The sequence below is a fragment of the Nostoc sp. JL33 genome (assembly GCF_017114985.1).
Classification (GTDB): domain Bacteria; phylum Cyanobacteriota; class Cyanobacteriia; order Cyanobacteriales; family Nostocaceae; genus Nostoc.
The window spans coordinates 1-57,671 of the sequence record NZ_JABXKP010000039.1 but is presented as its reverse complement, the minus strand read 5'-3'; the positions used below and the strand labels follow the sequence as shown (position 1 = coordinate 57,671).

Below are 57,671 nucleotides of genomic sequence, written 5' to 3'. Positions count from 1 at the left end.
AAATTACATCTGAAACCCTGACTCCAAAAGTAAATAGTCAACAGTCAATGGTCACTAATCAGTGAACAGTAATCAGGGAGTGGGGAGTGGGGAGTGGGGAGTGGGGAAGGTAGGGCCCCCTCTGGGGATAAGGGGTAATGGGGAATGGGGGGAGCAGGGGGAGCAGGGGAAGAAGAACTATTGATTATTGACCAATGCCCCATGCCCAATCCCCAATGCCCATTTTCAAGATATTTGCGGTTTACGCAGATGCCAAGTAGTGGATTGCTCATAAGCGTAAGCTACCTGAAACAGTTGGTCTTCTCGCAGCACATTGCCAATTAGTTGTAATCCTATCGGTAGCCCCTGATCATCAAAACCACATGGCAAACTTAAACTAGGTAAACCAGCAAGATTCACAGGAATAGTCATCAAGTCAGTTAAATACATACTCAAGGGGTCAGTAGTTTTTTCCCCTGCTTTAAATGCTGTAGTGGGAGATGTCGGACAAACTAAAACATCAACCACGCCAAAAGCCTTTTGAAAGTCTTGTTTAATCAGGGTGCGAACTTTTTGCGCTTTCAGGTAGTAAGCGTCATAATAGCCAGCCGAAAGTGCGTAAGTGCCAATCATAATCCGGCGTTTGACTTCTGTTCCAAAACCAGTGGCACGGGTACGAGTGTACATTGATAGCAGATTATCCGCATCAGGAGCGCGATAACCATATTTAACGCCATCGTAACGAGCCAGGTTTGCTGACGCTTCTGATGGGGCGATAATGTAGTAGGTGGGTAAGCCATAGCGAAATCGGGGACAAGAAACTATATGAATTTCTGCTCCCAAACTTTGTAGTATATCTACTGCTTTGGTAACAGCTTGTTCCACTTCAGAGTCCAACCCTTCACCAAAAGTTTCTTTAATGATCCCAATTCTTAGCTGACCTCTGGGTTTGAAATCAGGTTTTAAGCTGGCGGCGTAGTTGGGAATGGGAACTTTCAGGCTGGTAGAGTCTTTGGGATCGTGACCTGCGATCGCACCTAATAATATTGCAGCATCTTCTACTGTCTTTCCAAATGGCCCAATTTGATCCAAAGACGAAGCGTAAGCCACCAAACCATAACGGGAAACCAAGCCATAAGTTGGTTTCATTCCCACCACACCGCAAAAAGATGCAGGTTGGCGAATCGAACCGCCAGTATCAGAACCGAGAGCAACCACACATTCTTGCGCCGATACCGCCGCCGCAGAACCCCCCGAAGAACCACCTGGAACTCGTGACAAATCCCAAGGATTAGCCGTGACTTGGTAGGCAGAGTTTTCTGTAGAACTACCCATCGCAAACTCATCTAAGTTGGTTTTGCCTACCATTACCGCCCCAACATCTGCCAGTTTTTGCGTCGCCGTTGATTCATAAGGCGGCAGAAAATTTTCCAAAATCCGGGAGGCGCAGGTGGTAGGAATTCCCTTGGTACACAAATTGTCCTTGATCCCCACCGGAATCCCTGCTAGCAGCCCAATTTCTTCTCCCGCAGCAATTTTGGCATCCACAGCACCCGCCTGCTCTAATGCCCGTTCTGCCGTCACACATAAAAAGCTGTGCAATTTCGGCTCTAAGGCTTGAATGCGCTCTAAAGCTTCTTGGGTAATTTCAACGGCGGAACGTTCTTTTTTTACTAGCTGTTGGTGCAACTCGCGGATGGATGCCATGATTGCTCTCTTTGTGACTCACTCAAGTCCTTGATTTTAGTACATATTGACCGAAATTGGGTATGGGGCATTGGGCATTGGTTATTTCCCCCTGCCTCCCCACCCCCGAACATTGTAAAAATATAACTAATACCTCTAAAGAAGTAAGTAATTGTGGTGATGGAAAAATTGCCAAGCTTAAACAAAATAATATGAGGGATTTAACTTCATTCTTAAATAGAAGGACTACAATCAAAACGGACAAATGTTTCATGCTCCAACAAAAGAGGATTACAAAGCTGTGTCCGACTTAAATCGAGGAATTATGAAATTTGAGGGTGCAGATTCCCCAAAAGTAGTCACTATCTCTACCGTGTTGCTTCTGGGATCGATCGCTGCTCTCATAATCTGGGCGCTGCAAGCTGCCTATGCGCTAAACTAAAACCATTCGTAGCCTAAAAGGACACTGGTAAAAACGGTTTCCGTCGTAGCCAAGTGTCCATTTAGCAACTAGTAAATAAAAACGCCCTAATAACCATCAAAAATTTCAGAAAAACTTTAGATTTTAGATTTGAGGTTTTAGATGGAAAATTTAAATCTAAAATCCAAAATCCAGAATGTTTGAACCTTGGGGTGCCTTAGTTATTTTAATTGTCTGCCCCCTCTTGGGCGGATTACCCCTGATTGCATGGATTACTTACGCGCTTACGCGCAAGCAATTATCGCAAGTTGGTACAAGAAACATCAGTGTATCAGCTGCCTTTTATCACGGCGGTAGGTTTGTAGGAATTCTGGCAGTCTTGTCAGAAGGTTTTAAAGGAGTTGCAGCAGTTTTACTCACCCGCCTTTTCTTCCCAGATGGATCGTCTTGGGAATTGATTGCGCTGATCGCTCTGGTAATAGGTAGATACTGGATAGGCAGAGGGGCAGGTACGACAAATGTCGTTTGGGGATTTGTCGTACATGATCCACTGGTGGCAATCTTTGTATCTTTTTTTGCAGGTATTGCGTTTACAATTCTGCAATCAAGACAGGTAGTCAAATTTGGGGTTTTGCTTCTTTTTCCTCTGTTTGTCGCACTTTTGCACATTAGCGATATTCCCAGAATGGTTGCTGCTGTTGCCTTAGCTGCTTTAATGGGCTGGATTTATACAAAAATTCCTGATGATATGAACCTGCCAGCCCAAGAGGCACAAACAGAATCGCAAGCGATGCTGGAATTTTTACGCGGCGATGTCTACGACGGGCTACGCCAACGCGCAATGGTTTCTCTAGATGAAGAGTTAGATGCTGCGATTGTCGGAGAAAAAGCGGCTACATTATCTCAAATTAAGCGCTGGGGCTATCCAGTCCCGAAAGGGTGGGTACTCGCCCCAATCGATGATCCGCAACTGTTGACATTTCTCCAGCCATCAGAATTATCCCCCTTGGTGGTGCGTTCTTCTGCGATTGGAGAAGATTCAGAACAGGCTTCTGCTGCTGGGCAGTATGAAACAGTTTTAAATGTTACTAACCCAGAGGCATTGCAGTCAGCGATCGCTCAAGTTCAAGCTTCCTACAATCATCCATCTGCCGTGCAATATCGGCGCGATCGCGGCTTAAATGACTCAGCAATGGCTGTGTTGATTCAACAACAAGTCCAGAGTGTCTATTCTGGCGTCGCTTTCAGCCGCGATCCCATTACCCAGCAAGGTGATGCAATCATCATTGAAGCCCTTCCAGGCAACGCGACACAAGTCGTTTCCGGAAAAGTCACACCAGAACAATATCGCGCTTTTGTCCTGGAAACAGAAAATTCTTCCTCTGTGCAATTAGAGGGTGAAGGACGAGTACCACAAGCATTAATCAAACAAGTTGCATACTTAGCTTACCGACTCGAAAAACGTTATCATGGTACACCTCAAGATATCGAGTGGAGTTATGACGGACAAACACTCTGGGTATTGCAATCTCGACCGATCACCACTCTGTTGCCCATGTGGACACGCAAAATCGCCGCGGAAGTGATTCCCGGAGTAATCCACCCCTTAACATGGTCGATTAATCGTCCATTAACTTGTGGAGTTTGGGGAGAACTTTTTACCTTAGTTTTAGGCGATCGCGCTTCGGGGTTAGATTTCACCGAAACAGCAACTCTGCACTATTCAAGAGCCTACTTTAATGCATCCCTCTTAGGAGATATTTTTCTCCGCATGGGACTGCCGTCGTCAAGTCTGGAATTTTTAACCAGAGGAGCTAAATTAAGTAAGCCATCTTGGAAGTCAACTTGGGAAAATTTGCCAGGACTAGGGAAGTTGCTGAGGCGGGAATTAAGTTTAGAAAAAGACTTCAAGCGGGATTATCATAAACGATTCATTCCTGGGTTGTCGCAGTTGGTGCAGTCAGATATAGATAACTTGGAACCATCCAAGCTGTTGGCAAGAATTGACTTTATTTTAGAGTTGGTGCGTCATGGGACGTATTACAGCATTTTAGCTCCCTTGAGCGCTGCCCTCCGCCAGGGGATTTTTCGGGTGAAGGATGGACAAATTGATAACAGCGTTACTCCAGAGGTAGCGGCATTGCGATCGCTGAGTGCTTTAGCTACAGATGCCAAGCAGGTATTGCTTTCTTTTGAGCCACAGCAGGTATTTGAGCAATTAAAGCAAACCCCCGAAGGAGAGAAGATCCTACAAGGATTTGAGGAATTGCTTCAGGATTACGGCTATTTAAGTGAAGTGGGAACTGATATTTCCGTTCCCACTTGGCGGGAGAATCCCCAGATGATTAAGCAGATGTTTGTGCAGTTAATGCAGGGTAACGAACCACAATCAGGCGCTAAAGACGCGATTAATAGCATCTTTGCTGGTAAGCCCAAACGCTCTTTTGTGCAACGGCGTGTGGATATCAAAGGGCGAGTTACCGAAGTTTATTCACGCCTTTTAGCCCAATTGCGTTGGAGTTTTCTAGCTTTAGAGAAAATTTGGTTAAAGTCCGGCTTACTCAAGAAAACAGGAGATATCTTTTTTCTCAACTTTGATGAAGTGCGGCGGCTAGTTGGGGGTGGAGATTCCAAGTTAATTGAGCAGTTGGATAAGTTAGTGCAATTGAGGCGATCGCAATTCCTGCAAGATAGCCAGATCATTCAAGTACCCCTTTTAGTCTACGGCAATACACCCCCTCACCCCTTAGCTCCCTCTGCGGTCTACTCTGACCAAATCTTACAAGGTATTGGAGCCAGTCACGGGCAAGCTGAAGGTAGGGTGAAGGTGTTGCGAAATTTACAAGATGTGCCAGAGATTGACCGAGATACAATCCTGGTAGTGCCTTACACAGATTCCGGCTGGGCACCATTGTTATTAAGGGCTGGGGGATTAATTGCCGAAGTTGGGGGACGACTTTCTCACGGTGCGATCGTTGCTCGTGAGTATGGAATTCCGGCTGTAATGGATGTTCGGGGTGCTACATGGCTACTGCAAGATGGTCAACGAGTACGGATTGATGGGTCTAGGGGTATTGTGGAATTATCTAACGATTTAAGACCGGAATGATTACCACTTCTGGTGAAAAACTTGCCAGAAGAGTCTGTTTCTCACAATCCCGAAATCAAGAAAAAGCTGATGCTATGCTTCGGCGATTTACCTCACCTAACTAACTTTTCTCAAGCACGTTTTGCTCCCGGGCAAATCGCACCAGCACACGCGCATCAAGATATGTCTGAAGTATTCTTTGTGGAAGCTGGTTCAGGAGTAATTCAAATTGATGTTGACATACTCCCTGCTTCCGGGAAACTGCGTGGCAATAGAACCGGGAGAAGTGCATAAAGTTGTCAATAGTGGCTCAACTGAGCTTGTTTTAACGTACTTTGGTTTGCGAGTCGAAAAATCGAATCGAGCTAATCATCAGTTAGGAGCATTAACTAGCAACTTATACCAATTCTCTATGAAGATGCACAGAATAAAATCCTTGAAACTCCATGCTTGACAAGGAACTTATTCTATGCAGCCTCACATAGATTTGGTATTAGGTTAGTTTTAGGGACTTCCAAGAAATAAATTACTACTACTTGTGGGGTGGGCCGAAAAGCCTGCCCAGTAACCAAGGGCGGGCTTTTCGGCCCACCCCACAATAAATAATTGGATATTTTTTTATTAGGAAGCCCCTTATTTTGAATAAAACACGCAGTGAGGGCATAACACAATACGCTTGGGGTTAAGCGGAATTACTCCTGTGTTTATAAAAACCTTTTGCTTAACTCAGAAGCTCGTGCCTGTTCATCTAATTGCTGGTAAGTTAGACTACCTGTTTCTATTTCTCCATTAAGCAGAAATTTGTAAGCTATCTGTTCAAATTGAGCCTAGTTTACCGCCGCAGGCATCCCTATATTGCGTAATACCGTAACCAGGGTTATATAACGCAAGTGTGTTTCTGATAACGTCAAGGCAGAAGTTGCTACAGACTGCGCGAAACACCTAAACGTCAAGGCAGAAGTTGCTACAGACTGCGCGAAACACCCAAACGTCAAGGCAGAAGTTGCTACAGACTGCGCGAAACACCCAAACGTTAAGGCAGAAGTTGCTACAGACTGCGCGAAACACCCAAACGTCAAGGCAGAAGTTATTACAGACTGCGCGAAACACCCAAACGTCAAAGTAGAAGTTGCTATTTATGCCTATTATTCGGTATAGCGACGCGGCGTATAAACCCAGATACTACCATCGCGGCGTTTGATGGTTCGGGTTTTTGTAGAACCGACGAGAATAATTGTCCGCATATCGGCCGTTGCTGGTGCTAACTCATCAAGTGCGATCGCTTTCACCGTCTGTCCTGGTCTGCCGAGATTCCGTGCCAATACTACTGGTGTATCCGGTGTTCGATGTTGCAGCAAAATATTTCTCGCTTCTGCTAGTTGCCAAGTCCGCTCTTTGGAAACAGGATTGTAGAAAGCAATGACGAAATCAGCCTCAGCAGCAGCAGTAATTCGTTGTGCGATCGCAGACCAAGGTTTCAAAATATCCGAAAGGGAAATAACGCAGAAGTCATGTCCAAGGGGGGCACCAATCGCTGCTGCTGCTGCCTGCATAGCTGAGATGCCTGGTGCCACATGAATGTCGATACTCTCCCATTCGGGTTTGGCATAGCGATCGCATACTTCAAAAACTGCTGTTGCCATTGCATAGATACCGGGATCACCTGATGAAACTACAGCTACATATCGCCCAGATGCTGCCAAATCAAGAGCCATTTTTGCCCGTGATTCTTCTTCGCGGTTGTCGGACTCATGCCGTTGCTTGCCATCAGCCAGAGAACCGACTAAATCTAAATAAGTTTTATAACCCACTAGGTCAGTTGCCGACTTGAGTATCTCTTTCACTTCGGGAGACATCCACTGCGAACCACCAGGGCCCGTGCCAATAATCGCTAACCGTCCCCGTGGCTGACCGATGGTGTTGGGGTCTATTGGTTGAGAGGCAATAGCGATCGCAACGTGGGGGGATAAAGAAGATAAAACAGATGTACCTGTGGCGGCGATCGCTGCGGCTTGGGCGGGGCTATAACCTTGCGATAACAGAGTTTCTAGCTGATTTGGGGTAAAAAAGCGGGCAGGCACTCCCAAGGCGCTAGCTACGGCGTGGATTGCGGGATCGGCTGCGGCGGTGATGGGTGCAAATATTCCGGCGACTGATGCTTTTTCTAGTTTGGCAGCAGCTACTAGCTGCTGTACTAAAGCTACTGGATCATCAATGATCTCACTAATTGCGATCGCGATCGTTGCTGGGTGGTAGACAAGGCAGTTGGCTGTAGGAGTCACCAAATGTTCGGTAACTTGGATGGTCAAATCTCCCTTTGGATCTATGGGTAGTTTACTATTGCTCAACCAAGGTGCTATGCCTTCTAGTTTGACTTGTGCCCCGGCTAGCAAATCTGAGATAAATTTCTTCGCATCGTCTGGGTTTGCTAAATGGTATCCAGGGGGAGGAAACAACAGCGTTGTGCCCAAACGTAAATCGCCTGTGGTCGTAATTGCCGGTTTGACATCAAGCACTTCGGCAATGCGGCGAGCCAAATCGTTTACCCCAGCAAGTCCGCCTAAGAGGGGGACAACAGCACTACCATCCTCAGCCACAGCTAGCAATGGTGGTTCCTGTCGTTTATCTGAGAGTATGGGAGCTAGCGTCCTAATTAAAATACCGGCGGCACAAATGCCAATCAACGGCGTTCCCTGGACAAATAACTCGCGCAACGTCTCGCCAAAATTAGTAAAGCTGACATCAACTCCAGATGTGCGACCCGCTAGACCGTATAGTGTCGCCCCTGGTAGGACTGTGATTATTTTGCGTGCTACTGTGACGCTATTTTGACCTAGAACTACAATGGCGGGTGCAACGTTGATCATCATAAGTAGATATCTTGCAAAATCTGATATCCTTCAAATGAAACCACAGATTTAGACACACAGCGACTTCCTGTTTACGAGCTTGGGGAATTCAGAGTGCGATGTCTACGACCGGCAACTCTTCTCTACGAGAGGCTGCGCCAAGGAGAGGCTACGCCAACGCCTACGCGCGTGCTGTCTTTGTAGTAGCTTTCTAAAACCTATTTTGGGTTTATCCCATATTAGGTTTTAGAATTTAATTGAGTTTAGCAATATGTACTAACTCTCATCGAGATCGAATAAACCATTGCCAGAAAAAAGGCAATTTAAAGTGCCTAAATCGGTTTTCAGCGAAGAGTACAATCGGTTTTGTCAGCTACTTATCGAAGCCCGCAGAACTGCCAAGCTCACTCAAGCAGAGTTGTCAGCAAAGCTAGAGCTTCCGCAATCCTACGTATCAAAGTATGAACGTGGAGAGCGTCGTCTTGACGTGATTGAATTTTTACAAGTTGCCCAAGTCCTTGAAATAGATCCGCTTGCTTTTATCGAAGAACTGTTGAAATACCAAAAGGAGACGTAATAATCATTATTCAATATGTTGACTTTAACGCAGCAGATACAATCATTAACACCCAATACCAGAACGAATGGCAGGAGATTAGTACTACTCTCACTAGAATGCCTTTACACATCAAGGCTTCAGATCAAGCTGGAATTCAGGGTAATGCAATATTCGATCCAGTAGGTACAAACGAATACATTAAAGCTGCCTTTATTCATAATGGTTGGCAATCAAATATACCTTTCCAGTACCTTACAGATTTTTGGGTACAGAGGTTGATTTTGCCAAAGCTGGCATTATCATTGAAATTCAATTTTCTAATTATCCCTTCCTACTCAATAACACCTTACGCTCAGAATTGTTCTTCAAAGCTAAAACTGAATTTGTTCGATACCCGACTAATCTAGTAATTCTGGTGACAAAGGCTCTGATGTTTCCTGCTTCCAATAGCACTCTTTATTACGAGCAAGCGGTTAATCAGTTAACAGCTTTGATTAAATACCAAGTTTTTGATGTACCAATCAGACTGGTTGGATTATTTGAACAACAAAATACAATAGTGCCGATCATCTGGACTGAGTATTTATCTAAAAGATATTCTAGAACTGTGAATACTAGAGTTAGTCGCCAATGCCAAATCATTGCTGGACGTTCAGCCCGCAGTCGTTGTCTATTTATGATCAAAATTTTGAAGTGATGCAGAGGCGATATCTGACGACAAGGCTTTGTGCGTCTATGCACTTGGGGAATTCAGAGTGCGATATCTACGACCGGCAACTCTTCTCTACGAGAGGCTGCGCCAAGGAGAGGCTACGTCAACGCCTACGCGCTAATTACTTTAACTGGTTAAAATCTTCCTCTGTAATACCCAACTGCTTGAGAATTTTATAAACTAACTAACTACCAATTTCAGCGTTGCCATGAATGGGAATTAGACATAGGCGTGAAATTAAATATGCGTTACCCAGAACCCTTGTAGAGACGTAGCACTGCTACGTCTCTACATTCGTTTTCTTTTTCAAAACCGAGTTTACGCGCCACCCGTTCTAATTCACTGGCTTTAGCTGGCATTTGCAATTACCAGTTCAACGTCTTTGGGTAGAAAACGTCCTTGTTCTTCGTATTCTTCCTGAATCATTTTAAAAACATAAACAAGTTCAGCACGGGCCTCATCTGGCGTTTGTCCCCAAGCATGGCAACCGGAAATCGCTGGTACATAGGCGACAAACGTACCATTATTATCGAGACGGATAACAGTGGTGTAGTCTTGTAAAGACTTCATGGGGATAGCCACGAGTTTGAGTTACACCTTTAATTTACTGCGATCGCCTCTTTAAAAAATGCTCCGGCGTAGCTCGTCGTAGACATCGATCGCTTGTTGTTTCAATTAGCTTTACGCTCTTTAAGGACTTGATCTAGCAAGTTTCTAGCAGATTGTGCTTTAGCCAACGCTATTTGATGGTCATTATAAGCACGAACAAGGCGAGCAAGACTGCTCACACCTGCCTTTAGTTGCTCAAGTTCTTCACCAGCAACCAGTTCACCATCAAGCATCCGCCCGATCAACGGTTTGATATCGCCCACTTCCTGACGGACTTTTTGGAGCTTTTCTAGGGTACTCAATAAGGTTTTGAGTGAGTTCAAGATGTCGTCAATATCCTGGACATCCTCCACTGGTTCGGGCAAATCTTCAATTGTCACTATATCTTTGTCTGAAATTGTAGACAATTCCTGTGCAGGCGAATCTTCAATTGTCACTGTATTTTTGTCTGAAATTGTAGGCAATTCCTGTGCAGACGTTTCATTTTTAACCCCACTTGACCGTGCCATCAACGCTTCCTCAAGGAATTTCCCTTAGTGTATCGCTTACTCTTGGCAAAATTGCTTATGTCAAAACATAAAAGCAGAGAATTTCTGTTACTTTATTATTTTTAACAGTAAAAATTAAACCATCTCTGGCATCTCCCTACTGCCCTATATTCAGCAATTTCGCCATAGCCAACCGTTGCAGTTTCCCGGTAGCACCACGAGGTAGTTGATCTAAAATGTGAATTTGCTTGGGAACTTTGAAGTCTGCCAGCATGGTTGAACAGTGGGCTAAAAGTTCTTTTTCGTCAGCTTCTCCCTTGAGGACAACAGCAGCGTGGATATCTTCTCCTAAAGATTTGTGGGGGACGGCAAAGGCTAAGGCTTCGGCGACGGCGGGATGGCGCAGCAAAACATCATCCACTTCTAAAGGAGAAATTTTTTCCCCACCCCGGTTAATCAATTCTTTAATCCGTCCAGTCAAGCGGAGGTAAGCGTCTGCATCCAGCGTTCCCTGATCCCCTGTGCGGAACCAACCGTTTACAAAAGCTGTGGCGTTAGCTTGGGGGTTGTTTTCGTAGCCATCTATGACATTAGGTGCTTTTACCACCACTTCGCCCAAGCTTCCTTGAGATAATAGGTTGCCTTCGGAGTCCATAATCCCGACTTCTACACCGAAGCCATAACCGACAGTACCCGGTTTCCGCACTTTTGGCGGTAGGGGATTGGTGGTCATTAAGTGAGATGCTTCAGTCATGCTGTAAGATTCCACAACGGGAGCATTAAGAGTTGCCTCTAGTTGTTCAATAATAATTGGGGGCAAGGGAGCGCTACTAGAGCGAATGAAACGAAAGCGGTTAGCTTTGACAATCTCTGTGTTGCGGCTAGCGCGTGCCAAAATTGTCTGGTGCATGGTTGGCGCTGCGGAGTACCAAGTGGGTTTGTAGGTATCTACCAGTTTCCAAAACTCCAGGGCATTAAAACCATTAGGACAAATTAATCTGCCGCCCGATCCGAGAGTTGCCAGCAAACACCCTACCAATCCGTGAATGTGGAACAGGGGCATTAGGCAAAGTGTAGTGTCAGCTGCTGTGAGTGAGTAAGCACCAATGATGTTGTTGGCTGAGGCGATTAAGTTGCGATGACGAATTGGCACACGTTTGGGACGGCTGGTGGTGCCGCTAGTGTGGAGAATCATCGCCAGATCATCGGCGTTGGGGGCTGCGGGATTCGAGGATTCTGCTTGTGAGCCTGTTTTGACTAATTCAAAGTTCAATGTGCCGTCAGTGTTTACCTTGGCATTAATCAGCATCATGTCGGATGTGACGGCGGCGATCGCTGCTTCTGTCCCCTCAGACAACGTAATCAGTGCTTTTGCTTGGGTATCTTCGTAGTAAAAGGCAAATTCTTCTTGCTTGTATTTGGGATTTAAGGGTGCAGCAGTGCCACACAGGGCGGCAGCCAAAAAGGTAATCGCCATTGGTGAACCGTTAGTCATGGCAATGGCAATGCGTTCTGGCCGTTTCAATCCAAAGCTGTTGAGTTGGGATACCAGCCCAACAACATTCTCGCGCAATTGCTTATAAGTTAGCGATCGCCCCCCAGGCGTAACTAGGGCTGGATGATTGTCTTCCCCTACTAAAAGCTCAAATAAGTTCATTAAAAACCTCCAGATTAGTACAATTGGGCATTGATTATTAATCCTTCCCCCTCATCTCCCACTCCCGATTCCCCACTCCCTCATTCCCCATTATTTGCTTTCTTTTGTAAGTAAGTTTACGCCAAAAAACAAGAGCTAAAATTAAGTCAATAGTGTGTTTGTCGCTACTAGATAATCAGAACAATTTATTTGAGCAACTAAACCCCATCGATAAAATATGGATCGTCGGAATTTTCTAAAGTATGTCACTTTAGCAGGATCTAGCTTTGCCTTAACTAGTTGTGTTCAAGGCAAAAATTCCAAATTGCAGGGTGAGGTGCCTCCCTCAGCGTCGCCTGTGGCGGTAAATGAACCTCTGAAGGTGGGATTTGTTTATCTGGGCCCTGTGGGTGATTTTGGCTGGACTTATGCCCATGATTTAGGCCGCAGAGACATGGAAGCCAATCTTCAAGATAAGGTAAAAACTACCTTTGTCGAAAATGTCAACGAAGGTGCTGACGCCCAAGGGGTGATTCGCCAACTAGCATTAGATGGTAACAAGTTGATTTTTACAACTTCCTTCGGATACATGAACCCAACAATTAAAGTTGCTAAGGACTTTGGTGATGTTGTCTTTGAACACTGTACAGGATACAAACGTGCTGCCAATGTCGGCACTTATTTGGGACGTTTTGAAGAACCGCGTTACTTAACCGGCATGATTGCTGGCAAGATGACAAAATCAAATGTAGTTGGTTTTATTGGCGCATACCCAATACCAGAAGTAATTCGGGGAATCAGTGCATTCACTCAAGGAGTAAGACTAACAAATCCCCAAGCAAAAGTTAAGGTACTTTGGGTACAAAGTTGGTACGATCCAGCTAAAGAAAGAGAAGCAGCTCAAGCTTTGGTGAATTTAAATGCGGATATACTAACACAACATACCGGCTCTGGTGCCATTGTCCAACTGGCTGAGGAAAAAGGCATTTATGCTTTTGGCTACAACACTGATATGAGTAAGTTTGGTCAAAAAGCCCACTTGACATCAGCTATTAACAAATGGGGCAAATTCTATACAGATAAAGCCTTGGCTGTAATGAGTAATACTTGGAAGTCTCAAGAGGTTTGGGATGGCATTGCTGAAGGAATGGTGGATATTTCCCCGATGAATCAGGCGATTCCGGCTGATGTGCAACAACTGGTGAATGCGAAGCGCGATGAGTTTATTCAGGGTACTGCACATCCTTTTGATGGCCCGCTAAAAGACCAAAAAGGGGTGGTGCGAGTGCTAAAGGGTAAGGTGTTAGATGATCAGGGACAACTAGCGATGGATTGGTATGTTGAGGGAATTGAAGGGTCAATTCCCAAGGTTAAATTATAGTAAGCAATATTTAAAAAAAATTAATTAACAGAATTACAGCCAGCTTTCTGCCTGTTAAAGTAGGAAATAGGGTTATATCCGTCAAGCTGGTAATCAGACGATAAATTTGTGGCTCTCTATCAGTATCTATACTCGATTCAAGGACTCACACGTTTATTTTCATACTATTTTTTTTGTTTGAGTTACATTCCTACTCGATAGATTCCTTCAGAAAATTGGCGCAGGCACAATCGAAGAAAGTTCGGAGTTTGTCGGCTCATTGGAAGCGCAACAAAAAGTCATGCTACAGCCCCAAACTCAGGGACGAATCAATTTTGGTGTCAAGTGGTCAGCGAGTGCAGCAAGGTACACCGATCGCATCCTTGAGTTTAGATCAGACTCAAGCTAATGTCGCCAGTTCGATCGCAGATGCAAATTCCGCACAAGCAGCATTAGCAACTGCCCAAGCCCAGCAACAACAAGCCGAAGCCCAACGCGCCAAAGCAGCTGCAAATGTTCAGCTGCAACGGACACAATTCAATCGTACACAACAGTTAGTTAGCCAAGGAGCCATAGCCAGAGAACAGTCAGACATTGCCCGAAATAATTTACAAACTGCGATCGCAGACTTGCAAGCAGCCGAAAAACAAGTCGCAGCAGCTAGGGCAGCCGTCCGGCAAGGACAGGCAAATATCCGCCAAGCCCAAGCAAATCAAAAACCGACGCTCAAAGGCGGCGTTTTTACACAGTTTATTGCCAGTACACCACAGTTTCAAATTGACTTCGATCGCACTCGTTTAGAAGCACTTAACATCGATTTTCAACAAGCCGTCAGCACTCTTTCAGCTGCAATTGGTTCGCAGTATGTCAACGATTTTACCTTGGGACAGCGTACCTACCGCGTATATGTTCAGTCAGACGCTAACTATCGGCGATCGCCTGATGATATCCGACGGCTTTATGTGCGATCGGCAAATAACCAAATGGTGTCATTGAGTGAGGTTGCCAAAATTACACCCACTACCGATCCATCTGTGATCTCCCATTACAACGGCTTCCTTTTATCTCCCTCATCCCGCTCATCCCCCATCTCCCCCACTGTGCCTTATATTACAAGAGGTAAAGATTAAGTTGCAATTTTAGGAGCCACTGAGACAATATAGGTATCTCCTAAGAATTTAGCAAAATAATAAGCTTTGGAGCAAAGCAAATGAATGCTAAACTGATCGCTTTCTCTGGCTTTGTGACAGCATTTGTGGGTGCAGGAATTGGTTTTATTGCTGCTAATTTACTTCCTTGTCCCTACACGAGTCAAATGTATCAACATTTAGAGCAAAAATACGCCATTGTGGGTGCATTTGCTGGTTTACTGATTGGTTCTAGTCAGGAAATGATTCGAGAACTCAAGGAAGAGCGGGATGCGGAAGAAGACTTGCTGCGGGATTTGAGCAAAGCTATTCACTCAAGTATAGATAAAGAAAATTACTGATCTGTTAGTGCAAGATTTCAAAAAACTTGCCTACAGAACAACACGCTACTGGCCCGAAGAAGTAGAGACGTAGCATTGCTACGTCTCTACAAGGGTTCTAGATAACGCATATTTAATTTCACGCCTATGTCTAAGGAGGCGGGAGTCAACTTCAGCCAAAATACCAGAGAAAATCTCGTTTCCACCTATAATCATCTGGAAATGGTGGCTGCATCGTCTCTGCCGCGAGTAAGGGAGGCAGCAGCCCACTAATGGGCATTCCCAGTCTCAGACTGGGAACGAGGAATCTCTTAAAGGTTTGTCTAGTCAGGCTTCTAGTTTATTTGGTGTTCTCTGTATTAACCACCCGCGACAGCAGGGACAATACTTACTTCATCACCATCTTTAAGAGTTGTGTTTATACCATCTAAATGGCGGATATCTTCACTATCGACGTAAAAATTTACAAACCGACGTAGCTTACCTTCTTCATCGCACAACCGGGATTTAATACCAGGAAAGCTTTGTTCTAAGGAGTCCAACAATTCAGCAATGGTGCTACCGTTGGATTCTAGAGTAGCTTGATTATTAGTAAAACTTTGAAGAGTCGTAGGAACTAAAACTGTTACAGCCATAGAAGTACAAAGTGAAGAGTGAAGAGTGAGGAATAAAATTAAGAGTAAAGAGTTATGAATAAAAAAAACTCATAACTCCTAACTCCTAACTAAACGAGGACTTGTTGCCATTCCAAGCGATCCAAAGTACGCGATCGCTCTAGAGCACGTTCAAAACTATCGAGTTTGGCATCAATAGTCAAGGGTTCGCCAACATAGCCTTGGATTGCTTCTTGGGTTTTTAGACCATTGCCAGTGATGTAAATCACGGTGGTTTCATCTGGATCAATTTTGCCAGCTTCTACCAGTTTTTTCAGCACGGCAACGGTTGTACCACCAGCCGTTTCTGTGAAGATACCTTCGGTTTCTGCCAGCAGCTTGATGCCATCAATAATTTCTGCATCATTGACTGATTCAATGTTACCACCAGTCTTCTGGGCTAACTCCACAGCATAAATGCCATCTGCTGGATTGCCGATCGCCAACGATTTCGCAATTGTATTCGGTTTGACTGGCTTAATAAAGTCGCGTCCTTCTTTAAAGGCTTGGGCGATGGGTGAACAACCTTCAGCTTGAGCGCCACTGAAACGAACTTTCTTGCTTTCTACCAAACCAACTTCGACAAACTCTTGGAAACCTTTATAAATTTTTGTAAATAGCGAACCCGAAGCCAAAGGAGCAACAACATGATCAGGTAGTTCCCAGCCTAGTTGTTCAGCAACTTCAAAGCCTAGCGTCTTGGAACCTTCAGAGTAATAAGGACGCAGATTAATATTGACAAAACCCCAGCCGTATGTATTAGCAACTTCGGAACAGAGACGATTTACTTGATCGTAGTTGCCTTTGACGGCCATCAGGGTGGGACTATAAATCAGGCTACCGATAATTTTACCGGCTTCTAAATCTGCGGGGATGAACACACAGCAGTCTAAACCGGCGTGAGCTGCGATCGCAGCTGTAGAATTTGCCAAGTTACCAGTACTAGCGCAAGAAACAGTAGTGAAACCCAACTCTCGCGCCCTAGAGAGGGCAACTGACACTACCCGATCCTTGAAGCTAAGGGTGGGCATATTAACCGCATCATTTTTTATATAAAGCTTATTTAGACCCAGGCGACGGGCAAGACGGTGGGAACGAACCAAGGGAGTCATACCAGTTCCCACATCTATAACATTGTCAGTTGCAACAGGCAAAAAGGGACGGTAGCGCCAAATTGAATTGGGGCCAGCTTGAATTGTTTCACGAGTGACAGTTAGACGCAGGGCGCTGTAGTCATACTTAACTTCTAACGGCCCAAAGCATAACTCACAAACATTAGTGGCTTTGAGTTCATATTCCGCACCACATTCCTTACATTTCAAGGCTTGAAAGTAGGCAGTGCTGGCTTTGGTTTGGGTTGTGATTGCCTGAGTCATAAACTAGCTTTCCCTGTTTCTCTGTCGCTGTTGCCTGAATAGTAACACGAGCAAAAATACCAGTCAAACATACCCGACAAAAATTGTCGGGTATGTTTAGTACTAAAAAAAATGATTATTGTAAAATTTTAATATCAGTAATTCTTGTATTTAGTATTTACACGTACATATTATTAAAGTATAAAATAAGGCAATAATTTAATTTGTCAGTATTAAAACTGAGGAATAATCTGATTAAATAGCATTCTATCGATGATGAGTTTGCATTTATTTAAATCACTATCCTATTTTAAGTGATCTAGATCATTTAGTTAAGGTTCCATTTTTTTATCTAAATGACTCCACGGGTTAATATGCATATATGATACCAAGGACTCAAAAGCACTTTCCGATATAAGTTGTAGTTTTTTGAGCGTCTGATTAACCCACTAAAATTGCTATGTGTGTTGCCAATATAAAGTTAATTTTTCAGCTTTGATGCACTTATTCTTCGCTAAAAAAGTTAGTTATTTATACTGAAGAATTCTTGTGCTATAAAAGCTACATTAATTTTTACAAGCCAATTTAGCAGATAGTAATAAATTACACATATTTGCCATTGCCAGCTTTGAGTCTCAAGGGTAAGCGTAAAACAAGTAGACAAATTATTTCTGATTATTGCCTCAATCTAATTTTTAAGGAGTGAATTTAGCTCCTTAAATATATATTCCCGAAACGTTGAAGTTTTAGGCAGCTACAGTCGGTAATTCTTTAAAGAATTGCCGAACTTTATCCTGTCTCCAAATCCAAGATACAAGTCCAGCAAATAAACAAACTACTCCTATGGTAAATCGAAAGAAATCTGTCAGCAAGAAGCGTAAGCCTTACCAAGCTTTAGTAGCAACAGCATTGTTAACTGGTAGCTTTTTCCAATTTGTCGCACCTGTATTAGCTGAGGGAACTACTGCGGGTACAGCTATCAGTAACACAGCGACAGCGACCTACGAAGATCCCAACGCGCCAGGGAGTCCCATCAATTCCACATCTAACACTGTCACCGTGACTGTAGCAGAGGTCGCTGGTATTACTGTTACAGGTTCTGGGGTTACAGGTACTGCTAACGTTGGTCAGACACTAATTTACAGTTACACCGTAACCAACGTCGGTAACGAAGTCACCAAATTCCAGATTCCTAACTTAGCGACAACAACAGGCCCAGCCACAGTTTCGGGTACATTACCTGGTAGTACTACATCTGGTAATTTGCAATACAGTACTAATGGCGGTGCAACCTGGACAGATATTCCTGCTGGTGGACTAACTACAGCCGCGATCCCAGTTAATGGTACTGTGTTGGTGCGTGTACCAGTTACCGTCCAAGCTGGCGCTCAAACAGGCGATATTATCACTGCCAGACTAGGACAAACTCCTGGTGATGCTCAAAACCAACTGCGGATTGCTGATGGTGGTGACGTTTTCACTGTAGATAGCGACCCAGCACAAGCGCCAGTCAATGGTGTGAGAGAAGCCAGTGCTACCCAGCAGATTGCAGTAGGAAGTACTGCTAATAGTAGGGCCTTAGCAACTATCCTCAAAACTAGGACAGCCTATTCTAATGCTGGCACTTCTAGTGACCTAAGTGATGACCTGCTAACTTATGGTTTGAGCTTGCGAGTTGAGAGTAATGACGTAACCAATAGTGGTATTACCCCCGCAGCTTTAGCTGGTACAAATATCAATGTTGATGGTGTAACAACCCCCCTTCACATCTTAGTTTCTGATGCGATTCCAGCAAATACAGTGCTTAATAGCACTCCAATTGCCCCATCGGGTTGGAAAGTAGTTTACAGCATCACTCCTACTACTACAAATGCTGACGCGGCTGTGTGGACAACTGCCGCCCCAGGAACCTTGAGTACAGTTACACGCATCGGTTTCATTAACGATCCTAACGTTGTCACTTCAGTTAGTACTGGAACAACTGTTAGCGGTTTTAGCATCCAAGTTAAGGCCACTGGTGCAACTACTGCCTCACCAACCATTTACAACATCGCTCAAGTGGCCGGTACAACTGCTGGAGACACGACCGCGACCAACAAAATCTATGACAACTCAGGAGACCAAAACCCAGATAACTATAACTCCGTTAATCAAACCTTTCCTACTACACCAGACAGCGGCTTTGTTCCTAATAGCCCGGCGCCTGCTGCAAATCAAATTGACGCACAGAATAATAACACTGGTGCTAATAGTCCTACTGGGGATATAAACGCAACTACCCTCACAGCCCCTGCTGCTAGCTCTCTCTTGAATGGGCCAAATGGAGTGCCTGATGCCGTTGGGCCAACCGACAACAATGATGACTTCACTAATAAATCAGCACTAATTCCACCCAATACTGCTCCTGGCTCAAAAGTTGATCCGGCTGCGGTATCCTTTACTAACACAGTTGAGAATACTGGTATAGCTGTTGCCAATATTTCTCTCTTACCTACAGCACCAGCAGCAGCAACTGATTTGCCAAACGGTACAGTGGTGACGATATCCTATCAAAGTTTATCAGCCGCTTACACGTACAATAACGCAACAGGCTTTACGTTCCTAAGTGCTACGGGTTCAGCCGGGGGCAGCCCAATTAGTGCCACTAATCCACTGCGAATTGATGCAGTTCCAGCGAATGGTGGTAAAGCTAACTATGGTGTAAGCGTTGACTTACCTGCTAATACGCCACTATCAACTGATACTACTGCTCAAGGTGCAACTGTTACAACTATTATAGAACGCGGCTTCCCCACACCGGTTATCGCTTTTATTGACTCAACTACTAATCCTGGTTCACCTACTGGAAAACCCCAAAACACCAGCATTGACCGTGTATACACTGGCTTCTTGCAATTGCTGAAACAGTCACGAGTTTTACAAGGAAGTGGGCCAGCACTAGCAAATAGTGCTGATGGCACATTTAGTGTTACACCCAAAAAACCCGCCCCAGGCAACATTATTGAGTATCAGATTACCTACAAAAATATTTCTACTTCTCAAGTAGGAACCGGGAATGTAATTCTGAATGCTAACAAGATTGTGATTACTGAAGATGGTACGCAAACCCCGAACAACTGGGCGCTAGACAACGACAATAACACTCAAATTGATACTAGCAACATTGTTGGTTCAGCTAAAGATTCTGGGGCTTCAACTATCCAGTTCTTCACTGGTGCTCCAGCTACTAACTCTGGCGTCGATCAAACTGGAACCACGGTAAACAGTGATGTCACAAAGTATGTAAATACTACTACTGGACAGATTGCACCTGGTGTTCTAAGAACATTTACCTTCCAACGCAAGGTTAACTAGATAGCTTGATTGTCACCCCTCTTTGTTTGCAAAGAGGGGTCTGATAGCACATCTGTGTTTGTAGTTAGCGCTTTAGTCCTAAATCGCCAACTACAAACTGATTATTCCCCAGCGAAAACAGGGAAAGATAAATCAGCAATCAACATTCTGAAAGTTTTTTGAGGTTATTTATATGAAGCGTGTTTCTTTTGCAGGTTTAGGAGCGATCGCACTCATTGCTACAGCTCCATTTGTCGGTCAAATTCCGGGAATCGCAAATGTATGGCATTCAGGAAGTGCCGTTGCCCAAAATGTCAAAACTCAACCGCAAATACAATTGCGCTTAGAGGCTGAAAAGCGAGTGGTGGCACAGGATCAACAAGGTAAGCAAAGCCAGAAATGGCAACCTTTGAAAGGTCAAGTTGCGGTGCGACCAGGTGATGTGTTGCGATATACCTTGATTGGCGAAAATAAGAGCGATCGCCCAGTGAAGAATTTGACTCTTAATCAACCTATTCCCAAAGGAATGGTCTACGTACTTAAATCTGTCAAGGTTGCAAACAATGCCAAAGTTACTTATAGCATTGATGGCGGACGCACCTATGTCGAAAATCCCACTGTTAAAGTTACTCTCCCTGACGGCAAAGTGGAAACCAAACCAGCACCAGCCATTGCTTACACCAATATCCGTTTGCAGATTCCGTCACTTGCAGCTAAGACAACAGTCAAGGCGACTTATCAAACCCAAGTGCGCTGATTGAAGAGGGCACGGGGATTTCTCAAGGGCAGGTTTATACCGCGGCCTCTTTTAGAGAAGAGGCTGCCCACCGAGTTACAGACGCTCGTTCCGACACTCGATTACTCGCTAACGCTTCTCTACCAGACGCGCTCGTAACGCTCGATAGCGTTACGGGCGTAATTATCAATTACGAATTATTTTAAAAATTCTGGATTTCCACAAATAAATAAGTGTTTTTATTAACAACAAGCTTGACATTCCAGAGGAAATGTGATAGATGATCTGTCCTCAAAACCAAAAGCAAATTACTTCTAGCAGTAGCTGGTGGCGACGGTTAACAGCGACTGTTCTCCTGGCAAGTGTTTTGCATACTACTATACCTATACCAGCGATCGCCCAACAGACTAACAATCTGGCTGCGTCTTTGCCATTAATAAATCAAGCTACTTATACTTATACAGATTCTACTAGTAATTATGAATATCAAGGAAGTTCTAGTCCGATCAATGTTAGTCCTATTAGTCCTAACCCATTAGTTGACCCATTAGGGCGGATCTTAGGTTGCGCTGGCACAATTTTACCTGACTATACAGGTTTTTCTGTTGGCGTATACGAACCTAACCCTAGCGACTCAACGGGGACAGAATTGGGCAGCTTGGTTTCTCTGACTCGAACAGAGTTACCCGATATTCCTAATAACAAGGTTCCTGGCGGTAAATCGCCAAATACTGAGAATAGTAATCCCTACTTCGTTACGAATAACCCTGCGGGTATCTACAATTTCCTACTCGATCCGAATAAGGGTCAAACTGATCCAGGTAGAACCTACATTTTTGTAGTCAATCCACCACCAAATTCTATCTACAAACAACGACGTATCAAAATTGAAATCCTTGCTAGCACTGGCACCCAAGGTAATCGTGTGGTGCAATATGTCGCTACTTCTTTGGATGGTCAACCAATTAGTCTCACAGGCGAAACCAGGCTAGAGCAAACAGTTGTCTTAGTTCCCAACTCAGAAGTTGTGGGACTGGATTTATTAGCCTTTGAATTCACCACAAATTTGTGTCAACCCAATCAGTTGCAGATTATCAAAACAGGCGATCGCGCTACTGCTGAACCTGGAGATACGGTAATCTACCGCCTCTCGATCAAAAATCTCGCTGATGCTGGTTTGAATAATATATTTGTCACCGACAACCTACCATCAGGATTCAACTTCTTGCCGAAATCTGGGCGGGCAGAGGTGGATGGTAAAGCAGTTACTCTCACCTCAGAACGCAATGGTAACACGCTGATATTCCGCACAGACGTAACACTTCCTACTGATAAAGTTCTAAATATTGCCTACGCTGCTCAATTAACAGCCGATGCGCTGCGGGGAACAGGTCGTAACAGTGCGATCGTTAATGCTCAACGAGTTGATAACCGTTTTAGCACTAAGGATGGCCCGGCAACGCACCAATTGAAAATTCGTGCAGGAATCGTTTCTGACTGTGGCACGATTATCGGTCGGGTGTTTGTTGATAAAAACTTTGATGGTGAACAACAGTCTGGTGAGCCTGGGGTATCAAATGCGGTGATTTTTCTGGAGGACGGAAACCGCATCACTACAGATCCTAATGGTTTGTTCTCTTTAGCTAATGTCTTACCTGGATACCACACAGGTGTACTAGACCTCAGCAGTTTACCCGGTTACACCTTAGCTCCTAACGAAAAATTCAAGGAACGCAATAGCCAATCTCGCTTGGTGCATTTAGAGCCAGGTGGATTGGTACGCATGAACTTCGCTGTCACCCCCACATTCCAGGAGCCAGTGAAGAAATGAAACCCAGACTGCACTGTGCAACGACATTTTACCTGAGATTGATGGGGACTATGCCAGTAGCTCTCACCTTTGTTTTGTATCCTGCAATAGTCAAAGCAGAAATCACAAGTCAAAACCTCCTCTTCCCTGATTCCCCTTCGCAAGCAGATAAGGGTGAAAACCTCTCTCCTAAAAAAGGAGAGGCTTTGAATTCTTCCCCTTCCCTACAAGGGAAACAGGGTGGCTTCGCTTTGGTTTTTCCAGATGAGGTGAAAAGTCAGGTTGAAGAGCAAACCGATCAGAATAAAGTTGCTCAAAAAAGTATAGATTCAAATTCTCCCCATCTCTTGAGAAGTTCCGAGCAGCAGTTTTCACCTCTGGAATTTACCTCCACTTCTTCAACAGCAACTACTGATACTTCAATTCCAGATGTCCAGCCAAGTAAAACGGAAATACAAGCATTTCAACCAGCAACTTCTATTGATTTACCCAGAGGCTTAGGCAAAATAGCCGGAATCGAGGCCAAGAACGACGCACCCAAAAACACCGAGACACAGTTTCAAGCTTCTTCAAGGGAAATACAACCATTTCAACCAGCAACTTCTGTAGGTTTACCCAGAGGCTTAGGCAAAATAGCCGGAATCGAGGACAAGAACGACGCACGCAAAGACACCGAGACACAGTTTCAAGCTTCTTCAAGGGAAATACAACCATTTCAGCCAGTAACTTCTGTAGGTTTACCTAGAGGCTTACGCAAAATAGCAGGAGTAGAGGACAAGGGGACAAAGGGACAAGGGGTGAATGAAAATCTTCCCGTGTCTCCCACTCCCGCCATTCCTACAGCAATTAAAATCCTGGCTCCTACGCCTGACAGCGTTGTGGATGTCCCAGCTACCACGGTGATTGTGCAATTTCCTGTTGGTAGTCAGGCACAATTGCGGGTGAATGGCACGTTGGTAGACTCTTCCTTAGTGGGACGAACGGAAAGTGATTCCGCCACCAACCTCGTAACGCAGACATGGTATGGTGTCTCGTTAAAAGAAGGGAATAACGCCATCTCTGCACAAGTTGTCGGTGGGACAGAACCCCTTGTAACGGTGCAAGTTGCAGTCCGGGGAGCGCCGCAGAAATTAACTTTAGAAACAGTTGAGTCCCGTATTCCGGCAGATGGACGTTCCACGGCGACAATCCGGGGTCAACTGATCGATGCAAGTGGTAATCGCTCTAACCGTGATGCCGTTATCACTCTTATACCTACGGCTGGCGAGTTTGTTGGGAAAGACTTCAAACCCGATCAACCGGGATTTCAAGTGGAGGCGAAAGCGGGGCAATTTACAGCGATTTTGCGATCGCAACTCAAAGCCCAAACTGTGCGAATTCGGGCGATCGCTAATGATTTAGAAGCCTTTACCGAACTGCAATTTGAAACAGCACTGCGTCCGAGTTTGGTAACAGGAGTAATAGATTTACGTTTGGGCGCTAGAGGTACAAATTATTACGGGAGTTTCCGTGATTTCCTCCCTCCTGACAAAGACAACGGAACGCAATTAGATTTCCATTCCGCGATATTTGCCACTGGTGCGATCGGGGATTGGTTGTTTACAGGCGCATACAACAGTTCTCGTAACCTCAATGAAGATTGCAACTGCGATAATCGTCTGTTTAAAACTTACCAATCCAGCGAGCAAAACTATCCTGTCTATGGGGATAGCTCGAAAGTTGATGCCGTCGCTCCTTCGATTGACAGCGTATATCTGCGTTTTGAGCGATCGGCTCGTATCCCCGGCTCCGATCCTGATTATGCCATGTGGGGTGACTATAACACAGAAGAATTTGCTCGGCGATCGCAGCAATTTACTTCTATCACCCGTCAACTCCACGGTTTTAAAGCTAACTACAATTTAGGAAACTTACAAATTACAGGTTTCTATGGCAACCACTTAGAAGGGTTTCAACGGGATACCATTGCTCCCGATGGTACTAGTGGTTATTACTTCCTCTCTCGCAGGCTACTACAAGCAGGTAGCGAAAATATCTTTATTGAGTTAGAAGAACTTAATCGTCCTGGGACTGTACTAGAACGCAAACAGTTAAACCGAGGCCCAGACTACGAAATCGACTACGATCGCGGTACTTTATTATTCCGCGAACCGATTCTTCGCACCGATATTGATCAAACTGGACAAGTGTTGGTACGCCGGATTGTTGTTACTTACCAATATGACAGCCAAGACTCTGACGGCAGTATCTATGCTGGTCGTTTACAATATAACCTTTCCCGCAAACTCAACCAAGAAAGTTGGGTAGGAGCAACTTACGTTCAAGAAAATCACGGGGTGCGTGACTTTCAACTCTACGGCGCAGATGCCCTGATTGCTTTGGGTGAAAAGGGAAAGTTAATCGCAGAATATGCCCATTCCACTAATGATTCTGATGTTGTGGGAAAGGTCAGTGGTGATGCGTATCGGTTAGAAGCTGAGGGAGAAATTGCGAATGGGATTCAAGGTCGTGCCTATTATCGCTTTGCTGATACGGGTTTTGCCAATAATGCCACCATCAGCTTTGTCCCAGGACAGACCCGTTATGGAGCGCAGGTTACAGCGAAACTCACCTCAACTACCAATGTTAGAGCACAATATGACCACGAAGACAATTTTGGGATTGCTCCTCAACCACTAGATACTTTTGAAGAACTGTTTGCACCGCGTTCTCAGGCCATACCTGGGAGCGGAGTTAATAATTCGCTGACGACGATTTCCGCCGGGATTCAACAACGCTTGGGTAGCGCTACCTTTGATGTGGATTGGATTCATCGCCATCGGGAAGACCGCATCCCCGACAGCGCCTTGAGTAGTACTTCTGATCAACTGCGATCACGTTTTTCAGTTCCGATTGCGAAGAACCTGACTTTTCAGGCGCAAAATGAACTAAGTCTATCTTCCCAAAAAGATACAGTTTACCCAGACCGTACCATTTTAGGGTTGAATTGGGCAGTAATTCCTGGTGTCAGCGTCAGTCTCGCCCAACAGTTTTACACTAGCGGTCAATATTCGGGTAATTCGATCACCAGCTTGAGTGTCAATGGTGAACACAAACTCGGATCAGATACCACCTTGACCGGTCGTTACTCAATTTTGGGTGGTGCTAACGAAATGACTACCCAAGGAGCGATCGGTCTGAATAATCGCTGGACTATTGCTCATGGATTGCGGCTGAACCTCGCTTACGAACACGTATTTGGCAACTTCTTCGGACGCACTGGAACAGGCCAACAATATGCCCAACCCTTCGCTTTTGGTCAATCAGCATCTGCGATCGGCTTTGATGGTGGCGATAGCTACAGCGTTGGGCTGGAATACTCTGATAATCCACAGTTTCAAGCCAGCGCCCGTTATGAACATCGTTCCTCTTCTGGTGGTGGTAATACAGTAATTACCGCAGGTGCTGCGGGTAAAATTTCCCCGGCTCTCACAGCTTTGGTACGTTATCAACAAGGTGGTTCTTCCAATCAAAAGCTTTCAGGATTGGGAGATACTGCTAACCTCAAGCTGGGTTTAGCCTACCGCGATCCCAATAACGATAAATTTAATGCTTTGTTGCGTTATGAATATCGCCAAAATCCGGCAACTATTCCTGACACCATCCTCTTAGGGAGTGGTACGGGTTCCCAAGACCATACCTTTGCTTTAGAAGCTATTTACGCTCCTAACTGGCAATGGGAATTTTACGGGAAATATGCTTTGCGTAACAGTACTTCTTACATAGCTAATGATTTAGCTGGTACTAGCACAGTAAATCTGGCCCAATTACGCGCTACCTATCGTTTGGGATATAGCTGGGATTTAGTTGGTGAAGCTCGTGTAATTAGTCAGTCTAGCTACAGCGAAACAGGGTTTGTTGTAGAAACAGGCTACTACCTCACGCCTAACCTGCGCCTTTCTGCTGGATATGTCTTTGGTAAAGTTGATGACCGAGATTTTTCTGGCACACGTTCTGCGGGAGGCGCGTATTTGGGCTTTACGGTTAAGCTCAACGAATTGTTTGAAGGCTTTGGACAGCAAAAAATTGCTCCACGCCAACAACAGGAATCTGCAATGAAAACTTTGGTGAATAAACTCAAGGCGGCAACAACGGCGATGCAAAAGCATGAAATATAAAACTGTTATTTGTAGAGACGTAGCACTGCTACGTCTCTACATTGAGGTTGTAAATAACGGATAGGGAATTGTCACCATGATTAAACCGAAATTTCAGGGTAAATACCGCGTAGAGTCCACCCGTTTACCAAATCGAAATTATGCTGCTAATGGTTGGTATTTCATCACCATTTGTACTAAAGATTGCTTTGATTATTTTGGTCTGGTCGTGTCAGGTCAGGTAAAACTTTCGGAAATAGGAGAAATTGCTCAAAAATATTGGGTAGAAATTCCCAACCATTTTGAACATATCCAAATTGATACATACGTAATTATGTCCAATCATGTCCACGGAATTGTGGTTATTGATAAACCCCTATCCCAAAATGTAGAGACGTTGCAGTATGTAGAGACGTTGCAGTGCAACGTCTCTACACAACGCGACAGAATTCAACAGGAAACCTTATGTGACATTACCCAGCGTCAATTCATGTCTGAAATATCCCCAAAACCAGGTTCATTAGGGGCGATCGCAGGATCATACAAATCTGCCGTTACCCGTTGGTGTCGGGAAAATGGTTATGAAAATTTTGCTTGGCAGCCTCGATTTTATGACCAGATCATTCGCGCCGATGGTTCTTTAGACCGAATTCGAGAATACATCATTAATAATCCGATCAAATGGGACAAAGACAAAAATAACCCTACAAATTTATGGATGTGATGTTTATACCCACAATGTAGAGACGTTGCATTGCAACGTCTCTACAAATCGTCAATTTATAGCCAGGATTAATTAAATTTCAAATGAAATATTTCTTTAACTTTTAAAAGCGATCACGGCACTAAATGTAAATGCAACTGTTAGATTTTGCCAGCCTTTGGGCAAGCTAAAGACTGGAGAGTTTTTTGAGGTTAATCAGCCCTCATTGATGATTAGGGTTAAGGTGATCAGCGTTTTGTAAAGGTTATTTTATGGTAATTTACTAATGAAGAATTTATGGCAAAATTTTAATGCTTTCGGCTGGGGACTAATCGGTGCGACATTAGTACTTCAACCTACAGTAGCGCAGGCTCAATATATCCAGCGATCGTTCCTGAATCCCGGCTTTGAGTCACCTGTTTTTGGTTCTGCTGGTCAACAATGTTACGTTCAAGTCGATCAAAGCCTTATCCCTGGTTGGAGTACAACTCATGGCTCAGTAAAAGCAGGAACAGGTAGCTGTACTGGTTATACATCTCCAGGATCAGTACCGCTGATTGAGATTTGGACTTCAGGATTTATTGGTGCTAGTACAGCAACCAATGCAGGGAATCAATTTGCTGAGTTAAATGCAGAACAAGCTTCTGAGTTGTATCAAAATTTGTGCCTTATTAAAGATGAGACGATTACGTTCTCTTTTCTACATCGTGGGCGTTCAAGTGCAACTAATCCTGATGTGGCGAATTTTCTAATTGGACTAAATACTATTTTTGGCAGGTTCTCAACAACTAGCGATGGAACAGTCACGGCACAACCAGTAGCACAGAATGGTGCAACTATTCCTAATGTCAGTAACAATAACGCCGGAAATGGCTGGGTGCGATACACTGGCACAGTGCCTTACACTGCTGCTTCTGCTAATCAACCTGTAGGATTTGCGGCCGTTTCCACGGCGGGTGGGGACAATACTGTAGGTAACTTCCTTGATGAAGTTCAATTTGCTGGTTTACCTGTGCTCGAGTTTACAGCAAGTTCAGGTGGTGCAGCAGAATCGGAAACTACCCCTACAACTAACCCCCCCAAACTCAGAATCGTTGGTTTAGTACCAACTGGCGGAATCTCCGTTCCTATTTCGGTGAGTGGTACAGCGACTTTGGGTACAGACTACAAGACAACATCCGGCACATCCACTTTTAATATCTTTATCCCTTCGGGTAACTACGACGGGAGTGATGCCACTAGTGTCTTTACCATTCCCTTTACTGTTATTAATAACAATATTCCTCAAGGTATGAGGACAATCGTATTCACTCTCCAACCTTCATCTAGTTTTTTCGCCAGTTCAACAACAACTTGTGGTGGTTCCCCAACGATCGCTTCCAGCTATACCATATATGATGATGATTTCCTCAGTGGCAAGGTTTGGGATGATGCCGACAATAGCGCTAACAATACTTTTACTAATATCAATACTGGTTCGGAAACCGGCACTAATGCAGGTGGGTTGTTAAATGCCATTCTGGTAGATTCAACTAATAAAGTGTTGGTGACAACATCTGTCGCGGCAGATGGCACTTACACCTTTATCAATGTTCCCTTTAATCAAAACGATGTCAAAATTATTTTAAGTACGACTGCTGGCACAGTTGGTAATACTGCCCCTGCGCCATCTCTGCCCTCTAACTGGGTCAATACTAGCCCACTAACAACAGCTGCTTTTAATACTGGTACAAACATCTCTAGTAAGGACTTTGGAATTGAGCAGTTGCCCGACACTAATAATGTCATCGGCTCTACAAAAAAAAATCCAGGGGGAACCAATACTGTACAAGTGCCAACACTATCAGGCACTGACCCGGAAGATGGGAACTTTGGTTCTGGCAACAGTTTCAAGATTGTTAGTCTACCAAATAATGGGACACTGTATTACAACGGTGTAGCTGTGACAGCCAACCAAGTTATTACTAATTATGATCCGACCAAACTAACAGTAGATCCGAATATAGATGGCACTACAACGATCGCTTTTAGTATAGCCGCAGTAGACAAAGCAGGGAAGGAAGATCCTACACCTGCTACGGTAACTATGCCATTCACTGGCAAACCTCAGTTAATTTTAGTGAAGCGCATCACCCGGATTAACAGCCAGAACTTAACCGACATTGTAGATGGTCGCAGCGACGTTTCTTCTAATGCTGCTAACTACGTAGCATCTCCTCGTGATATTGATGATGACAGCAGTAACCCATGGCCTAGCGGTTACTTACGCGGAATGATCAACGCTGGGATAGTTAAGCCAGGAGATGATTTAGAATACACGATATACTTCCTCTCGAATGGTCAGGGTGATGTAACTAGGGTGCAAATCTGTGACTTAGTACCTACCAATACTACTTTTCTTTCTACTGCTTTTAATGGTATGACTCCTAGTGATGGCGGCTTACCAGGAGCAGATAAAGGTATTGCCCTTGGACTTGGTTCTAGCACTCCTACGGCTTATCTTACCAATGCACAGGATGGCGATCGCGGACATTTTTATACAGCTAACGAATCAGGTATACCATCATCCTGTGGTATTAATATCAATGGAGCTGTGGTGGTGAATATCACCCGGAGTTCCGATTTACCCAATCTACCCGCATCAACTGGAACTGGCACACCAGCTAATTCTTATGGCTTTGTTCGCTTCCGTGTCAAGGTGAAATAGGGGAAGGGCTTAATTAATTTGTAATGACGTTAGTGAGTCTGCGTACTCCTGCCCAGAAGCAAGCTACGCGCAGCGTCTGGTAGAGCGTCATTATCAATTACGAATTATTTTAAAACATTACACCTCTTGCAAAAGTCCCCTAACACCCCACCCCCAGCCCCTAAGAGCCTGCTCTTAGGGGAGACTTTGACGTAAGTCAAAGGCGGGGTGGGGTTCTTTTTTTGATTTATGCAAGAAGTCTATTTTCTCAGACAGACAAGGCTTGTTTGATTTCAACTGGTTCACCTGTCAAGCTAAAAGGGCGAACTTCGGTAATTTTTACCTTCACTAACTGCCCTTTCAATTCTTTGATGTCGCCACTGAAGAATGTCAGACGATTACCGCCAGTGCGTCCCATCACCTGGGTTTGATCTTTTGGATTTTGGTCTTCTACTAAAACCGATTCAATGCGTCCAAAGTAACGTTGCGATCGCTCGGCGACTTTCAAGTTTCCTAAATGATTCAGGCGTTGGAGGCGATCGCTTTTAACTTCTTCACTCAGTTGATTATCCCACAACGCGGCTGGTGTCCCTGGACGCGGCGAATATGTTGCTGTATTCAACATATCAAAGCCAATATCTTCCACCAGTTTCAGGGTATTTTCAAACTGTGCTTCTGTCTCCCCAGGAAAACCGACAATCGCATCAGCACTAATTGAAGCATCTGGCATATACCGCCGAATGGTATCAATAATCCGGCGATATTTCTCATGGGTATAACCCCGCGACATCGCCTTTAAAAGTTCATTATCCCCAGATTGAAAGGGAATGTGGAAGTGTTCGCAGACTTTGGGTAACTCAGCACAAGCCTTAATTAATCTCTCTGTAAAATAACGAGGATGACTAGTAGCAAATCTTAATCTTTCAATCCCCGGCAGATCATGCACATAATAAAGTAAATCTGTGAAGTTGTACAGATGCCGACCTTCTGGCGTTGTTCCTGGCAAATCTCTGCCGTAAGCGTCAATATTTTGACCGAGTAGAGTAACTTCTTTGTAACCTTGGCGTCCTAATTCTTCTATTTCAGCCCGGATAGCTGACGGTGTGCGAGATTGTTCGACACCTCGGACGTTGGGAACCACACAATAGGTGCAGCGTTCGTTACAGCCGTAAATTACATTTACCCAAGCTGTGACTTTACTATCACGTCGCGGCTGGGTGATATCTTCAATAATATGAACTGACTCGGTTGCGACAACTTGGTTGCCAGCAAACACCGACTCTAGCAAATCTTTCAGACGGTTGGCGTGTTGTGGCCCCATTACCAAGTCTAATTCTGGGACTCGCCGCAATAGCGCTTCCCCTTCCTGCTGGGCAACACAACCAGCTACGATCAGGGTTAAATTAGGCTGCTCATGTTTACGCTTCGCCTGTCTGCCAAGGTAGGAATATACCTTTTGCTCGGCATTATCCCGAATTGTGCAGGTATTGTAGAGAATCACATCTGCATTATTCGGGTCTTCTGACCACTCAAAGCCCATGTCTTCCAAAACACCAGCCATGCGCTCTGAGTCAGCTTTATTCATCTGACAACCGAAAGTAGTGATGTGATAGTGGCGTTTAGAAGTGGTCATGGGCAATTATACTTAATTAGCGTTTGTATATAAGGTTTATTTCTATTCTATAACGATTTATCTGGTTATTATTTAGCCTCAAAGTCAACTTTATCATAAATATCTGATTGTGAGATTTGAAATTGAATAGACGATAGTATTAGAATACTATTCTCTTCTTCATACTCTGAGAAAATCCATTTTTTGTCGTCAGTTTTAGAATATTGTTCTACATGATTTTTGTACTGATCAATCAGAACATATTCCTGAAAACTGGGTATGGTGCGATAAGCCGCAAATTTATCATCTATATCATAGCTTCTGGTAGATTTGGATAGCACCTCACAAATCACTAAGGGATTAGTAATTGTATCTGTACGTCCCTCAGAAAATTCTAATGAACCTGCAACAACCATTACATCAGGATATGTATGAATTCGCTTTTTAGGAATCCATAGACGTTGATCAGCTATGAATACTCGATAAGGTTGTCGCTTCAAAGCAAAATTCAGGGCTGCACAAAAATTACCAGCTATTTGGTTGTGATTTGGTGTTCCACCTGTGATGGGTATAATTTCACCGTCTATATATTCATGACGATATTCGGAAATGACTTCTAGTTCTAGGTATTCTGTGGGAGAATAATCGCGTTTTTCTTGCAATTGCATAGGGCAAGGCTTTTTGGGATTTTTGATTTTGCATTGACCAGATGCGATTAATTACGTCTGGTCAATAGGATTGTTTTTTAAACGCTCCAGGTAGCTAAGGGAAACGCAGAGGGTTTGTTAGGCTGGGTTCCAAGTGCCGTGGAAGCTGTGGGGGATGACGCTGGGTAATCCTAGTTTGCAAACGGGTTCGGCATCGAGGCGATCGCTATCAAATACCCAAACTTCGCTACTATGAGAATTACCATCGTAGACAACGGTTAGCACCCAACCTTGTGAAGGGTTTTGGCTATCTTGGGCGTGGATGGGTTCTGAAGGATAACGGTTTTCTCCTAAGTCTGCTTCGGTGAGGGTTTCGGTTTTGTAGTCGAAGCGAGCGATCGCACCAAACAATTCTTCACCTGTATCTGTTTCTTGGGGCATTAATGATACATAAGTATAGCGCCAAGGTTGCCCAACTTGCGATCGCTGCACTACGGGAAACTCACACCTGCGCTTGATAACTTCTTGCGTTGCTGTCACTTTAGCTGTTTGAGGATTGAGATGCACTTGCCATAATCTTCCTCTTGGAACTGTGTGTGTCTCACCAGTTGCGATTTCTCTGAGATATTCATTAGTTTGTTGAAAATCTGAATATCGCACCACGTCTAGAATCACAGAACCGTCTTCATCTTCATAGCCATTGCCAAAATGCCAATTAAACCAGGGATCGGTTTCGCCACGACTAACTAAGGATAAGTTTTCGCGATCAAAGATTAACACTTGGGTTCCTAACTGAGGTTCCCACAACAAAGATTCACTAAAGGTAGTCATGCCTAGCATAAGTGACAGCATTTTCAACCGCATCGGTGGCATGAAAAATACCAGATACCTTTGAGTTAAAACAAAATCATGCATTATTGAGTAGCGATCTAGCTTAAAAGCAGCTTTTTGGATAATTTTGCCAGTCGGATCGCTTTTGTAGAGATTCAGTTGTACAGAACTTCCTATACTAATTCCAAAGTTAAAAATCTCTCCTGTGTCTGGATCGCGCTTGTAATGAGCAGAATAAGGTAATCCATTGTCCAAAGCACCTAAATCATCTAATCCCTTCGTTTCTAAAGTTTCCAAGTCAAGGGCATAGGGATTTGTTGCTTCCCATAAAGCCAACAGTTTATCAGGTAAAGCCAACACTGAGGTATTCGCTGCATTTTTCATTTGTTGTCCCCAGCGCTTCCAGATCGGCCCTGGGGTGTGCATACCATAAACACCATAGAGGAACCTATCTGCTTTAGTTTCAGCTTGGTATTCTGCTGTTTGCACATAGCGATAAACTCCAGTAACTCCTGCATCAGTGAAATGGACGCCGAGAATTGCCCCATCTCCATCAAACCAGTGTCCCACGCAATCGCCACCGCGTTCTAGCTGTGCCGGGCCATTGCGGTAAAGTGTGCCACGCAAGCCATCTGGGATTTTGCCAGAGATAATTGGCAGTTGCGTAGGGGGAAATTCTTTTGCCGGTTCTGCGATCGCACCTGCCCAAGCTTTTGTTATTGACTTTTTATCAATAGTATGCATATGAATTTTTCGCTTGATAAATTATCGATGTACCTACTTTCATTCTGACATTTTTATCAATGCCTCTAGCTGGAGATGTATAGAGGCTTTGACATGATATTACTCGTTAACTGAGCTAGCTCATAGTCATCAATAAAAATAACCACTAGAGTGGAATCAATCAACATTCCAAGTCGTTCAAAAAACTATGATTAGCCAACAAACAATAGATATCGTCAAATCTACAGCACCTGTCTTGAAAAAGAACGGTCAACAAATCACAATTCGGATGTATGAAATTATGTTTCACAATCATCCAGAAATGAAAGAACAATTTAATATGTCTGCTCAAGCAAATGGTTCTCAGCCTGCAAGATTGGCTACAGCAGTTTATAATTATGCTGCCCAAATTGATAATCTACCTGCTTTAAAGTCGATGGTTGAAAAGATTGCCCATCGCCATGTGCAGACCCATGTTACACCAGAACAGTATCCTATTGTCGGAGAAAGTTTACTGCAAGCGATGAAAGATATTTTAGGGGAAGCAGCTACAGAAGAAGTGATGACAGCTTGGACTGAAGCTTATCTGGTTTTGTCTGAGGTTTTCATTCATCGAGAACATGACATATATGATGAAGAGGGAAAACAACTTATGCATTCCTAACGAGAGAACTTGGTGTGGTGGCGACTCGTTAGTTGATATACGCAAACCTAATAGACATAGGCGTGAAAAAGAATTGTTTTGACGTAGCAGTGCTACGTTAAGGTAAGAGACGCGATAAATCGCCGTCTCTACAAAGGACTGATTGTTGTAAAGACGGCGATTTATCGCGTCTTTGCGATTAGCGGCGTGTCATCAAAAAACCTTATCCAAACCGGATTGGGGTAACTCCGACTTTGCGCTAAATCCTCCACTCAAAGATTGCTGAATTCTTCTTTGCTTAACCGATTGGAACCAAGAACATTCGCGCCTCAATCGCTTCCCAAGTTTGGGGTGACACCTGCACAGCCGCTTGTTTGCACTCGATTATCAGATGATTAGCGTAGAGATAATCGCCGAGTGCTTTCACTTCTTCCTCAGATAAGTTGACCATTTCTGGATTGAGATTGAAAGCATTAACTAAAGTTTTTTGGAGGCGTTCAGCAAATATCAGACGCGCTTTTCGTAGCTGTTGATCATCAGTAACTTTATCTCTGAGTGCTTCTAGTCGAGCAATCAGGACAGTAAAGTTGATGTTATTGAAGATTTTTAATTTTTCAAGTTCACGAGAGTAGTTGATAGCTTTAGCGATGTCGTTGGCGTTGGCGATATCGTTGGCGTTGACGATCGCGTTGACATAGGCGATCGCATAGGCATAGGCATAGGCTCTGGCGTTGGCGTAGGCGTTGGCGTAGCTGTAAGCGTAGCTGTAAGCGTAGGCGTAAGCGTAGGCGTTGGCGATCGCGTTGGCGTTGGCGTAAGCGATGGCGTTGGCGTTGGCGATGGCGTTGGCGATGGCGTTGGCGTTGGCGATGGCGTTGGCGATCGCGATCGCAGCTGCACGTTTACTCACAGGCTTATAATTACCTTCATCTCCAACTGTTACCTGTTCTGCCCAGTTTAATAACGCTTGCAACTTCGGTGTATTAATGTACTTTTGCACTTCTGTTTCCATCAACAGCACTAACTCATCTGCACCACCTCGCATTAACCCAGCTACTAGTAAAAACACTTCTTTCCAGCGTGTATCTATAAGATGTTCAGTAACTAATTTTTCAACTTGACGATGGTGATTAATATATTCTGCTGTTAAATATTCTTGTAGTGTCACATGAGAAAACGAGTAGATATCCCTTGCTCGTTCTACTAAAATTCCCTGCTGAATAGCTATAGCATTTATAACTGTCTCAGCATCTAAATCTTTGGGTGCATTGTCGTTATTGTGCAGAAACTCTTTAATTTGACTCACAAGTTCTTGGTGAGATAAGAGTAGCCGTTGTGATTTAAAGCTGTAATATGCAATCTCACTTAGTATAATCTTCTCTAAATCGATGTCAAGCTGACGATAAGTGGGATCGGTTTGAATGCGTTTTTCAGCTGCCCATTTTTTGAGTAATATATCGATAGCATCACTGTAAACCGTAGCTCGGTTTTTAGGCAAGTCTTGAGATTCGTCATACACTAAACAGAGAAAAGTTAACAATACAGGAGATCGAGCTAAATCTTTAGTTGATTCTTGGGTGTTAATTAACCCCCAGCAATTATCAGCAGTTCCGGCTTTTCTATCTACCTCTGAAGAAAACCAATTTTGAATAAACTGCTGAATTTGAGCATCATCAAAATCTACAATCCCAATTTCGATCAAATTCCTAAACTGCGATTTATAAGCAGCAGTCCGGCAAGATAGAATAAACCTATTTTCTTTGTATTGCTCAACAAAAATTTGAATTTGCCTAATTAATAATTCGCTGTTTACGGTTGATACTTCATCCAAACCATCTAGCAAAATTAATAACTTACCTTGTTGTAAGGCTTTGGTAGTAAATTCTGCCTCAAATGGCAACTGACACAATCGCATTTCTTGTCTGATAGCTTCTTCAAGATTAATTTCTCTATCAGTCAATAGTTTTAATTCAATGAAAGCCGGAATACATTCATGTTCTAATTCACCAGATTTTCCCTTGAGTGCTTCTAATCCTATCTTCCGCAAAAATGTAGATTTACCTGCACCTGCTGCCCCAAGTACCATCAGATATTGCTGCTGATTGGCAACTTTAATGCCCTGTTGCTGATCAGCATCTTCAGGCTGAAATTCGCGTTTTCCAGCTTCGCAAAAAAGATTGTCTAAAGCTTCAATTGATTCCAATCGCCAAATATCACTTGGCTGCAAATATTGCACAGCTATGTAGATTGAATCCAAATCTACAGGTTGTTGCATTCCCAATATTTGCAACTTGTTATGGCGTCTGTGGTAGTTAATAATATATTGCTCAGATGCTTGATAAATTAATTTTGTGGTTTTCTGATCTAAAGGGCGATCAAGTGTATTGATATAAATATCAGCAAAATGTTTAATCGCTGCATCTGGTACAACTTCCGGGGGTGCAATCAGCTGATCTAAAGTGACATGGTTAACTCCAGACAGTGCTAATGAGCGCAAAATCGCATCAGCCGAACCTTCTACAACCACAACGCTGCTGAGTTCACCTCCAACAGGTTTCAAAGAAAGTTGCTGGAGTTCTTCGATAGTATCACACAGCACTTCGGTTAGTTGGCTTTTACGCTGATCAATTAATGCCTGTCGATAAGCCTCAGATGATGTAAATTGCTGAGGTTCCGGCGATGAATTGCTAGCATTTAATCTAATTTGATTTTCATCCCCTAAACTCATAATTGCTCGAATCACTTTATTTCCCTTAGCTTTCATCAGTACTTCTTTAAGCAGAGGGTCAATTTTGGCAATTTGACTTTCGTTAAGTTTCATAGGGCTGCGGTTACCTTAATTAAACCTTTACCTTGGCGTTCCTTGTCATGTCCCAAATCTTTACAACTTGTGAACAGTGCGTCAATTAAATCCAATGCTGGAATTTGCTTACTATACTTCTCTAAGATTAACGCTGCTATACCAGAAAAGATTGGGGTTCCGATTGAAGTTGCATCCCAAGATTCATAAGCACCACCTTAAACTGATGGATAAACTCCTTTCCCAGGAGCAATCAAATAGGGAACATCTTCCAACCAGTCTTCAATTTGTTGGTATACTGGATTTTAGTACCAAAAATTTACAACTTCTGCAACTTGTGCGTCACGACTTCCCGGTGTAAATTTTTTAGATTCAAGTTTTAGCGATCGCTAAAAAATGTTGATTTGGGTCGAATAATCTAAACGCTGATCAAACACTTCTCACTATAGCCCTACTTAATTATTTGTGAACAACGAGATCCCCGACTTCTTAGAGAAGTCGGGGATCTGAGTCTTGTGATTTGAAGGAAATCAAATAGGATTTGCTATATATTTAAAGGGGTCTAGGCTAAGTAGACTGGTTGAACCAAGAATCTGCGTGGCTTTGAGCTAGGAGAGTGGCAACCATTCACAGTTAATAACAATTATTATTTAAAGTTATATCTCAACAATTGCAGATACGTAAGGGTAGCTGGTAGTAGATATCGCCACTGTAGTCATCATCCAAAAAGGAGTTAGGAGTCAGAACATAGAATTTTGCTGACTCTCTGAACTTCTGATCTACAATATTCTTACTTATTGTCTTTGGGTAGCGATCGCTAATTTTGTCCCTTTAACCTGACGAACCCGATCCATCACAGCCACCACCCGACCATAATCAACTTTTTCATCAGCATTAATAATCACTAACACTTCTGGGTTAGAACCAACTAAAGTCCGCACTTGCGCTGTCAAATCATCAACTGCAATTGGTTTACGGTTCAGGCTTACCTGTTCTTTTTCATCTACCGTAATCGTAATTTTAGTGGGAACTTGCTGTTGTTTCGCTGTGCTGGCCTTCGGTAAATTTACTGGTAAACCTTCTGAACGCGTTAAAAACAGAGTTGACATGATGAAAAATGTCAAAATTGCAAAAATCACGTCAATTAGCGGCACAACGTTGATTTGTAGTGGAAGTTCTGGTTCATCTGGTAGACGCATACGTTTTTTCTCCTCGTTGATAACGACGGCGGTAGAGTAATTCTAGTTGTCCCCCATACTCCTGAATTAGTGCGATTTGCCGTTGGTACAATCCCCGAAAGGTATTGGCAAACACGAGTATGAATATAGCAACGACCAATCCTGATGCTGTTGCTACCAAAGCTTCACTAATCCCAGATGTCACATTTGTGGTTTTACTACCTCCCACATCACCAAGGTTTAGAGAAGCAAAGGAGGCTATTAATCCTAACACAGTGCCGAGAAGACCCAACAGTGGCGCTAGACTAATGATTGTCTCGAAAATGTTTTGGAAACGTTTTAATACAGGTATCTCAGCCTGCGCTTCGCTTTCTAATGCCAAACGAAATTCCTCTGGATTTGGCTCCTCTAATTCTAAAGCCGCCAGAAAAATCCGGGCGAGTGGCAAATCTGCGTTTTTTTGAAGTTTCTCCATTGCACCAACAACATTATCGAGACGGTAGAGATTCAAAACATCTCGCACCACCCGGCTTTGACGCTTATTAATCCGTACCCAAAAGCTGATCCGCTCGATGATCAGTGCCCCACCCAATACCGAAAATGCCAACAGGGGCCACATGACCACACCGCCTGCTGCAAACAAATTCTGAATTCCCATGTAGTGCCTCTATAACGTCATCCACAATACAAAATCAGACTACCAGAATCTAGAGGAAAGCTGAAAGTTTTTCTCAATAAAATATAAAATATAATGATAATTTTTTCAAATGTAATGCTGATAATTTTTATTTAATTGTTCATTTCTTTACATAAATTAATTTTATTTAATTGAAACAAAAATTAATTTTGTCCAAAAACCATGATATTGGTGGTTTTAAAAGATGTTTTTGCTAGTGCAGGGTTCCGTAAGGCTATCCGAATAAATTTTAATTGTTGACTTGATATTTGTAACCGTACATTCTAATATGACTGAATTAGTGAGAATAGGTAGCAATAGCTATGAGCTTTTCCGGCATTACTGTCGAGCAACGTTCCAAAGAAGTTGAGGCTCTCAAGTCTTTTCTGACTTACAGTCTGATCGGTTCACTGGCGCTGCATATCGGCGTACTGTCCTCAGGCATAAGTAATTATTTTACGAGAGTGCCCACACCAGAAGATGACGCAATAGAGTTGGCGATCGTAGATTCTCCGACTGCGGAACCAGAAAAACCAATTGCACAGATTCCAGAAGAAATAAAAAAACAACCAGAAGTTGTCCAAAAACAGTCTATAGAAGCTCCACCAGTAGAAAAAGTTCAGCAGCAATTTGAACAGATTACAGCAGTCGCTCAGAAGCCACAGCCGACAAATACACCGCCAAAAGCAATTGCTACCAAGCCAGAAGTTCCTGTGAAATCTGCACCGATTCCACGAGTAGCACCAGAAGTTCCTGTGAAATCTGCACCGATTCCACAATCATCTCTATCTGAAGATTCCAAAGCAAGTTCGACGGGTGGCGGTGGTGGTGGTGGCGGCTCTGGTGTTGGTTTAGGCTCAGGTAGTGGTATTCCTGTAGGTACAAGCAGCAGTACTGGGACTGGTACTGGGACTGGTACTGGGACTGGCGGTGGCATTGGCACTGGGACTGGTACTGGTACCGGTAGCGGCATTGGTAGTGGAGTTGGCAGTGGAACTGGTAGTGGTATTGGTAGTGGAACTGGCAGTGGTATTGGTAGTGGTATTGGCAATGGAGTAGGAAACCGTCCGACAGTAGCAACAGCGCCAACAGCACCAACACCTCCAAAAATTAACAGTTCAGGTGATGGTAATGGTCGTGCAGCCTGCCGCGAATGTAATGCCAAGTATCCAGAGGCAGCAAGACGGCGAGGAGTCGAAGGCAGAGTAGAAGTAGCTGTCGATACTGATGCACAAGGCAATGTTACCAATGTGCGGATTGCTCGCTCCAGTGGAAACCGCGAATTAGATGAAGAAACCGCCAGACAAGCGCGTGAGTGGAAATTAAAACCCGCAGAAGGTGGTAGACAAGGAGTATCTATAGCCACTGAATTTGCCATAAAAGGTTCACGGCGATCGCGCCAAGTTCAAGAACGGAAAACCCAAAGAGAAGCAGAACAGAGAACTCAGCAGGCAGCAACTACTGCCAACTCCACAGAGGAAGCTCCAAAACGACGTAGGCGCAGAGAGTTGACACCCTCATCTAATGAAGCTACAGCCACAAGACCAGCAATATCTGGATTTAGTCGCCGACTGGAACCTCAAACAGGGGGAAGTCCTGCTACAAGCTCATCATCTGAAGCTAGGACAACTCGCACTCAAGGAAGTGCAAGTGATTCCTTACGCCCCATCGCGCCGGAACGAGCGGCTACCGATTCATCACAAAAGCCACAAGTAACCACAAATCGGCGGCGGCGAAGAGATAACACTAGCCAGAACAAGTTGCGGGACTCTTTGCGCCGTATACGCCAACAACCTCAATCGCAACCTGCTGCTCCCAGTCAGGAGTAGTATGTTAAGTTAAGTTTGATAGGTTTGTAGCCAGCGCTAAAGCACTCAAATCAAACTCTTGGAGAGTTCACAAGCGATCGCGTCGAACTGCTCAATTTAGTTTGCGCTCAAGCTGCCATTTCTCTGGAAAATGCTCAACTGTATGAGCGATCGCACAACTATGCCCAACAGCTAGAGCAGTCATTGGATGAGTTGAATACTACTCAGTCTCGCTTCTACAATCTACCGATATTACGCTGACCAACATTGTTCTCGACAAGAAGGCGGTAATTCTTGGTAATGTGCAGGATATCAGCGAACAGCAAGCTGCACTTCGTGAACGCAAACGGGCAGAGCAAGAACTGCAAAACGCCCAATTACAAATGGTGCAAAGTGAAAAAATGTCTGCACTGGGTAACTTAGTTGCTGGTGTAGCTCACGAAATGAATAATCCCCTTGGGTTTATTGCTGCCAGTCTTAAACAAGCTAAACTAACGTTTAGTGATATTATCGAACACTTAAAACTCTATCAATCAAGCCTCCCAAATGCGAGTGATGAAATCAAAGACCACGCCGAAGAAATCGACTTGGATTATAGTTTAGAAGACTTGCCGAAGATAATTGATTCGAATTTATGATAATAGTACGGAGGATTTTGCTAGATGTCCCAGTGTTGCTTTAGATGGAGTGGTGGGATCTGGAAATTCAGCAATTAACCAATCGCCAATTACGGGAGAATTTATCCCTGAAGATAAAGAAATAAGCGATCGCATTTTTGTGGGAACATTAAATCAAACTGGCTTTTTAGAGGTAAAAGTCACATACACTGCTGATCAGACAACAGTGGCAAAAATTATTCATCTAGTTGAAGTTGTTCAAGGAAGCCGCGCACCTTCTCAGCAATGGGTAGATAAGTTTGTCGAAGTTTACACTCCCATTATAAAAAATCGCTGCTCAAAATTGGTAATGGTGATATAGTTACTCCAATCGGTTCTGATGGGGAGCAGCCATCGGACGCAAGGGGGAAAGTCCGGTGTAAATCCGGCGCTGTCCCGCAACTGTAAACCGATTTTAGATTTTAGATTTTAAATTTTGGATTAGGAAGCCATCTGAAAATCCAAAATCTGAAATCCGAAATCCAAAATTGAGTGAGTCAGGATGCCCGCCGGTTAGAATCAATTCGTTTACATAAATCTGCGAGGTACAGATTATGAAAAGAAAAAAACAGGCGTTAGTTAGTCTAACGCTGATGGCAGCTATCAGTTTTTATCTAGTTGTTGGTTTACCCAAACCCGCCTACGCGATGCACATTATGGAAGGTTTTTTACCAGTCCAGTGGGCAATTTTTTGGTGGATTGTGGCATTACCATTTTTTCTACTAGGATTGCGTAGTCTGACTCGGATTACCCAAGCTAACCCGGAACTGAAACTACTGCTGGGCTTGGCTGGTGCTTTTACTTTCGTGCTGTCAGCGTTGAAAATCCCTTCCGTCACCGGTAGTTGTTCTCATCCTACGGGGACAGGGTTAGGTGCGGTGCTGTTTGGCCCCCTTGCTATGTCGGTTTTGGGTAGTTTAGTATTGTTGTTTCAAGCTTTGTTACTAGCGCATGGCGGCTTGACGACGCTGGGTGCAAATGCTTTTTCGATGGCGATCGCTGGGCCATTTGCGGCTTACTGGATATATAATCTGACAATAAAGTTGGGTGGTAAACAAAAAATTGCCATATTTCTAGCAGCTGCGATCGCCGATTTACTCACTTACGTTATCACTTCTATCCAACTCGCCCTAGCTTTTCCTGCACCTGTTGGTGGGTTTATTGCTTCCTTTACCAAATTCGCTGGAATTTTTGCCATTACTCAAGTTCCCTTAGCAATTAGTGAAGGATTGCTAACTGTGTTGGTATGGAATTGGCTGCAATCTTATAATCCTCAAGAATTGGAATTGTTGAAATTAATCAAACGAGGAAGTGGCAATGAGTCAATCTAAAAAAGGGTTGAGTAACTGGGTGTTGGTGGTAGCTGTATTAGCTTTAGCAGTTGCGCCGTTAATATTTGTACGTGGTGGACAATTTGCTGGTTCCGATGATAATGCCAAAAAAGCTATTAGTGAAATACAACCTGGATATAAACCCTGGTTTAAATCATTTTTGGAGCCAGCTAGTGGTGAAATAGCAAGCTTATTATTTGCCTCGCAAGCAGCTTTGGGTGCTGGAGTAGTCGGTTATGCAATTGGGTTGTATAAAGGACGTTCCCAACAACAAAAACGTGAAGAATGAGCCTACAACTAGACACTTTAGCTTACACTAATCGACTGCGAAAATTGCCACCAGAACATAAACTGATTTTTGCATTTACTGCTCTTGCTATTTCCCTTGCTACCCATCCGCTAGTGCAAATATTGATGGCGCTTTGGATGGGTGTTTGGACAGTTATTTATGCAAGAATTCCGGCTGGTATTTATTTCCGGTTGTTATTGTTCACCATAGTTTTTTGTTTGACAAGTTTACCAGCGCTAATGGTGAATGGAGTTGGCATCGCTGATTTGCAAAGCGTACAATTAGATTCGTGGTATGGACTAACTCTCGGACACTTCTATATTTATATCAGTCATAGTGGCAGTATCCAAGCATGGGGAATTTTAACCAGAGCATTAGCCTCTGGTTCTTGCTTATATTTTCTCATGTTAACCGTCCCTTTTACAGAAATTTTACAAACTCTGTGTTACTTGCGATTTCCAGCGCTTTTAACGGATTTGTTATTACTAATGTATCGGTTTATTTTCATTCTGCTGAACACAGCCAATGAATTATGGACAGCCCAAAATTCCCGTGGTGGCTACATCACTTGGCGTAGTGGTATGAAAAGTTTAGCACTACTAATCGGACAACTATTACAGCGAACCTTGCAACGATATAGTCAGTTCTCTCTCGGACTGGAAGCACGCGGTTTTATGGGTGAATTTCGAGTTTGGCATCCTCGCCGCTATCGTCCCCAAAGGCGATATATCATCGAAGCAATTTCTGGCTGTGTAGGATTAATAGGATTAGAAATTTGGCGAAATGCAGGAATATTTACTCGAATTTGAGCAGGTATATTACACCTATTCAGGCGCACAGGAATCAGCTTTGAATGGTTTAACCCTGAAAATTCCATCTGGCAAGAGGTGTGCATTAATTGGTCAGAATGGTTGTGGGAAAACGACACTCTTCTTATTAGCCAACGGTCTATATAAACCTGATTCTGGCATTGTACGTTGGCGTGGTGAACCGTTAATTTATAACAGAAATTATCTTGGTAGCTTACGGCAGAAGGTTGGACTAGTATTTCAAGATCCAGAACAACAATTAGTAGCTTCTACTGTTGAAGAAGATATATCTTACGGTTTGTGTAATTTGGGTTTACCAGAACCAGAAATTAAAGACCGAGTAGAGCAAGCATTAGTTGAATTTGGGTTGACTACTTTAGCAGAAAGACCAGTGCATCATCTGAGTTTAGGACAAAAAAAGCGAGTTTCTATAGCTGATGTGATGGTATTGCAACCGGAACTGTTGGTGTTAGATGAGCCAACTGCATATTTAGATATAAAACATACTCGGAACTTGATAGCAACCCTGAAAAAAATTCATCAAGATGGAACTACTTTAGTAATGGCAACCCACGATTTGGATCTAGTTTATCGTTGGGCAGATTGGGTTTTTGTCATGGATAAAGGGCGACTGATGCTAGAAGGTAAACCACAAGATGTATTTAGCCAGCGTACACTTTTAGAAGAGTTAGAGTTGGGCGTACCATTGATGTATGAGATGTTATTTGATGGGCTATCTGCTGAGGAAGAAGTAGTTATAGAACGAGTCCGAAAACGGATATTAGAGCTATTTCGTAATTTTTTCTGAATAAACGTCAATAATTAAGGTAGATGGCTAACTTTTGGTTGCTCGAAGTAGCCATACGCCATCTGAGAAACTTGACGAATAAAAGCTGTTGCTCTCTCGTCATTATTCGGTCTTCGCACGAAAATTCCTGCTAAATAACGCTTACCTGATGGTGTTTCAATGATACCCGCATCTCCCAGTACAAACCTCAGAGTACCTGTTTTGTGAGCAATACTTGCCCCATAACCCAAACCAGACGGAAGTAAGCTTCTATTATGGCAACGAATCATGATAGCTAAAACTTGAGAGCGACTTCTATGAGAAATTAACTGATTATTTGTAATCAAAGCTGACAATCGTACTAAGTCTTTGGCACTAGTTTTATTAGTTCCTTTAAAGTCTCCTAACATATTGTGAATCACAGTACTTTGTAATCCCCAAGTGCGAAACCTCTGATTTAAATTTGCCTTACCACCTAAACGGTCGATAATCATATTTGTAGCGGTATTATCGCTAATAGTCATCATTTTAGTTACAGTTTCCAAAAGACTAATCTTAGTTCCCACGCGCCGATACTGCATATCTCCAGAACCACCAGTAACGTGTTTACGTTGCATCACCAATGTTTCACTTAGTTTGATTCTCCCTGCATCTATTCCCTGAAACAAAGCAATTAAAATAGGATACTTAATTGTGCTAGCGGCGGAAAAAGCTTGACCGCCATTGATATTTAAATAATCCCCTGTTTGTAAGTCCATAAAAAAGATTCCCGCAGTCAGGAATCTGTAGCGAGCAATTAATGCTTTAATTGGAGTTTGTAGTTCCGAAATTTCACGCCCTAGAGGAACTATACCAGTGTATTTAGGAGTATCTGTTGGGTTGATAAAATCGCTTGAGGGAGTTGGGGGAATGAATTTAAGTTCTGGTAGCTGTAAATCTGATTGATTTCCACTCCCGCCATCTGCGCTGTCAACTTGATTCGTGTTGGAATTCGCCTTTACTGGCGACGACAATAGAAGAATACTTGTGAGACTAAGTAATAACCAGCGTGGTTTCATGTAGGGCTGTGAGAATAGTGTTGGATTGGCTTACAGAGATTTCCAGACAAGTAAATGAAATCCGGATTGATTGACATAATATTCACTAATATATCCCATGTCAATAGAGATAGATAACATAAATTACTACAAGTTGGGGAATAAAAATTATGAATTCAAATCAGAAGATGAGATAAATAAATTTACATATATGTATCCCATCAATTACTGATGTATTTATACAAATAGTCAGAAATTAAGATTGTAGTTTGAGTTTTGCTTGCAGTGATTTATACATACTAGTTGGGGATGAATAAAGCACCCGTAATTGAACCGATTAAAGAAATACAGAATTAATAATTTTCCCTACACTGTAAACTCTCACAGATGGGGGGAGTGAAAAACTACTACTTAATTAGGATACAGCAACATTCTTGAGGATGGTCATCGGCCCTTGGGCTTTGAGAATCTCCATTTCTGCTGCATTCCGCACTAGCAAAGCACCAGCGAATCCTAATGAATTCACAGAGATAGACTGGAAATGCTCCTGCGATCGCGGTACGATCAACATCCATTCTCGTGTCGCTAGCAGATTGTAAGCACAAGATTGCCTTGCATCTAAACCCACAGCATGTCGCAAGGTGCGATAAACTTCCAGTGTTCCTTGGCCTGCTGTGAACGGGGACTGCACCCAATTAGAATTTAGTGGTGCGAAAGCGTGTATAAAAGGAAGTTTTGGTATGGAGTTCGAGTTCTGAAATTGTACTGATGTGAGCAGAGGTTCAATAGGTATCTGCGGCCCTAGAGGTGCAAGTGGTAATGGCACTAATTGCAAGTGCTTGTGTCGCTGACTCGCACCTGCGGTTTTACCACTGTTGTAAAATGCTAAACCATCAAAATCAGCTAAACATGCCCACATAGCTGTAAAATCTTCCAGAGTCAGCAAGCTTTCCTGTTCCTCGAAGGCACGGGTGATGATTAGCAGGTGATAATCAACAACGTTGAATTTATTTAAAATACATACACGGGTATCGGAGATATCCGCCACAAATAAATCCTCTTCGTAGGGCAAAAAAGGATTAAACTCTTGACCAGAAGTAGCAGATTGTTTTTCCTGTTTCTCCTTGGCTGCTTTTTTGCGAGTCAGGGTAGACAAAATCCGCACTAAAAAGCGCACGTTATCCTGTTCGACAAATTCAAATTCCGTCGGGATTGACAGCAGCGCCCCGCATTGCAAAGCATGTTCCGTCTGCTCTTTGACACTTGTCCATAAAGTACCAGGCTTAAGTAAGATTTTCCCCTGTGCCATTTTTATTCCTTCAGGCATGGTGAAATATTTTAACAGTTTTAATTTCTTGTAGCATGTTAATTAGAATATTTACAAGGCGGTGGTTACACCCTGGAAGAACCTACCTATTGCTGCGTTATATCGCCAAGCCTGGCGATATAACGCTGTTCAGGAATTTATCCAGGCTATCTAAAAACAACTTGTGTAATAAAGCAAACATTTCACAGTAACGCAATACCTCTGCAACAAAACTGTCACAAATAATATCTACATTAGTAATACATCTAAATATCCTTCCAGAGAGCAATGCAAAACCAATCTCGCGATCGAGAACACCCATCAAATAGCATTTTATCCAACACTGCTGATGCCAAATACCATAATCGAGCACCCTGGAAAAAGGCTGCCGCCTCTCTATCGCTGGTGCTACTGGGATCGGGTATGACATTAGCAGGCGGCTATATGGCTGGACACCCTCAGGAGGTGTCTCAGGGTGCATCTAATTTGGCAGTGAGTCGAGTCAATGCTGCTCCTCCATTGCCAGCCGCCACAGATCCTAACTTTGTTACACAGGTTGTGCAAAAGGTCGGGCCAGCTGTGGTGCGAATTGACTCTTCCCGAACCGTAAAAACCCAGGTACCAGATGAATTTAACGATCCATTTTTCCAACGCTTCTTTGGCTCTCAAATACCACAACAACCACAGAATCGGGTAGAACGGGGTACTGGTTCAGGTTTTATTATTAGTGCTGATGGTCGTATTCTCACTAATGCCCACGTAGTCGATGGTGCTGATACAGTAACAGTAACACTCAAGGATGGGCGTAGCTTTAAAGGTAAGGTCTTAGGAAAAGACGAGTTGACCGATGTTGCTGTTGTCAAGATTCAGGCAGACAATCTACCGTTAGTAGCCTTGGGTAACTCAGATAAACTGCTACCCGGAGAATGGGCGATCGCGATCGGCAACCCCCTTGGATTAGATAATACAGTAACTACCGGAATCATCAGTGCTACCGGACGCAATAGCAATCTAATTGGCGCTCCTGATAAGCGAGTAGAGTATATTCAAACTGACGCAGCGATTAATCCCGGTAACTCCGGTGGGCCCCTGCTAAATTACCGTGGCGAGGTGATTGCCATGAATACAGCCATTATTCAAGGGGCACAAGGATTAGGCTTTGCTATTCCTATCAACACAGCCCAACGCATTTCCAGTCAACTAATAGCTACAGGCAAAGTAGAACATCCTTATCTGGGAATTCAGATGGTGGGATTAACGCCTCAGCTAAAACAAAATATCAACTCAGATCCCAATAGCGGTTTGAGTGTGAATGAAGATAAAGGTGTATTAGTTGTGAAAGTTGTGCCAAATTCACCAGCTGCTAAAGCAGGGATACGTGCTGGGGATGTGATCCAAAAGCTTGGCGGGCAAGCAGTCACAGATGCCAGCAGTGTTCAAAAAGCAGTAGAAAATAGCCAAGTCGGGGGCGATTTACGTATGGAATTACGTCGCAATGGGCAAAGTCTTAACATAGCTGTACAACCTGGTGCTTTCCCCACACAAGTGCAGTAATCGCTGTGGTGAGCCGTTTTGTTTGAGTAGTAAATGAGTAGTCTCAAAAATCTGGGGCTTGTGATCAAATTCAAGAAAACAAAGAAGGCTCAAAATAAAGCCGTCCTACTAATGACAGGAGGGCTTTATTTATTGGTATACATTTACCACGGGCGATCGCAAGGTCTACGTGCATCATCAATGAGCCTGAAACAAATACGGGATTTTTCTGATGTCTTCACCTAGAGATTCCGCGTATTTGTATTGTACTACCAACTCAAAATTCATTATGCAGCTTACGCTCGTCCTTGAGCTACAGATTGCTTTATTTCTTGCATTCCTCTTACTGGTTATATGCATTATCAAGCTTTTGCTTCAGAGGAAAGCTTTGTATCTGTACCAACAATCAACAGAACAGTTTAAGCAGTCCATAGACCAATACCAAAAATCTGTAGAGCTTTTCAGACAAGCTATAGATGAGTACGAATTCCTACTTAAGGAACATGGGATAGATACATCAAAACTAAAAACTAAAGCTCCCTAGCAAGTAATATCTCCACCAGGGTTCCCATTCAAAGTAACTCAGGAAGGAATAGACATTAACAACAAGTATCTGCACAGTGAATTAATTGCTCTAACCAACAACGTAAACACAGCTAATCAATTACTGACAAAACAGCGGCAATTATACCCTGGTAAATCTGAGAACTGGGTTTTGAAACAAGTTATTAGTGACTTGAAGCTCAAAAAACCACAGGAACAAATACATTCAAAAACACCACAAATACAAACCGAAGTTTCTCTGTCTCCACCCTTGGATACGCCATTACCAGACCTGAAAAAAATGAAGAGGCAGCCTAGTAAACCAAAAGGAGTGCCCAAGAATAATCCATTGTACAAAGAACTTCTTAATTTACTCAGTGGCAATCAAGAAATTGCCAATCGGTTAATTACACGTCAACAACAATTAAATCCAGATAAATTAGAGAACTGGATTTTGGAAAAAGTTGTTGGCGACATAAAACGTGATCGGCGTGTTTGACGAACTAAGCGATCGCCCGTAATAAAAATACAATAAAATCCTAGTTTGTAGTGAGCGATTTATCGCTTCTTCAAATTTATCAGGACTAAAGTCCTGACTACAAACTTTAATTTATTTTAGGACTTACGCAAAATATCTCTGAAACTCTGATTTCTCCGTGTACTCTGTGCCTCTGCGGTTCGTTATTCCGTAACTGATGCGTAAGTCCTATATTTATGCCTAGCAAGAAGTGCAACTGAATTTTAAGCTAGAGCTACTGCTGGTTGCTGCCAACGTCCCACCGCCTTACCAATTACTGCTAATTCTTGCATCAAGTTATCGAAACGGTCTGGTGTCAGAGATTGGGGCCCATCGGATAAAGCTTTGGCAGGGTTGGGGTGAACCTCTATCATCAGGGAATCTGTGCCAGCTGCGATCGCAGCCATTGCCATTGAAGGCACAAACTCAGACCAACCTGTGCCGTGGCTGGGGTCAATCATAATTGGCAGGTGAGTCAGCTTTCGCAACACTGGCACTACTGATATATCTAAAGTATTCCGAGTATACTGACGGTCAAAGGTGCGAATTCCCCGTTCGCACAAGATCACATTGGGATTGCCAGCTGCCAAAATATACTCGGCCGCCATCAACCAATCTTCAATAGTAGCTGCCATTCCCCGCTTCAAGAGAACTGGTTTCGCCTGCGCCCCGACTTTTTTGAGCAAGGAGAAATTCTGCATATTTCTTGCCCCAACCTGGATCACGTCAGCAATTTCAACAATTTTATCCAGGTCAGCCGCATCCATCACTTCTGTAATAATACCTAGTCCGCTGACTTCCCGCGCCCTCGCCAACAAATCCAAAGCACTTTCGCCGTGTCCTTGGAAGGCGTAAGGTGAACTCCGGGGTTTGTATGCACCTCCGCGCAAAAATGTGGCTCCAGCCGTCTTGACGCGCCGCGCCGTCTCCACAATCATTTCTTCATTTTCTACAGAGCAGGGGCCGGCAACGACTACCAAAGGGTGGTGTTCACCAAATACCACCGCTCCATTGGGAGTATTAACCACCACTTCTGAAGCTTCGCCGTGGCGGTACTGGCGGCTGGCTCGTTTATAAGGCTGCTCCACCCGCAACACCTGCTCAATCCAGGGGCTAACTTCCTGAATTTGTAGTGGATCTAAGCTGGCGGTTTCACCTACTAGACCAATAACTACTTTGTGTTGACCAACAATTTTTTCTGGAGTTAGCCCCCAGCTAGTTAGTTCCTCATCAATGCGGTTTATTTCCGCCTCTGGGGAACCACTTTTCATTACTATAATCATGTGAAAGTTCCTGATTAATTGAGTAAAATTTTCTGTAAATGGGCTAACTTTATTGTTGCCTATTAGCCTAATTATGAATAGTTCAAAATAAAATTTATTTACAAAATATAGCGCTCAGTCAGTAGTTTTACTACTAAATAACTGAGTATGGGGTATAAAAAAGATTATATAATTTTAATTAGTAATGTTGAAGTTATAAAATTTCAACTTCAACATTCACGGGTTCGGCACTTCCTTCTCCCAAGGGGAGACGCTGCGCGAACAAGTCGGGAAACCCGCCCAACGGAGTGCCTCACTTCTTCATTTACCCAATACCGCAGTTACGTAATACCTGAGCGCCGTTCATTATGAGTTTTTTTGCCGAGTTTCGCGCCAAACTGCCACCATCCGTCCCCAATTGGTGTTGAACTCACCCAAGCCCAGCAAAGTTCCAACTCTTTCTTCATCCCAAGAGGCAGAGAGAACGCCATAAGTTATCCCTAAGACCCCCAAACCAAATAATCCCATGTTCACCAATAACACGGCGATGGGAGGTAGTTGGATGTCGGAGTAGATAGCAAGCAGATAGCTGACAACCAGGGTAGTAATGCCCAAAGCTGTCGGTACACCACAAAATCCAGCTACCCGTCGGATCATCCTCTGGCTGACTACTTGGGGAATAGTCGTCTCTTCTTTGGTGTAAGGCGTTTTTCTATCAGCCTGTTTGCTAGATTCTTGTGGCTGTGCTACTGGTTTACTTTGAGTTTTTGCTGGTTTTTGGCGCTTTTTGTTTGGTTCAAAGGGTAAGCGACTGCGTTCAGATTCTTCAGCAGACATAAGCGGTAGTCCCTATCCACGAATACCGAGGCGAGCAATCAAAGCTTGATACTTTTCCCGGCTTTCCTGCGATATGTAGGCTAGAAGACGCTTACGCTGACCAATTAGCTTCAACAGTCCTCGGCGGGAAGAATGGTCTTTTTTATTTGCCTGGAGATGTTCGCTGAGGCGGTTAATGCGCTCAGTTAACATGGCAACTTGGACATCGGACGAACCGGTGTCGGTTTCGTGAACTTGGTAGTTGGAAATTATTTCTTGTTTCCGCAGTTGCGTCAGAGCCATGATCGATTCAATTTCTAGTTTTTCTAAATGTGTGCAGCAGTCTCCCATAATATCACAGCCATCAAGCTGGATGTGGAATCATCTTTGCTGCTACGCCTTGCACTCTAGGAGACTAAGTAAGTCAGGAGCCAGACTCCAGTATTCTCTGGTGGTAAATCGAGCCTTCCCAAAACCAGAATATATCTTTCATCAGGCTGGTTTACTATAGCGTAAGTTTAGCAGGGGTGAGAGTTTGTTTATCAATGAAGCGATCTGCTATTGAATCGTTGATCGAAGCTTTCAGATTACCACTCATGAAGACTAATAAGCTGTTGGACATAAAGGTTGCATATTACATGGAAGTAAAACTTTTGTGGGGTGGGACGGAAAGCCCGCCTTGGTTATGCAAATTAAAAGTACATTAACTTAACTATAGTTGTTACTTAGCCAACAAGTAAGTTTCAAAGATAAATACGTCTTTAGAGCGCAAAGTGTCATCAGTGGAATCCTGTCAATGCGTCGTTTATACTACAGCTTCGCTCTACCTATTTCAATGGTCAACTTCCTATCTAATGTTTTTGCAAAAATGGGATACTCCCGTTGATACCCCTTTGAATTTACTTAATTTGGGAGTTTTTTATAAGATAGAAGATTTATTTTCTGTTGCTTCAATAAACGCCTCAAACTGACCATTAGGCGTCCATTGAATAGCTCCATCTCTTCCTGTAAAAAATAGTTTTGTTTGGCTTTTATTCAGTTCAGATAAAGCTTTTGGATCAAAGTTGGCAGAAGAAGCGATCGCCACTTGTGGTTGCAGAGCAATAACTAAATCTTTTAATGACTGAGGGGAACACCACAGCACTTGTGGACGAGGCAAACTCCCACTTTTAACTAGTTGCTGTACCTCTTTAGGCTTGATATTACCTACTAATAACCAATTCTGATCTAAAATTTGCAATTGTAAGATAGGTAATTGATCGTTGATTAATTGTGCCACTACTGAACCCGTTTTCACAACTTGACCAACTGCCAGAGGTTCGTAAGAACCCTGATACTTTTGTAATCCTTGTATAATTGCCTGAGTTGCAATGGAATTATCTGGCTTAGGGGAATATTCATAAAAATTTTTAATTGGTAAACGTTGCAGTAATTCCAACCAAGCATTACTTTCATTGCCTTGGAAATCAGTTGCGATCGCCCAATTGATTTGATTTACACCCTGCTGTTGCAAAAACGGTAGGATTGTAAAACGTCCTGTACCTTCATCGCCACTATTAATTACAGTTACTGTACCTCTATCTTGAACAATTACAATTGGTTCCGTACCAGATTCTAATACCGTTATCCTAAACAATGTATTTGTAGAATGCCAAAGGGGGATGAATACTAAACCAACCGCAATCACATTAGCAAACCACCACCGCCTCTGCCACCAAGGCACTAACCAAACCAGTAGAATCAGTACATAAATCGCCAGAAGCTGCCAACTAGATATGCTGCCTACAGCAACAGAATTTCCTGGCAACTTGCTAAAAAATTCCACTAGTTTAATTAGCCAATCAGTGGGGTAATGCAACACACCAGCGAGGAAGCTTCCTGCCTCAGTCCAAATTAATGCTGCGATCGCACTGATGATTCCACCTATACTAATGATCGAAATTAATGGAGTACTAGCCACATTCAGCAACAAACTATAAGATGGTACAACCCCAAAGACAAAAAGTTGCACAGGTAAAGTCCAAATCGTGGCAGCTAGAGGAACGGCAATCAAAGCAGCGATCGCAGGTGGTAGCCATCCTAGTCGATTGACTAATGCAGGTACTGTTACGACTAACCCCAGTGTTGCTAAAAAACTCAATTGAAAACCTAAATCCCAAATCCATAGAGGATTAAATACTAACAATAGAGTTGCGGCTAATAGTAATGAGCCAAACTGTTTTACTTTTCTTTTTAATAGCAGACCAATTAATGCCGCAAAACCCATAATTACGGCTCTGAGAACCGCAGGTTGAAAACCTGTTAAACTTAAAAAAATAATTAAAGCCAAAAAGCCAAGGGTAAATTGCGTTCCTTTTTTTGCCCGCCTCGTTAACTGTAAGATCACACTCAAAATCAAGGAAGTTTGGAACCCGGAAGCTGCTAAAGCATGAGCTAATCCTGCTTGTATAAATAAGTCGCGGATATCGTAGGGTAAATCAACAGCTTTGCTACCTAAAACCATTGCACTGACAAGAGGGCCTTCAGGGATACCCAACCAACGAACTTGCGATCGCACAATTCGCTCCCGGATTTTCCACCATCCCCATTTACGTTCCTGATCCAAAACATTTATCTGTCGCCCAATTAAACCGGCAAACGTTCCTTCTTGCTTGAGAAACTTCTGAAAGTCGAAACCACCAGGATTGGAAGCCGCCTTTGGTTTGTACAAAATGCCAGTCACAGCAATTTGTTGACTAGGGTATAACCCAGTAGCCTGAAGTATAGGCACTGTCACATACAATTTGCCTGTCACCCCTTTTGGGACACCTGCTGAACCTTTTTCATTTTTGACCTCATCTAGCTGAGTCGCTTCCAGCCAAAATTGTCCCCGTTGGCTGCGAGTCAAGCGGGGATTACTCGCCACTACGCCACGAACAATCACAAGTTGTTCTTGATTATTGCTATTTCCAGGCGGAACGAACTGACTAATATCTTTTGCACCTGGTTGCGGCACTCGCCATTGAAGATATAGAGTTGCCAATAATCCCACTAAGCCGGCAGCTAGCCATATTCGAGGATGGGCAGTATGCCAAGTGTTAGGCACTATCTTATTTTTGCTTCCAGCATTTTCTGGTTTCTGAGCAAGTTGCCGTGAAGTGGTGCGTCTTCTAAAAAGAATTGCTCCGCTTATCCCCAGAATCAAAATCCACACACCACCCCAAGGAACTGCTGTAAACAGCAACCCGAAAATGTAGCCAAGACAAATAATTACACCACTGGTTTGAATCATAAGATTTTTGTAAAAGCACCTGACAGCCCGAATTGGCAGCTGGCTTAAAAATAGCTACCGCAGCAATAGAGAAAAATCGGCGTTGCTGAATTTGGCTATGAAATTCAAAAATCAAATATTCCAAACTCTTACTATCTGCACTTGGAGCGCCTCTGCGTGAGCTTTTCATCTCTTTAATCAGCAACGCCGAAAAATTTTTATGCTTGTGCTGAAGTATACTCCAATACAGTTCAGTTAAGCATTGCTTTATTCTCTTTGCGTCTAAATTAAAAGTTGTTTGGGTAGATCAGCGCTATTCGGGAGAAAACATTTGAACGATTACCGAAGCGGTGGATTGTGGAAAGGACATTCGGCTGGCTCAATCGATTTCGGCGTTTGAGTAAGGATTATGAGTTGTACACACAGATAAGTGAAGCAATGATTTATGGCTCATTGATTCCTCTGATGGTAAAGCGAATGCCAGCTTAAGCTTTTGTTTAGGAATCAGATATAAATATAGTTCATCAATTTATACAAATAAAGCCCGCACAGGCGGGCCTTATACTTGTAGCCTTAATGTTCTAGACTCAAGATTTAACGGTATTTTTGACCTTTAGTAATAGCTGCATCATCAAAATATGCCCAACTTAGAGAATGCAAAATCAAGGGTTTGCTAACCTGCAAAGGCAGGTTTTATCTGTGTAGTCGCGACTTATAATCGCCCAGGCGAGTAATAAATTCGACTTTACAAACATCCTCTTCCTGAGTCAAGTAAAGATAGGACTTACGCAAAAAACCTCTCAAACTTTTCTTCCTCCGTGTCCTCTGCGTCCTCTGTGGTTCGATTTCCCCTTACTTGTGCGTAAGTCCTGAAGGAGCATCTGGATGCCCTGCATCCTTAGACACATCAACTCTTCTAGCAAAACAATGAAAGTATTACCCAAAGAACAGTAAGAGACAATTGGATTGAACCTCGCATGACTTTTAGTCATGCGATGGAAAGCTTCAACGATCTCCGCCTGGAGTAATCCAGGTCTTATGAGTTCTCCACAGGCGTTTAAAGCCTCCGGCACACCGACGGCGGCTACCCTTATTTTAACACGATTCCACTCAAATATAGAGATCCTAACTCATGACTAGAAGCTCGCACAAGAGTGCGGCTTGTAGAAATCAAAAACAGCCAATCAATAACATATTGGAAACAAGATTTAACTGTAGACTCTGAAACAGGCTGTGGCAAGACTGGCAGTGCAAAAAGTGCTACATAACTGGCTATAAAACAGGTGGCTGTATGACTGGTTTTAAATCTTTCAGCAACGGAAAACCTAACTTCTCCCTTTGCTCAACATATAAATGAGCTACTTTCCTAGCCAAATGCCGAATCCTGGCAATATAGCGAGTTCTCTCCGTCACCGAAATCACACCTCTAGCATCCAGCAGATTGAACGTGTGCGAACACTTCATTACATAATCTAAGCTAGGCAAGACTAATCCTCGCTCCGTCAATTGGGTAGCTTCCTGTTCATATAAATTAAATAGTGTTAGCAGCATCTCAGGATTCGACGCTTCAAAGTTATAGATACACTGCTCAATCTCACTTTGCAGGAAAACATCTCCATAAGTAATGTTGTCTGTCCACTGGATCTTTGTAAATGCTTCTACTTGCTGGAGATACATTGTTAGCCGCTCTAACCCGTATGTAATCTCAATTGACACCGGACGGCAATCAATTCCTCCACACTGTTGGAAGTAGGTAAATTGAGTAATTTCCATCCCATCTAACCATACTTCCCACCCAGTACCCCAAGCTCCCACCGTCGCATCTTCCCAGTTATCCTCTACAAACCGAATATCGTGGTCTTCAGGACGAACACCTAAAGCCCTTAACGAATCAAGATAAATCTCCTGTATATTATCTGGCGACGGTTTGATTAGGACTTGATACTGATAATAGTGTTGGAAGCGGTTCGGGTTTTCGCCGTAGCGTCCATCCGTCGGGCGACGACACGGTTCAACGTAGGCAACAGCCCACGGTTCTGGTCCCAATGCTCTTAAAAATGTCTGGGGATTCTTAGTACCTGCCCCCTTCTCAATGTCGTAGGGCTGGGCTATAAGACAACCGCGATCGCCCCAAAACTCATGCAATAAACCTATTACCGACTGAAAATTCACGCTTCACCCTTCCTTACTCAGCACAGTGCATAAACCATTGTTGCCTACAACCGGGCACTGTGGGCAGTTTCAGGAGACTCAAAAGCAGTCCAAAATATTTTTTGGAAAAATAGTTGACACATAAAGATAGGTTCGTTATATTGAATAAGTGCCTGAGAGAGAAGCCAAACAAGAGCGA

44 protein-coding genes, 5 pseudogenes and 1 riboswitch (1 of these 50 running past the window's edge) are annotated in these 57,671 nt (G+C 43.5%); of the genes and pseudogenes, 29 read left to right on the top strand and 20 right to left on the bottom strand.

Annotated features, from left to right (window positions below; translation table 11 throughout):
• Positions 1–65 carry the 3' portion of a helix-turn-helix domain-containing protein gene (locus HWQ23_RS10200; protein WP_292827271.1) on the top strand. Its footprint begins 409 nt before the window's first position, so 65 of the gene's 474 nt are visible here — the last part of the coding sequence; its start codon lies beyond the left edge, outside the window; its stop codon occupies positions 63–65.
• A gap of 160 nt (positions 66–225) precedes the next feature.
• Here the strand turns inward: HWQ23_RS10200 and gatA are convergent, their stop codons facing one another.
• Positions 226–1,686 carry an Asp-tRNA(Asn)/Glu-tRNA(Gln) amidotransferase subunit GatA gene (gene gatA / locus HWQ23_RS10195; RefSeq protein ID WP_292827268.1) on the bottom strand — a complete coding sequence of 487 codons (1,461 nt, stop codon included), beginning with the start codon at positions 1,684–1,686 and terminating at the stop codon, positions 226–228.
• 244 nt (positions 1,687–1,930) lie between these two features.
• Between gatA and HWQ23_RS10190 the strand changes: the two genes are divergently transcribed.
• The 3 genes and pseudogenes from HWQ23_RS10190 to HWQ23_RS10180 all read left to right on the top strand — a co-directional run bounded on the left by HWQ23_RS10190 (position 1,931) and on the right by HWQ23_RS10180 (position 5,628).
• The gene (locus HWQ23_RS10190) at positions 1,931–2,107 is read left to right on the top strand and encodes a hypothetical protein (RefSeq protein WP_292827636.1); all 177 of its coding nucleotides are present in this window, start codon (positions 1,931–1,933) and stop codon (positions 2,105–2,107) included.
• A 175-nt stretch (positions 2,108–2,282) separates the two neighbouring features.
• Entirely contained in the window at positions 2,283–5,195 is a 2,913-nt protein-coding gene (locus tag HWQ23_RS10185) for a glycerol-3-phosphate acyltransferase (RefSeq protein ID WP_292827266.1), read from the top strand.
• A 9-nt stretch (positions 5,196–5,204) separates the two neighbouring features.
• Positions 5,205–5,628, top strand: a pseudogene (locus HWQ23_RS10180) (cupin domain-containing protein).
• 691 nt (positions 5,629–6,319) lie between these two features.
• Here the strand turns inward: HWQ23_RS10180 and cobJ are convergent.
• On the bottom strand, positions 6,320–8,041 hold the full coding sequence (gene cobJ / locus HWQ23_RS10175) for a precorrin-3B C(17)-methyltransferase (RefSeq protein ID WP_375466479.1): 1,722 nt from the start codon (positions 8,039–8,041) through the stop codon (positions 6,320–6,322).
• A 310-nt stretch (positions 8,042–8,351) separates the two neighbouring features.
• Between cobJ and HWQ23_RS10170 the strand changes: the two genes are divergently transcribed.
• The 3 genes and pseudogenes from HWQ23_RS10170 (at position 8,352) to HWQ23_RS10165 (ending at position 9,279) form a co-directional block, all read left to right on the top strand.
• Entirely contained in the window at positions 8,352–8,600 is a 249-nt protein-coding gene (locus HWQ23_RS10170) for a helix-turn-helix domain-containing protein (RefSeq protein WP_292827261.1), read from the top strand.
• Positions 8,582–8,773, top strand: a pseudogene (locus tag HWQ23_RS33645) (hypothetical protein); the annotation flags it as partial. The gene HWQ23_RS10170 and the pseudogene HWQ23_RS33645, both read left to right, overlap by 19 nt.
• A 32-nt stretch (positions 8,774–8,805) precedes the next feature.
• Positions 8,806–9,279, top strand: a complete 474-nt coding sequence (locus tag HWQ23_RS10165) for a BglII/BstYI family type II restriction endonuclease (RefSeq protein WP_292827258.1) — start codon at positions 8,806–8,808, stop codon at positions 9,277–9,279.
• Positions 9,280–9,642: 363 nt separating this feature from the next.
• Here the strand turns inward: HWQ23_RS10165 and HWQ23_RS10160 are convergent, their stop codons facing one another.
• The 3 genes from HWQ23_RS10160 to HWQ23_RS10150 form a co-directional block, all read right to left on the bottom strand.
• Positions 9,643–9,864, bottom strand: a complete 222-nt coding sequence (locus tag HWQ23_RS10160; RefSeq protein WP_292827255.1) for a type II toxin-antitoxin system HicB family antitoxin — start codon at positions 9,862–9,864, stop codon at positions 9,643–9,645.
• A 101-nt stretch (positions 9,865–9,965) separates the two neighbouring features.
• Positions 9,966–10,412 carry a hypothetical protein gene (locus HWQ23_RS10155; protein ID WP_292827251.1) on the bottom strand — a complete coding sequence of 149 codons (447 nt, stop codon included), beginning with the start codon at positions 10,410–10,412 and terminating at the stop codon, positions 9,966–9,968.
• Between the two features lie 136 nt (positions 10,413–10,548).
• The gene (locus HWQ23_RS10150; protein ID WP_292827248.1) at positions 10,549–12,048 is read right to left on the bottom strand and encodes an acyl--CoA ligase; all 1,500 of its coding nucleotides are present in this window, start codon (positions 12,046–12,048) and stop codon (positions 10,549–10,551) included.
• A 217-nt stretch (positions 12,049–12,265) separates the two neighbouring features.
• Between HWQ23_RS10150 and HWQ23_RS10145 the strand changes: the two genes are divergently transcribed.
• The 4 genes from HWQ23_RS10145 (at position 12,266) to HWQ23_RS10130 (ending at position 15,128) form a co-directional block, all read left to right on the top strand.
• Entirely contained in the window at positions 12,266–13,408 is a 1,143-nt protein-coding gene (locus tag HWQ23_RS10145; protein WP_292827245.1) for a BMP family ABC transporter substrate-binding protein, read from the top strand.
• Between the two features lie 317 nt (positions 13,409–13,725).
• The gene (locus HWQ23_RS10140; protein WP_292827618.1) at positions 13,726–14,517 is read left to right on the top strand and encodes an efflux RND transporter permease subunit; all 792 of its coding nucleotides are present in this window, start codon (positions 13,726–13,728) and stop codon (positions 14,515–14,517) included.
• Positions 14,518–14,597: 80 nt separating this feature from the next.
• Positions 14,598–14,876, top strand: coding sequence for a hypothetical protein (locus HWQ23_RS10135; protein WP_292827242.1), 279 nt, complete (start codon positions 14,598–14,600; stop codon positions 14,874–14,876).
• A gap of 126 nt (positions 14,877–15,002) precedes the next feature.
• A complete protein-coding gene (locus HWQ23_RS10130) occupies positions 15,003–15,128 on the top strand; it encodes a hypothetical protein (protein WP_292827239.1) in 126 nt (41 codons plus the stop codon).
• An 86-nt stretch (positions 15,129–15,214) separates the two neighbouring features.
• Here the strand turns inward: HWQ23_RS10130 and HWQ23_RS10125 are convergent, their stop codons facing one another.
• Together HWQ23_RS10125 and thrC are read right to left on the bottom strand one after the other, a co-directional pair.
• Complete coding sequence (locus HWQ23_RS10125) at positions 15,215–15,490, bottom strand: ubiquitin-like small modifier protein 1 (RefSeq protein ID WP_292827236.1); 276 nt, start codon at positions 15,488–15,490, stop codon at positions 15,215–15,217.
• A gap of 89 nt (positions 15,491–15,579) precedes the next feature.
• Complete coding sequence (gene thrC, locus HWQ23_RS10120) at positions 15,580–16,884, bottom strand: threonine synthase (protein WP_292827233.1); 1,305 nt, start codon at positions 16,882–16,884, stop codon at positions 15,580–15,582.
• A gap of 822 nt (positions 16,885–17,706) precedes the next feature.
• Here thrC and HWQ23_RS10115 point away from each other — a divergent pair.
• From HWQ23_RS10115 to HWQ23_RS10090, 6 genes are all read left to right on the top strand, one after another.
• Positions 17,707–20,217: a beta strand repeat-containing protein gene (locus HWQ23_RS10115; protein WP_292827230.1), complete on the top strand. Its 2,511-nt coding sequence runs from the start codon at positions 17,707–17,709 to the stop codon at positions 20,215–20,217.
• A 172-nt stretch (positions 20,218–20,389) separates the two neighbouring features.
• Entirely contained in the window at positions 20,390–20,953 is a 564-nt protein-coding gene (locus tag HWQ23_RS10110; protein WP_292827227.1) for a hypothetical protein, read from the top strand.
• Between the two features lie 259 nt (positions 20,954–21,212).
• Positions 21,213–22,763 carry a hypothetical protein gene (locus tag HWQ23_RS10105; protein WP_292827224.1) on the top strand — a complete coding sequence of 517 codons (1,551 nt, stop codon included), beginning with the start codon at positions 21,213–21,215 and terminating at the stop codon, positions 22,761–22,763.
• Complete coding sequence (locus tag HWQ23_RS10100) at positions 22,760–26,899, top strand: TonB-dependent receptor (protein WP_292827221.1); 4,140 nt, start codon at positions 22,760–22,762, stop codon at positions 26,897–26,899. The genes HWQ23_RS10105 and HWQ23_RS10100 overlap by 4 nt, the downstream gene beginning before the upstream one ends.
• A 76-nt stretch (positions 26,900–26,975) precedes the next feature.
• A complete protein-coding gene (locus tag HWQ23_RS10095) occupies positions 26,976–27,602 on the top strand; it encodes a transposase (RefSeq protein WP_292827218.1) in 627 nt (208 codons plus the stop codon).
• A 265-nt stretch (positions 27,603–27,867) separates the two neighbouring features.
• Entirely contained in the window at positions 27,868–30,288 is a 2,421-nt protein-coding gene (locus HWQ23_RS10090) for a hypothetical protein (protein WP_292827216.1), read from the top strand.
• 247 nt (positions 30,289–30,535) lie between these two features.
• Here the strand turns inward: HWQ23_RS10090 and miaB are convergent, their stop codons facing one another.
• From miaB to HWQ23_RS10075, 3 genes are all read right to left on the bottom strand, one after another.
• Positions 30,536–31,900 carry a tRNA (N6-isopentenyl adenosine(37)-C2)-methylthiotransferase MiaB gene (gene miaB / locus HWQ23_RS10085; protein WP_292827213.1) on the bottom strand — a complete coding sequence of 455 codons (1,365 nt, stop codon included), beginning with the start codon at positions 31,898–31,900 and terminating at the stop codon, positions 30,536–30,538.
• A gap of 68 nt (positions 31,901–31,968) precedes the next feature.
• Positions 31,969–32,547 carry a Uma2 family endonuclease gene (locus HWQ23_RS10080; protein ID WP_292827210.1) on the bottom strand — a complete coding sequence of 193 codons (579 nt, stop codon included), beginning with the start codon at positions 32,545–32,547 and terminating at the stop codon, positions 31,969–31,971.
• Between the two features lie 117 nt (positions 32,548–32,664).
• Positions 32,665–34,101, bottom strand: a complete 1,437-nt coding sequence (locus HWQ23_RS10075; RefSeq protein ID WP_292827207.1) for a carotenoid oxygenase family protein — start codon at positions 34,099–34,101, stop codon at positions 32,665–32,667.
• A gap of 187 nt (positions 34,102–34,288) precedes the next feature.
• Between HWQ23_RS10075 and HWQ23_RS10070 the strand changes: the two genes are divergently transcribed.
• Positions 34,289–34,744 (top strand): globin domain-containing protein, encoded by a 456-nt coding sequence (locus HWQ23_RS10070; protein WP_292827204.1) that lies wholly within the window; start codon positions 34,289–34,291, stop codon positions 34,742–34,744.
• Between the two features lie 277 nt (positions 34,745–35,021).
• On the opposite strand, the gene HWQ23_RS10065 is transcribed toward HWQ23_RS10070, so the two are convergent.
• The 3 genes from HWQ23_RS10065 to HWQ23_RS10055 all read right to left on the bottom strand — a co-directional run bounded on the left by HWQ23_RS10065 (position 35,022) and on the right by HWQ23_RS10055 (position 39,359).
• Positions 35,022–37,544, bottom strand: a complete 2,523-nt coding sequence (locus HWQ23_RS10065; RefSeq protein WP_292827201.1) for an NACHT domain-containing protein — start codon at positions 37,542–37,544, stop codon at positions 35,022–35,024.
• A 773-nt stretch (positions 37,545–38,317) separates the two neighbouring features.
• Entirely contained in the window at positions 38,318–38,722 is a 405-nt protein-coding gene (locus HWQ23_RS10060; RefSeq protein WP_292827198.1) for an ExbD/TolR family protein, read from the bottom strand.
• Positions 38,706–39,359 (bottom strand): MotA/TolQ/ExbB proton channel family protein, encoded by a 654-nt coding sequence (locus HWQ23_RS10055; RefSeq protein ID WP_292827195.1) that lies wholly within the window; start codon positions 39,357–39,359, stop codon positions 38,706–38,708. Before HWQ23_RS10055 ends, HWQ23_RS10060 begins: the two co-directional genes overlap by 17 nt.
• A 341-nt stretch (positions 39,360–39,700) precedes the next feature.
• Here HWQ23_RS10055 and HWQ23_RS10050 point away from each other — a divergent pair, with 341 nt between their 5' ends.
• The 7 genes and pseudogenes from HWQ23_RS10050 to HWQ23_RS10020 all read left to right on the top strand — a co-directional run bounded on the left by HWQ23_RS10050 (position 39,701) and on the right by HWQ23_RS10020 (position 45,078).
• The gene (locus tag HWQ23_RS10050; protein WP_292827192.1) at positions 39,701–41,206 is read left to right on the top strand and encodes a TonB family protein; all 1,506 of its coding nucleotides are present in this window, start codon (positions 39,701–39,703) and stop codon (positions 41,204–41,206) included.
• Between the two features lie 60 nt (positions 41,207–41,266).
• Positions 41,267–41,814, top strand: a pseudogene (locus HWQ23_RS10045) (hypothetical protein); the annotation flags it as partial.
• A gap of 43 nt (positions 41,815–41,857) precedes the next feature.
• Positions 41,858–42,127: pseudogene (locus tag HWQ23_RS10040) on the top strand (P-type ATPase actuator domain-containing protein); the annotation flags it as partial.
• A gap of 29 nt (positions 42,128–42,156) precedes the next feature.
• Positions 42,157–42,369: riboswitch (cobalamin riboswitch) on the top strand.
• Between the two features lie 26 nt (positions 42,370–42,395).
• Positions 42,396–43,172 carry an energy-coupling factor ABC transporter permease gene (locus tag HWQ23_RS10035; protein ID WP_292827189.1) on the top strand — a complete coding sequence of 259 codons (777 nt, stop codon included), beginning with the start codon at positions 42,396–42,398 and terminating at the stop codon, positions 43,170–43,172.
• The gene (locus tag HWQ23_RS10030; protein ID WP_292827186.1) at positions 43,159–43,461 is read left to right on the top strand and encodes an energy-coupling factor ABC transporter substrate-binding protein; all 303 of its coding nucleotides are present in this window, start codon (positions 43,159–43,161) and stop codon (positions 43,459–43,461) included. Before HWQ23_RS10035 ends, HWQ23_RS10030 begins: the two co-directional genes overlap by 14 nt.
• Positions 43,458–44,270, top strand: a complete 813-nt coding sequence (gene cbiQ, locus HWQ23_RS10025) for a cobalt ECF transporter T component CbiQ (protein ID WP_292827183.1) — start codon at positions 43,458–43,460, stop codon at positions 44,268–44,270. The genes HWQ23_RS10030 and cbiQ overlap by 4 nt, the downstream gene beginning before the upstream one ends.
• Positions 44,245–45,078: an energy-coupling factor ABC transporter ATP-binding protein gene (locus HWQ23_RS10020; protein ID WP_292827180.1), complete on the top strand. Its 834-nt coding sequence runs from the start codon at positions 44,245–44,247 to the stop codon at positions 45,076–45,078. The genes cbiQ and HWQ23_RS10020 overlap by 26 nt, the downstream gene beginning before the upstream one ends.
• A gap of 14 nt (positions 45,079–45,092) precedes the next feature.
• On the opposite strand, the gene HWQ23_RS10015 is transcribed toward HWQ23_RS10020, so the two are convergent.
• Both HWQ23_RS10015 and HWQ23_RS10010 read right to left on the bottom strand, forming a co-directional pair.
• Positions 45,093–46,115 carry a serine hydrolase gene (locus HWQ23_RS10015; protein ID WP_292827177.1) on the bottom strand — a complete coding sequence of 341 codons (1,023 nt, stop codon included), beginning with the start codon at positions 46,113–46,115 and terminating at the stop codon, positions 45,093–45,095.
• A gap of 394 nt (positions 46,116–46,509) precedes the next feature.
• Positions 46,510–47,403, bottom strand: a complete 894-nt coding sequence (locus HWQ23_RS10010; protein ID WP_292827615.1) for an ATP adenylyltransferase family protein — start codon at positions 47,401–47,403, stop codon at positions 46,510–46,512.
• A 285-nt stretch (positions 47,404–47,688) separates the two neighbouring features.
• On the opposite strand from HWQ23_RS10010, the gene HWQ23_RS10005 reads away from it, so the two are divergent.
• From HWQ23_RS10005 to HWQ23_RS09995, 3 genes are all read left to right on the top strand, one after another.
• Positions 47,689–48,954 carry an HhoA/HhoB/HtrA family serine endopeptidase gene (locus HWQ23_RS10005; protein ID WP_292827174.1) on the top strand — a complete coding sequence of 422 codons (1,266 nt, stop codon included), beginning with the start codon at positions 47,689–47,691 and terminating at the stop codon, positions 48,952–48,954.
• 33 nt (positions 48,955–48,987) lie between these two features.
• Positions 48,988–49,179: a hypothetical protein gene (locus HWQ23_RS10000; RefSeq protein WP_292827171.1), complete on the top strand. Its 192-nt coding sequence runs from the start codon at positions 48,988–48,990 to the stop codon at positions 49,177–49,179.
• A gap of 469 nt (positions 49,180–49,648) precedes the next feature.
• Positions 49,649–49,975 (top strand): hypothetical protein, encoded by a 327-nt coding sequence (locus HWQ23_RS09995; RefSeq protein ID WP_292827168.1) that lies wholly within the window; start codon positions 49,649–49,651, stop codon positions 49,973–49,975.
• Between the two features lie 242 nt (positions 49,976–50,217).
• On the opposite strand, the gene aroF is transcribed toward HWQ23_RS09995, so the two are convergent.
• The 4 genes from aroF to HWQ23_RS09975 all read right to left on the bottom strand — a co-directional run bounded on the left by aroF (position 50,218) and on the right by HWQ23_RS09975 (position 55,342).
• On the bottom strand, positions 50,218–51,276 hold the full coding sequence (aroF, locus tag HWQ23_RS09990) for a 3-deoxy-7-phosphoheptulonate synthase (RefSeq protein WP_292827165.1): 1,059 nt from the start codon (positions 51,274–51,276) through the stop codon (positions 50,218–50,220).
• A gap of 345 nt (positions 51,277–51,621) precedes the next feature.
• Positions 51,622–52,092 carry a PAM68 family protein gene (locus HWQ23_RS09985; RefSeq protein WP_292827162.1) on the bottom strand — a complete coding sequence of 157 codons (471 nt, stop codon included), beginning with the start codon at positions 52,090–52,092 and terminating at the stop codon, positions 51,622–51,624.
• Positions 52,093–52,104: 12 nt separating this feature from the next.
• On the bottom strand, positions 52,105–52,374 hold the full coding sequence (gene rpsO / locus HWQ23_RS09980) for a 30S ribosomal protein S15 (RefSeq protein ID WP_196526018.1): 270 nt from the start codon (positions 52,372–52,374) through the stop codon (positions 52,105–52,107).
• Positions 52,375–52,990: 616 nt separating this feature from the next.
• Positions 52,991–55,342, bottom strand: a complete 2,352-nt coding sequence (locus tag HWQ23_RS09975) for a ComEC/Rec2 family competence protein (protein ID WP_292827157.1) — start codon at positions 55,340–55,342, stop codon at positions 52,991–52,993.
• A gap of 303 nt (positions 55,343–55,645) precedes the next feature.
• Between HWQ23_RS09975 and HWQ23_RS09970 the strand changes: the two are divergent.
• Positions 55,646–55,810: pseudogene (locus HWQ23_RS09970) on the top strand (transposase); the annotation flags it as partial.
• 783 nt (positions 55,811–56,593) lie between these two features.
• Here HWQ23_RS09970 and glyQ read toward each other — a convergent pair.
• A complete protein-coding gene (glyQ, locus tag HWQ23_RS09965; RefSeq protein ID WP_292827154.1) occupies positions 56,594–57,493 on the bottom strand; it encodes a glycine--tRNA ligase subunit alpha in 900 nt (299 codons plus the stop codon).
• Positions 57,494–57,671: the final 178 nt, after the last annotated feature.

What these genes read in the sequence shown, in the direction of transcription:
- HWQ23_RS10055 (WP_292827195.1), bottom strand. Translation starts at nt 39,359, where the DNA reads ATGGGAATTCAGAATTTGTTTGCAGCAGGCGGTGTGGTCATGTGGCCC.
- gatA (WP_292827268.1), bottom strand. Translation starts at nt 1,686, where the DNA reads ATGGCATCCATCCGCGAGTTGCACCAACAGCTAGTAAAAAAAGAACGT.
- HWQ23_RS10145 (WP_292827245.1), top strand. Translation starts at nt 12,266, where the DNA reads ATGGATCGTCGGAATTTTCTAAAGTATGTCACTTTAGCAGGATCTAGC.
- HWQ23_RS10100 (WP_292827221.1), top strand. Translation starts at nt 22,760, where the DNA reads ATGAAACCCAGACTGCACTGTGCAACGACATTTTACCTGAGATTGATG.
- HWQ23_RS10080 (WP_292827210.1), bottom strand. Translation starts at nt 32,547, where the DNA reads ATGCAATTGCAAGAAAAACGCGATTATTCTCCCACAGAATACCTAGAA.
- HWQ23_RS10115 (WP_292827230.1), top strand. Translation starts at nt 17,707, where the DNA reads ATGGTAAATCGAAAGAAATCTGTCAGCAAGAAGCGTAAGCCTTACCAA.
- HWQ23_RS10005 (WP_292827174.1), top strand. Translation starts at nt 47,689, where the DNA reads ATGCAAAACCAATCTCGCGATCGAGAACACCCATCAAATAGCATTTTA.
- HWQ23_RS10015 (WP_292827177.1), bottom strand. Translation starts at nt 46,115, where the DNA reads ATGAAACCACGCTGGTTATTACTTAGTCTCACAAGTATTCTTCTATTG.
- HWQ23_RS10060 (WP_292827198.1), bottom strand. Translation starts at nt 38,722, where the DNA reads ATGCGTCTACCAGATGAACCAGAACTTCCACTACAAATCAACGTTGTG.
- aroF (WP_292827165.1), bottom strand. Translation starts at nt 51,276, where the DNA reads ATGATTATAGTAATGAAAAGTGGTTCCCCAGAGGCGGAAATAAACCGC.
- thrC (WP_292827233.1), bottom strand. Translation starts at nt 16,884, where the DNA reads ATGACTCAGGCAATCACAACCCAAACCAAAGCCAGCACTGCCTACTTT.
- HWQ23_RS10075 (WP_292827207.1), bottom strand. Translation starts at nt 34,101, where the DNA reads ATGCATACTATTGATAAAAAGTCAATAACAAAAGCTTGGGCAGGTGCG.
- cbiQ (WP_292827183.1), top strand. Translation starts at nt 43,458, where the DNA reads ATGAGCCTACAACTAGACACTTTAGCTTACACTAATCGACTGCGAAAA.
- HWQ23_RS10130 (WP_292827239.1), top strand. Translation starts at nt 15,003, where the DNA reads ATGTCTAAGGAGGCGGGAGTCAACTTCAGCCAAAATACCAGAGAAAAT.
- cobJ (WP_375466479.1), bottom strand. Translation starts at nt 8,041, where the DNA reads ATGATCAACGTTGCACCCGCCATTGTAGTTCTAGGTCAAAATAGCGTC.
- HWQ23_RS10010 (WP_292827615.1), bottom strand. Translation starts at nt 47,403, where the DNA reads ATGGCACAGGGGAAAATCTTACTTAAGCCTGGTACTTTATGGACAAGT.
- HWQ23_RS10065 (WP_292827201.1), bottom strand. Translation starts at nt 37,544, where the DNA reads ATGAAACTTAACGAAAGTCAAATTGCCAAAATTGACCCTCTGCTTAAA.
- HWQ23_RS10110 (WP_292827227.1), top strand. Translation starts at nt 20,390, where the DNA reads ATGAAGCGTGTTTCTTTTGCAGGTTTAGGAGCGATCGCACTCATTGCT.
- HWQ23_RS10155 (WP_292827251.1), bottom strand. Translation starts at nt 10,412, where the DNA reads ATGGCACGGTCAAGTGGGGTTAAAAATGAAACGTCTGCACAGGAATTG.
- miaB (WP_292827213.1), bottom strand. Translation starts at nt 31,900, where the DNA reads ATGACCACTTCTAAACGCCACTATCACATCACTACTTTCGGTTGTCAG.
- HWQ23_RS10020 (WP_292827180.1), top strand. Translation starts at nt 44,245, where the DNA reads ATGCAGGAATATTTACTCGAATTTGAGCAGGTATATTACACCTATTCA.
- HWQ23_RS10095 (WP_292827218.1), top strand. Translation starts at nt 26,976, where the DNA reads ATGATTAAACCGAAATTTCAGGGTAAATACCGCGTAGAGTCCACCCGT.
- HWQ23_RS10125 (WP_292827236.1), bottom strand. Translation starts at nt 15,490, where the DNA reads ATGGCTGTAACAGTTTTAGTTCCTACGACTCTTCAAAGTTTTACTAAT.
- HWQ23_RS10035 (WP_292827189.1), top strand. Translation starts at nt 42,396, where the DNA reads ATGAAAAGAAAAAAACAGGCGTTAGTTAGTCTAACGCTGATGGCAGCT.
- HWQ23_RS10070 (WP_292827204.1), top strand. Translation starts at nt 34,289, where the DNA reads ATGATTAGCCAACAAACAATAGATATCGTCAAATCTACAGCACCTGTC.
- HWQ23_RS10160 (WP_292827255.1), bottom strand. Translation starts at nt 9,864, where the DNA reads ATGAAGTCTTTACAAGACTACACCACTGTTATCCGTCTCGATAATAAT.
- HWQ23_RS09985 (WP_292827162.1), bottom strand. Translation starts at nt 52,092, where the DNA reads ATGTCTGCTGAAGAATCTGAACGCAGTCGCTTACCCTTTGAACCAAAC.
- HWQ23_RS10090 (WP_292827216.1), top strand. Translation starts at nt 27,868, where the DNA reads ATGAAGAATTTATGGCAAAATTTTAATGCTTTCGGCTGGGGACTAATC.
- HWQ23_RS10050 (WP_292827192.1), top strand. Translation starts at nt 39,701, where the DNA reads ATGAGCTTTTCCGGCATTACTGTCGAGCAACGTTCCAAAGAAGTTGAG.
- HWQ23_RS09975 (WP_292827157.1), bottom strand. Translation starts at nt 55,342, where the DNA reads ATGATTCAAACCAGTGGTGTAATTATTTGTCTTGGCTACATTTTCGGG.
- HWQ23_RS10185 (WP_292827266.1), top strand. Translation starts at nt 2,283, where the DNA reads ATGTTTGAACCTTGGGGTGCCTTAGTTATTTTAATTGTCTGCCCCCTC.
- HWQ23_RS10000 (WP_292827171.1), top strand. Translation starts at nt 48,988, where the DNA reads ATGAGTAGTCTCAAAAATCTGGGGCTTGTGATCAAATTCAAGAAAACA.
- rpsO (WP_196526018.1), bottom strand. Translation starts at nt 52,374, where the DNA reads ATGGCTCTGACGCAACTGCGGAAACAAGAAATAATTTCCAACTACCAA.
- HWQ23_RS10190 (WP_292827636.1), top strand. Translation starts at nt 1,931, where the DNA reads ATGTTTCATGCTCCAACAAAAGAGGATTACAAAGCTGTGTCCGACTTA.
- HWQ23_RS10105 (WP_292827224.1), top strand. Translation starts at nt 21,213, where the DNA reads ATGATCTGTCCTCAAAACCAAAAGCAAATTACTTCTAGCAGTAGCTGG.
- HWQ23_RS10150 (WP_292827248.1), bottom strand. Translation starts at nt 12,048, where the DNA reads ATGAACTTATTTGAGCTTTTAGTAGGGGAAGACAATCATCCAGCCCTA.
- HWQ23_RS10135 (WP_292827242.1), top strand. Translation starts at nt 14,598, where the DNA reads ATGAATGCTAAACTGATCGCTTTCTCTGGCTTTGTGACAGCATTTGTG.
- HWQ23_RS10030 (WP_292827186.1), top strand. Translation starts at nt 43,159, where the DNA reads ATGAGTCAATCTAAAAAAGGGTTGAGTAACTGGGTGTTGGTGGTAGCT.